Annotated in this window: 52 protein-coding genes and 1 pseudogene (1 of these 53 only partly in view); 31 read left to right on the top strand and 22 right to left on the bottom strand. The window is 65.5% G+C overall.

The window, feature by feature from the left end; all coding sequences use genetic code 11:
• The 7 genes from VG561_RS19200 to VG561_RS19170 all read left to right on the top strand — a co-directional run.
• Window positions 1-220, top strand: partial view of a hypothetical protein gene (locus VG561_RS19200; RefSeq protein ID WP_227864205.1) — the end only. The gene continues 728 nt to the left of window position 1, outside the view; only the last 220 of its 948 coding nucleotides appear in the window; the start codon falls outside the window, past its left edge; it ends in the stop codon at window positions 218-220.
• 21 nt (window positions 221-241) lie between these two features.
• Window positions 242-1567, top strand: a complete 1326-nt coding sequence (locus VG561_RS19195; protein ID WP_423179892.1) for an XVIPCD domain-containing protein — start codon at window positions 242-244, stop codon at window positions 1565-1567.
• Between the two features lie 91 nt (window positions 1568-1658).
• Window positions 1659-1874 (top strand): hypothetical protein, encoded by a 216-nt coding sequence (locus VG561_RS19190; RefSeq protein WP_181453368.1) that lies wholly within the window; start codon window positions 1659-1661, stop codon window positions 1872-1874.
• A 484-nt stretch (window positions 1875-2358) separates the two neighbouring features.
• Window positions 2359-2727 carry a hypothetical protein gene (locus tag VG561_RS19185; protein WP_049441441.1) on the top strand — a complete coding sequence of 123 codons (369 nt, stop codon included), beginning with the start codon at window positions 2359-2361 and terminating at the stop codon, window positions 2725-2727.
• Window positions 2728-3349: 622 nt separating this feature from the next.
• Entirely contained in the window at window positions 3350-4246 is an 897-nt protein-coding gene (locus tag VG561_RS19180; protein WP_053092057.1) for an HNH endonuclease, read from the top strand.
• A 549-nt stretch (window positions 4247-4795) separates the two neighbouring features.
• Window positions 4796-5743: a thymidylate synthase gene (locus tag VG561_RS19175; RefSeq protein ID WP_204373518.1), complete on the top strand. Its 948-nt coding sequence runs from the start codon at window positions 4796-4798 to the stop codon at window positions 5741-5743.
• Between the two features lie 21 nt (window positions 5744-5764).
• Window positions 5765-6691 (top strand): hypothetical protein, encoded by a 927-nt coding sequence (locus VG561_RS19170; protein WP_152906972.1) that lies wholly within the window; start codon window positions 5765-5767, stop codon window positions 6689-6691.
• Here the strand turns inward: VG561_RS19170 and VG561_RS19165 are convergent.
• Entirely contained in the window at window positions 6672-7754 is a 1083-nt protein-coding gene (locus VG561_RS19165; RefSeq protein WP_423179891.1) for an ImmA/IrrE family metallo-endopeptidase, read from the bottom strand. The genes VG561_RS19170 and VG561_RS19165 overlap by 20 nt on opposite strands.
• Before the next feature lie 391 nt (window positions 7755-8145).
• Entirely contained in the window at window positions 8146-10833 is a 2688-nt protein-coding gene (gene aceE, locus VG561_RS19160; protein WP_012478970.1) for a pyruvate dehydrogenase (acetyl-transferring), homodimeric type, read from the bottom strand.
• A gap of 544 nt (window positions 10834-11377) precedes the next feature.
• Between aceE and VG561_RS19155 the strand changes: the two genes are divergently transcribed.
• Together VG561_RS19155 and VG561_RS19150 are read left to right on the top strand one after the other, a co-directional pair.
• Window positions 11378-11938, top strand: coding sequence for a PadR family transcriptional regulator (locus VG561_RS19155; protein WP_041863018.1), 561 nt, complete (start codon window positions 11378-11380; stop codon window positions 11936-11938).
• Between the two features lie 60 nt (window positions 11939-11998).
• Window positions 11999-12796 carry a siderophore-interacting protein gene (locus VG561_RS19150; RefSeq protein ID WP_423179890.1) on the top strand — a complete coding sequence of 266 codons (798 nt, stop codon included), beginning with the start codon at window positions 11999-12001 and terminating at the stop codon, window positions 12794-12796.
• Window positions 12797-12957: 161 nt separating this feature from the next.
• Here VG561_RS19150 and VG561_RS19145 read toward each other — a convergent pair whose 3' ends face one another.
• Window positions 12958-13791 carry a hypothetical protein gene (locus tag VG561_RS19145; protein WP_197575396.1) on the bottom strand — a complete coding sequence of 278 codons (834 nt, stop codon included), beginning with the start codon at window positions 13789-13791 and terminating at the stop codon, window positions 12958-12960.
• A gap of 208 nt (window positions 13792-13999) precedes the next feature.
• Between VG561_RS19145 and VG561_RS19140 the strand changes: the two genes are divergently transcribed.
• A complete protein-coding gene (locus VG561_RS19140) occupies window positions 14000-14401 on the top strand; it encodes a hypothetical protein (protein WP_046428265.1) in 402 nt (133 codons plus the stop codon).
• Between the two features lie 157 nt (window positions 14402-14558).
• Here VG561_RS19140 and VG561_RS19135 read toward each other — a convergent pair whose 3' ends face one another.
• Together VG561_RS19135 and VG561_RS19130 are read right to left on the bottom strand one after the other, a co-directional pair.
• Window positions 14559-15266 (bottom strand): YceI family protein, encoded by a 708-nt coding sequence (locus tag VG561_RS19135; RefSeq protein ID WP_005415047.1) that lies wholly within the window; start codon window positions 15264-15266, stop codon window positions 14559-14561.
• Between the two features lie 86 nt (window positions 15267-15352).
• On the bottom strand, window positions 15353-15943 hold the full coding sequence (locus VG561_RS19130) for a malonic semialdehyde reductase (RefSeq protein WP_075076857.1): 591 nt from the start codon (window positions 15941-15943) through the stop codon (window positions 15353-15355).
• A 126-nt stretch (window positions 15944-16069) separates the two neighbouring features.
• On the opposite strand from VG561_RS19130, the gene VG561_RS19125 reads away from it, so the two are divergent.
• The 6 genes from VG561_RS19125 (at window position 16070) to VG561_RS19100 (ending at window position 19991) form a co-directional block, all read left to right on the top strand.
• Window positions 16070-17029 carry a mitochondrial fission ELM1 family protein gene (locus VG561_RS19125; protein WP_423179889.1) on the top strand — a complete coding sequence of 320 codons (960 nt, stop codon included), beginning with the start codon at window positions 16070-16072 and terminating at the stop codon, window positions 17027-17029.
• Window positions 17030-17157: 128 nt separating this feature from the next.
• Window positions 17158-17385 carry a hypothetical protein gene (locus VG561_RS19120; protein WP_014645731.1) on the top strand — a complete coding sequence of 76 codons (228 nt, stop codon included), beginning with the start codon at window positions 17158-17160 and terminating at the stop codon, window positions 17383-17385.
• 48 nt (window positions 17386-17433) lie between these two features.
• Window positions 17434-18285 carry a DUF2145 domain-containing protein gene (locus VG561_RS19115; protein WP_423179888.1) on the top strand — a complete coding sequence of 284 codons (852 nt, stop codon included), beginning with the start codon at window positions 17434-17436 and terminating at the stop codon, window positions 18283-18285.
• A gap of 19 nt (window positions 18286-18304) precedes the next feature.
• Window positions 18305-18808 (top strand): hypothetical protein, encoded by a 504-nt coding sequence (locus VG561_RS19110; RefSeq protein WP_014645729.1) that lies wholly within the window; start codon window positions 18305-18307, stop codon window positions 18806-18808.
• Between the two features lie 31 nt (window positions 18809-18839).
• Window positions 18840-19355, top strand: coding sequence for a hypothetical protein (locus VG561_RS19105; protein WP_014645728.1), 516 nt, complete (start codon window positions 18840-18842; stop codon window positions 19353-19355).
• Window positions 19356-19430: 75 nt separating this feature from the next.
• Window positions 19431-19991, top strand: a complete 561-nt coding sequence (locus VG561_RS19100; protein ID WP_014645727.1) for a queuosine precursor transporter — start codon at window positions 19431-19433, stop codon at window positions 19989-19991.
• 374 nt (window positions 19992-20365) lie between these two features.
• Here the strand turns inward: VG561_RS19100 and glnE are convergent, their stop codons facing one another.
• Entirely contained in the window at window positions 20366-23161 is a 2796-nt protein-coding gene (glnE, locus tag VG561_RS19095) for a bifunctional [glutamate--ammonia ligase]-adenylyl-L-tyrosine phosphorylase/[glutamate--ammonia-ligase] adenylyltransferase (RefSeq protein ID WP_423179887.1), read from the bottom strand.
• Window positions 23162-23547: 386 nt separating this feature from the next.
• Here glnE and VG561_RS19090 point away from each other — a divergent pair, with 386 nt between their 5' ends.
• Window positions 23548-25062 carry an acetyl-CoA hydrolase/transferase family protein gene (locus tag VG561_RS19090; protein ID WP_032960979.1) on the top strand — a complete coding sequence of 505 codons (1515 nt, stop codon included), beginning with the start codon at window positions 23548-23550 and terminating at the stop codon, window positions 25060-25062.
• An 84-nt stretch (window positions 25063-25146) separates the two neighbouring features.
• On the opposite strand, the gene hglS is transcribed toward VG561_RS19090, so the two are convergent.
• From hglS to VG561_RS19045, 9 genes are all read right to left on the bottom strand, one after another.
• On the bottom strand, window positions 25147-26511 hold the full coding sequence (hglS, locus tag VG561_RS19085) for a 2-oxoadipate dioxygenase/decarboxylase HglS (protein ID WP_014645724.1): 1365 nt from the start codon (window positions 26509-26511) through the stop codon (window positions 25147-25149).
• Window positions 26512-26671: 160 nt separating this feature from the next.
• On the bottom strand, window positions 26672-27160 hold the full coding sequence (locus tag VG561_RS19080; RefSeq protein ID WP_049405514.1) for a hypothetical protein: 489 nt from the start codon (window positions 27158-27160) through the stop codon (window positions 26672-26674).
• Between the two features lie 31 nt (window positions 27161-27191).
• Window positions 27192-27944: an HAD family hydrolase gene (locus tag VG561_RS19075; RefSeq protein WP_014645722.1), complete on the bottom strand. Its 753-nt coding sequence runs from the start codon at window positions 27942-27944 to the stop codon at window positions 27192-27194.
• 95 nt (window positions 27945-28039) lie between these two features.
• On the bottom strand, window positions 28040-28450 hold the full coding sequence (locus VG561_RS19070; protein WP_014035758.1) for an EF-hand domain-containing protein: 411 nt from the start codon (window positions 28448-28450) through the stop codon (window positions 28040-28042).
• Between the two features lie 232 nt (window positions 28451-28682).
• Window positions 28683-29054 carry a hypothetical protein gene (locus VG561_RS19065; protein ID WP_134808452.1) on the bottom strand — a complete coding sequence of 124 codons (372 nt, stop codon included), beginning with the start codon at window positions 29052-29054 and terminating at the stop codon, window positions 28683-28685.
• 209 nt (window positions 29055-29263) lie between these two features.
• Window positions 29264-29977, bottom strand: coding sequence for a M15 family metallopeptidase (locus VG561_RS19060; RefSeq protein ID WP_049441432.1), 714 nt, complete (start codon window positions 29975-29977; stop codon window positions 29264-29266).
• Complete coding sequence (locus VG561_RS19055; RefSeq protein ID WP_423179886.1) at window positions 29910-31496, bottom strand: serine hydrolase; 1587 nt, start codon at window positions 31494-31496, stop codon at window positions 29910-29912. The genes VG561_RS19060 and VG561_RS19055 overlap by 68 nt, the downstream gene beginning before the upstream one ends.
• Window positions 31484-34483 carry a TonB-dependent receptor gene (locus tag VG561_RS19050; RefSeq protein WP_164166856.1) on the bottom strand — a complete coding sequence of 1000 codons (3000 nt, stop codon included), beginning with the start codon at window positions 34481-34483 and terminating at the stop codon, window positions 31484-31486. The genes VG561_RS19055 and VG561_RS19050 overlap by 13 nt, the downstream gene beginning before the upstream one ends.
• 51 nt (window positions 34484-34534) lie before the next feature.
• Window positions 34535-36007 carry a transglutaminase-like domain-containing protein gene (locus tag VG561_RS19045; RefSeq protein WP_197602888.1) on the bottom strand — a complete coding sequence of 491 codons (1473 nt, stop codon included), beginning with the start codon at window positions 36005-36007 and terminating at the stop codon, window positions 34535-34537.
• A 132-nt stretch (window positions 36008-36139) separates the two neighbouring features.
• Between VG561_RS19045 and VG561_RS19040 the strand changes: the two genes are divergently transcribed.
• From VG561_RS19040 to VG561_RS19015, 6 genes are all read left to right on the top strand, one after another.
• Window positions 36140-37579, top strand: a complete 1440-nt coding sequence (locus tag VG561_RS19040) for an SH3 domain-containing protein (protein ID WP_134966454.1) — start codon at window positions 36140-36142, stop codon at window positions 37577-37579.
• Entirely contained in the window at window positions 37576-38670 is a 1095-nt protein-coding gene (locus VG561_RS19035) for a dipeptide epimerase (RefSeq protein WP_014645715.1), read from the top strand. Before VG561_RS19040 ends, VG561_RS19035 begins: the two co-directional genes overlap by 4 nt.
• A gap of 358 nt (window positions 38671-39028) precedes the next feature.
• On the top strand, window positions 39029-39877 hold the full coding sequence (locus tag VG561_RS19030) for a MurR/RpiR family transcriptional regulator (RefSeq protein ID WP_262094035.1): 849 nt from the start codon (window positions 39029-39031) through the stop codon (window positions 39875-39877).
• A 15-nt stretch (window positions 39878-39892) separates the two neighbouring features.
• Window positions 39893-40654, top strand: coding sequence for a L,D-transpeptidase family protein (locus VG561_RS19025; protein ID WP_014645713.1), 762 nt, complete (start codon window positions 39893-39895; stop codon window positions 40652-40654).
• On the top strand, window positions 40651-41952 hold the full coding sequence (locus VG561_RS19020; RefSeq protein ID WP_014645712.1) for an APC family permease: 1302 nt from the start codon (window positions 40651-40653) through the stop codon (window positions 41950-41952). The genes VG561_RS19025 and VG561_RS19020 overlap by 4 nt, the downstream gene beginning before the upstream one ends.
• A gap of 110 nt (window positions 41953-42062) precedes the next feature.
• A complete protein-coding gene (locus VG561_RS19015) occupies window positions 42063-42386 on the top strand; it encodes a hypothetical protein (RefSeq protein ID WP_423179885.1) in 324 nt (107 codons plus the stop codon).
• Window positions 42387-42493: 107 nt separating this feature from the next.
• Here VG561_RS19015 and yiaA read toward each other — a convergent pair whose 3' ends face one another.
• Entirely contained in the window at window positions 42494-42946 is a 453-nt protein-coding gene (yiaA, locus tag VG561_RS19010; RefSeq protein ID WP_014645710.1) for an inner membrane protein YiaA, read from the bottom strand.
• Between the two features lie 168 nt (window positions 42947-43114).
• Here yiaA and VG561_RS19005 point away from each other — a divergent pair, with 168 nt between their 5' ends.
• Window positions 43115-44281: a PQQ-dependent sugar dehydrogenase gene (locus tag VG561_RS19005; RefSeq protein WP_142235590.1), complete on the top strand. Its 1167-nt coding sequence runs from the start codon at window positions 43115-43117 to the stop codon at window positions 44279-44281.
• A gap of 110 nt (window positions 44282-44391) precedes the next feature.
• Here the strand turns inward: VG561_RS19005 and VG561_RS19000 are convergent, their stop codons facing one another.
• From VG561_RS19000 to folB, 4 genes are all read right to left on the bottom strand, one after another.
• Complete coding sequence (locus tag VG561_RS19000) at window positions 44392-44943, bottom strand: hypothetical protein (protein ID WP_197606679.1); 552 nt, start codon at window positions 44941-44943, stop codon at window positions 44392-44394.
• A 128-nt stretch (window positions 44944-45071) separates the two neighbouring features.
• A complete protein-coding gene (locus VG561_RS18995) occupies window positions 45072-47246 on the bottom strand; it encodes a glycoside hydrolase family 3 N-terminal domain-containing protein (protein ID WP_014645707.1) in 2175 nt (724 codons plus the stop codon).
• A 128-nt stretch (window positions 47247-47374) separates the two neighbouring features.
• The gene (locus tag VG561_RS18990; protein WP_423179884.1) at window positions 47375-48646 is read right to left on the bottom strand and encodes a mechanosensitive ion channel family protein; all 1272 of its coding nucleotides are present in this window, start codon (window positions 48644-48646) and stop codon (window positions 47375-47377) included.
• A 91-nt stretch (window positions 48647-48737) separates the two neighbouring features.
• The gene (gene folB, locus VG561_RS18985; protein ID WP_005407807.1) at window positions 48738-49091 is read right to left on the bottom strand and encodes a dihydroneopterin aldolase; all 354 of its coding nucleotides are present in this window, start codon (window positions 49089-49091) and stop codon (window positions 48738-48740) included.
• 357 nt (window positions 49092-49448) lie between these two features.
• On the opposite strand from folB, the gene VG561_RS18980 reads away from it, so the two are divergent.
• Window positions 49449-50114: a hypothetical protein gene (locus tag VG561_RS18980; RefSeq protein WP_423179883.1), complete on the top strand. Its 666-nt coding sequence runs from the start codon at window positions 49449-49451 to the stop codon at window positions 50112-50114.
• Window positions 50115-50147: 33 nt separating this feature from the next.
• On the opposite strand, the gene tsaD is transcribed toward VG561_RS18980, so the two are convergent.
• Window positions 50148-51173, bottom strand: coding sequence for a tRNA (adenosine(37)-N6)-threonylcarbamoyltransferase complex transferase subunit TsaD (gene tsaD / locus VG561_RS18975; RefSeq protein WP_032957776.1), 1026 nt, complete (start codon window positions 51171-51173; stop codon window positions 50148-50150).
• Between the two features lie 166 nt (window positions 51174-51339).
• Here tsaD and rpsU point away from each other — a divergent pair, with 166 nt between their 5' ends.
• The 6 genes from rpsU to VG561_RS18945 all read left to right on the top strand — a co-directional run bounded on the left by rpsU (window position 51340) and on the right by VG561_RS18945 (window position 56487).
• On the top strand, window positions 51340-51555 hold the full coding sequence (gene rpsU, locus VG561_RS18970) for a 30S ribosomal protein S21 (protein ID WP_002808376.1): 216 nt from the start codon (window positions 51340-51342) through the stop codon (window positions 51553-51555).
• A gap of 133 nt (window positions 51556-51688) precedes the next feature.
• Window positions 51689-52132: a GatB/YqeY domain-containing protein gene (locus VG561_RS18965; RefSeq protein ID WP_014645703.1), complete on the top strand. Its 444-nt coding sequence runs from the start codon at window positions 51689-51691 to the stop codon at window positions 52130-52132.
• A gap of 105 nt (window positions 52133-52237) precedes the next feature.
• Complete coding sequence (locus tag VG561_RS18960; protein ID WP_423179882.1) at window positions 52238-53158, top strand: YihY/virulence factor BrkB family protein; 921 nt, start codon at window positions 52238-52240, stop codon at window positions 53156-53158.
• A 61-nt stretch (window positions 53159-53219) separates the two neighbouring features.
• Complete coding sequence (dnaG, locus tag VG561_RS18955; protein ID WP_032957772.1) at window positions 53220-54959, top strand: DNA primase; 1740 nt, start codon at window positions 53220-53222, stop codon at window positions 54957-54959.
• A gap of 27 nt (window positions 54960-54986) precedes the next feature.
• On the top strand, window positions 54987-55487 hold the full coding sequence (locus VG561_RS18950) for a fused DSP-PTPase phosphatase/NAD kinase-like protein (protein WP_032957770.1): 501 nt from the start codon (window positions 54987-54989) through the stop codon (window positions 55485-55487).
• 28 nt (window positions 55488-55515) lie between these two features.
• Window positions 55516-56487, top strand: a complete 972-nt coding sequence (locus tag VG561_RS18945) for a bile acid:sodium symporter family protein (protein WP_032957769.1) — start codon at window positions 55516-55518, stop codon at window positions 56485-56487.
• A 94-nt stretch (window positions 56488-56581) separates the two neighbouring features.
• Here VG561_RS18945 and VG561_RS18940 read toward each other — a convergent pair.
• Window positions 56582-56691 (bottom strand): annotated as a pseudogene (locus VG561_RS18940) (IS110 family transposase); the annotation flags it as partial.

Genomic DNA, 56691 nt, shown 5'->3' with positions numbered 1-56691 from the left:
CTGCGACCCGGCAGATCGCATTCCTGACGGGCTCACGATTCAGGGCAAGACACTTGAACGCGCCGGAGAAGGCCAGATCGCAATGTGCCGCCATTCCATCGTGGATGTGGGCGACAGCATTGCCATCGAGATGAACTATGCACGCGTCATGCTGAGCGACTGGCAGCGTCTGGAAACCAGCGTGCGTGATCTTCTGAGCCGATATCGCGTTCAGCCGTAAACCGCATCTCAAGGATGAATCATGAGCGGACTTACCGATAAGGACATTCGTGTCCTGTCCTCCTACGCGAAGGAGGGAAATCGCGAGCTGTATTGGAACTATCTCGCGCAGCTTCCCGAAAATGATGGCTACGGACTGCTGGCGTTGGGTGTTGTGCGCAACGACAGCCTCCCCGGCCGGGTGGCCAATAGCTTTGCGACCGCCGTTGCCGAGCAACAGGCCACGCTGTTCGGCAACGAGAAGAACGTAGCGTTCACCGAACGCAGGCAAGAAACCTTCGGCCAGGATCTGATCAGGAACGACCTGGCGGAGCGCAGAAGTTGGATGGAGGCCGGCAGGCCCGATCTGGCACTCAACCTGCCCTACACCAGCACGCTCAAATCCCACGATGTTTCGTTCGAAAAGAACGACCTCAATGTGAACTGCTGGACGCCGCGCTTGCTGCTGGTGTCCACGGAGCACAAACGCGGTGAGCAGGCAGCCGAGAAGGTCTGGCAGAACATGTTGGACAACAGCGCTGCCGGCGCATTCCGTGCCGGCAAGACGGCCGTCAGCGTGCACCTGGATATGCCGCAGCCCGCTGGACATTTCTACTTCGTTGAGCTGAGCAAGTTCGAGGGCGCAGCGCTCCTGCAGCGCGACGCCGTCGATCCGAACGTGATTGGTACCAAGTTCGACTATCACAGCTACGACCCCAGGGACGGCAGCTGGAACCGCACAGTGGGCGTTCCCCCGCTCGAAAGAACAGCCAAAGAGACCGATCCCGCCGAGATTTCCGCGTTGAACGAGACCCGCGAAGTTCGCTTGGAACGCGAGGCCAAGGCGAAGCAGTTTCATCCTGAAGATCCCTACAGAGAGATCGCCAAGAGCCCACGCGTGGTGTCTACGCAGGAACCCGAGCCTCTCTTTACGGAAGGTCGCCGACTCGCAGCGATAGAGCCGGGCAGCCCGGACTACGCGCTCCATCGGCAGATTCGCCAGGGCGTCGCTGCACTGGACGAGAAGCACGGCCGCCCCTTCGACGCGACCAGTGAGAACCTCGCCGCCAGCCTGACAGTGAAGGCACGCGAGCAGGGTCTGGAACAGGTGGACCATGTGGTGCTGAGCAACGCCACGGCCAATCAGCCGGCGGGTCGCACCATCTTTGTTGTACAAGGCGACCTATCTGACCCCGCCCACCTACGTGCAGGGATGCCCACTGCCGTGGCTGCACAAACGCCGGTGGCTGAGTCGCTGCAGCAACTGGCTGTGGTGGGCGATCAGCGCGAGCTCGCCCGCCAGAATGCGCAGCAGGCGCTGGATGCACGTACGCAGGAACAGCAGAGCCACGCCATGCGCATGGGCTGATCGCCCAGGTCAAGGCGGCCTTCCTCCGGGCCAGAGGTCGCAGCCCCTGGGACCTCCCCAGGTCATCCTCCCCTGCTTCGGGAGGATGACCATGACCAAGATCGACCCCGTATGGCTGGAAGCCTTCGACAGGGAACTTCTCTACCTGTTCGCCATCGATCATGGCGACGCCGGCATGGATGAGTACCTGCTGGGTTGCTACGCAGACCTTCCGCCACACGAGGCGGCGCTGGCGTTCGGCAGCGACTACGACCTGGAGCGCGACGATGCGCTGTGGCCACGGCCAGGCGTGGCGCTGCAAAGTTAAGCCGTGTCGCAATCGGCCAACTTCGGACCTCAGCCATGCGGGCGGATTGTCGCTTTTGAGACCCCGACCCTCTGCAAACCGTGCTTTTCAATGCGCATTCGGGCGGTAACTTAACACCGGCCGAAACCGCTGCGCCGCAAGGGTTCTGCCGCGCGCGCGCCATGCAACAATGCCGTAAGCGTCAGCATTTGCGGCCTCTGCGGCCTGCGGTTTCTTGGCATCTCGCGACCATGCGAGTACACCTTGGCGTGCCACCGGAAAAGGGTGGCGCGGGACTCGAAAACCCGTCTCTGTACCAGATGTATGCGCTTGCCGGCCGGCGTCACCTTTTGTGTGGCGCCGGCTGGCAATCCGTTCGCGTTCCATGGCGGGCGGTGCGTGGGGATCTTCGGATCCGCCGGTCTGGTACATACCGGTTTTCGAGCCCGCACCGTCCGCCACCTTTATCAGTGGCGCTGCTGTCTGTCCTGTACGGAGCATTGCCATGAACACATCGGACTTCCGTTCCCTGCACGCGCAATACGATCCGGACAACGCCGAACCCGCGCGCGAACGATCCGTCGATCCCAACGCCTTCGTCGCCACGCTACGCCGTATCGGGACCGGTGCGGCTGCGGATGGCCAGCCTTGGCCGGAACGGCATCAACTGCCTGGGCGCTGTCTACAGCTGGCTGATGCGGATTGCGCGCTGGCGGGGCTGCGCGTGGTGGCCGAGCTGATGCTGGCTGCGGAGCGCACTCGACAGAACGGTGCGCCCGAGGAGTACCTGGGGGACCGGGTGATGGAAGGGTTGAAGATGGCGTGTGTGGCGTTGACTGCGCAGGCTATTGAGCGGCTGCAGGTTCGGGAGTAGAGCGCACCTCGCTGCGCACATCGAATGCAATGCACGGATCGTATGCACGGTCCGAAGCATTCGCCGCTGTCTGAGCCTTTAGCCTCTAACACTAGCCTCACTATGCCGAGCCGGACTTTGCTTGCCCTGACGACGGCAGCGCTACTGGGATTGATCATTGGAGGGACGTACACGCCGGCCACCGCAATGAGTTTTGAGAACTACCCAAGACTCACCGACTCGGAGTTTGCCTTGTTCCAGGCCGACGCCGAGAACTTTGCCGAAGCGTTGGCTTGCCAAGGCGTCACCGTCGGAAAACATGATTCCGGTAGACGCTTCTTTGATATGAGCGTACTTGGCGATGCCATTCTGTTTGTGGACAACTCTGGGCCGAGTCTTCTGATAGTCACCATGTCCACGGTCGCAAGCGATGCAATGGAGCTACAGCGCTGGAAAGATGGATGGGGCTCACCAGAGAGACGCAGGAGCAACTTGAGCCCACCTGAGAACAGCTGCCCTCCACTCTCGTCCAAATAGCCCCATCTGCACCCTGCCCCGACAGCCGAATGCGTCAACCAATGACACAAGCAACGTGGTTCTGGCTAGAATCTTGGGCACTTAGCTTCTGGGACAGGGATCTAGGATGGAACTCCCATTCGAGGTGGGCGCGCTCTACAACCGTCAAAAGCAGATCCACGGTGTATTTGGCGGGCAACAGCAGGGCGGCATTTCGACGCCCAAGGAGCATCCGCTAGTCATCGCGTTCACTGGCGAGGCCGGCGTGTCTCACGGCTACCATGATTTCTGGGACGACGACGAAGTCTTTCATTACTTCGGCGAGGGTCAAGTCGGAGACATGAAGTATGTGGCGGGCAACCGAGCCATCGGCGAGCACATCAAGGATGGCAAGACGCTCGTAGTGTTTCAGATGATGGGTAAGGGGCGGCCCTACCGATACCTTGGTAGGTTTATGTGCCAGTCCTCCTACGTTCAACCTGGCACGCCAGATCGAGAAGGGCAGCTTAGATCTGCGATCGTGTTCCGCTTGAGATCGCTTGAAGCCTCACTGGGCCTCGCGGCAAGTGAGTCGGACCAAGCTGAGATCGATGCCGCTATCGATGACGTAGGCGCGACCAGCACAAGACGCGAAACCGAAGTGCGTACGAAGCAGCGCTTGTTCCGCGAACGCTTGATCGGCGTTGAAAAGGGCTGCCGACTGACTGGTATTGAGGACCTTAGATTCCTCCGTGCGAGCCATATCAAGCCATGGGCGGACAGCACTCATAGCGAGCGCGTTGATGGCGAGAACGGCCTTCTACTGGCTCCGCATGCGGATCTGCTGTTTGATCAGGGGTGGATCAGTTTTTCGTCGAGTGGCCGTCTACTCGTTTCGAACGTTCTACCTACCGACGTACGATCTCGGATCGGCCTCAAGTTGGATGCGCCCCGTCAGAGAGGACCATTCTCCAACAGACAGATCGGCTACCTTGAGTTCCATCGTGACGTTGTCTTTGGTGCACGCTCACCCAAAATTGGGTAGCGAATGAGTTTGGGTTCCAATCCTCAGCAACTGGGAGATTGGATGTAAAAAGGATGTGCCTTCTCAGAAAGCAATTGACCGGCCTCGTGCGCAAAGCCAGGCAGGCGTGGATTTCAAGGGTCTTCCCGTCAAAGCGGCTTCAGCGTGGCCACATACAAAGCTTAGATCGCGGCTAATGTCCAATCCGCCAATATCTTGACGGTGCGCACAAGGCCTGATGCACGGATGGAGCTTTGGAACCGGGGGCTTCCGCCTCGAATTGAGCAGCTCATACCAGCTCTTGGCCACCCCCAACTCTTAGTAGCAAACACGATGGCCTTCTTCGATCGCTGAAATTGGGAGTGGACACCCCTCGTAGGCTTCAAGTAAGGTCCAGACGTGTGGAGGGAGCGCGGCTGCTTCGGGGATCGAATAGTTCTCTAAGCACCGGATTACATAATCCCGCCATCTTCACTTCATTAATTCAGAGCCGTACAAATATCGTGGCTACGCAAGGAGGTGACCTTGTATTTGCGCTCGGAATCTGTAGACGACATGCAACACGCTGTGTTGTCGAAGCTGCTCCTTCCCCGCACAAAGAGAGTTCAGGCCAGCCGGGGTGAATTTTTCGAAATATCAGGAGCCATGCTGCGCCTGAAGAACCCAAGGGCCAGGCTCGGCAGAGGCATTCGGCAGGGGAGACTATTCAGCAGCTTAGGCGAACTTCTTTGGTATCTCGCCGGATCCAATGAACTGGACTTCATCTATTACTACATTAAGAAATATGCGGATGAGTCAGAAGATGGCCTGACGATAAAAGGATCTTATGGAGAGCGCCTTTTTCGATCTCGCCAGATATACAGAATACTTTCACTACTGAAAAGCAAGAGCACTAGCCGACGAGCCGTCCTTCAAATATTCAGAAAGGATGATCTTAGAAATTCAAAAGAAGTCCCTTGCACGATATCACTTCAATTTCTTCTTCGAAGTAAAAAACTCGATTTGATCGCATCAATGAGATCCAACGATGCACTTATCGGATTGCCTCACGATGTATTTGCTTTCACCATGATTCAAGAGATCGCCGCAAGACACCTGAAAGTGGAAGTTGGAACCTACACGCACTTTGTAGGGAGCCTGCACCTGTACACCAGCGACATATCCAGGGCTAAGGAGTACATTTCCGACGGCCTTCAGCGAGTAACTCCCATGCCCGCTATGCCAATAGGAGACCCCCTTCCCAGAATAAAGTTGCTACTGAGTGCAGAGCAGTCAATTAGAAAAACAGGGAACTCAATAAAAATTGAAAAAGATATAGAGAACTACTGGAAGGATATAATTTACATCCTTCGCTCATATCATTACGTTCAAAAAAAGGACCGGAGCGGCGTCTACAGAATGAAGAACAAGCTCTCTTCTGATTTTTACCATCAGTACCTTGATATGAAGGCAGCAAGAATGAAAGATCGCGCTGAAGCTGCTGATGTACAAAATACTCAGGACACCCTTCTTCTGTGATTCCATGAGGTCATTATCATTATGAGGCCCAGAGATTTCGGCGAGCTACAGAGACTAAAAGCGCTGCTTGAGAGTGATGACCTATTCAACGACCTTCCCGGATTGGCGGAGGCAGGGGCCGTTGACTCATTTGCCCTCCAGCTAATCGATAGCAGAAGGCGAGTAGAGTTTGTGTCAAAAATTTCCAAAATGGAAATTTGCAGTGACAGATTGAACCCATACTCTCAGTACTTCGATCCTATTCGTGCCTCTATATCCCACTTTAGAGAAGGCAATGTTGATGAAGCCTGCTGGCTCGTGTTTCTTGCCACGCATTTCGGACACAATGCTAAGAGCAAGTGGCGGCTAACCCGCGACATATACGGGGCACTTGGCACAAAGATGTGGACTTGGGATGAAGTTACAAGAGATATGGCAGGGTTTCGAGATTGGCTCGCCGGTGCCGAAGCGACCCTAAGAGGTGGAGACGGCGTTCACCGAGCCTTTGGGAATCATCGAAAGTACACATCTCTAGACGCCTGGAAGCCAAATGCCACTGGCGACGCAATTGCCAGCTACGTGGCTTGGATTCAGCGGAATGGCGGACATCAGGCAATGTTAGTTGATGCGCTCACAGCATCACTGGGGGATCCCGGAGCGGCGTTCGATCGGCTCTACAGTTCCATGGCGCAGGTTGCGAGTTTCGGCCGCATCGGTAGATTCGATTACTTGACCATGCTCGGAAAGACTGGGATTGCCCCAATATCCCCACCTTCCCCATACTTTAAGAGCGCGACCGGGCCGCTAAACGGAGCCAAGCTTCTGTTTGGATCCGGCAAGACCGTGGGAGACTACGAAACAAAAACCGTTGCACTTGGAAGTGCGCTCGGATTCGGGATGCAGATAATGGAAGACGCCATTTGCAACTGGCAAAAGAGCCCCACTGAGTTCAAGCCTTTTCGAGGCTAGAGCCAATCCACTTATATCTATTCTTTAGATAATTGAACTGGTTATGCCTAATGCGCTTTCTATGCTGAAGCTGACCAACAACAATGCCGGGGGAGACACCTATCTTTTTCGCCAGCCGCGCAATCCCGAACTTGTTCAAAGCCACAGAATTTAGCTCGCCATGCCACTCTTCTGGAACAAGGATTCTAGAGGAAAATTCGTTTGCCTCATCTTCTTCATTTGATCCAACACCGCTATCGACTTCAATCGATATCCTCCCTGCATGCAGGAGCAAATGAGCTACTTCATGAAAAAGAGAGAACCAGAAGTGATCATCAGTTAGATGCCGCGAACTAAGTCCAATCAGCCCGCCCCGCGCATTGAAACATGCGATTCCGCTCACTGGACACCCGAGCGGCGCGGGCACAACGCAAAGGGCGACGCCGCAGTCTGCAAGTACTTTTACGATTTCAGGAAGAAAGTCCTGGGGATCAGGAGTCAGAGTAAAGCGTCGAACGTCGCCAAGTGAGTTAGAAAGAATTTCAACATCATAACTCCTTAGCGAAATCTTCTGAGAGGCTAGCTCAATTGCCCTATACCAGGCAGACACGGCTCCCATTTCGATATCAAATGTTGAGGACCTACGGAAAGCCAGGGCCTCTTCCAGTCGACCATACTTCGATTCGAATTCATCAATAGATCTGACTTCCAGAAAGTTGGCCGCCGAGAGCTCAGCTTCGATCCCTGCTGACCCTTTTGGTATCCATCCCAATCTGCGCATTTCACCTAGCGGCAGCCTGAACTCACGGCTCAATTTCTCGGCCGCCAGACCGAGCGAATCTCTGTACTTCTTGTATCTCTTTACCCAAAAGCTTGAGCTTGCTCCAATCTCGCGCGAGATCCTCTCACCGATTGACTCATCGATGGGGAATTCGCCAATTAGAAGCAAATGAAAGTCGGATGCGCTCAGATGCAGCCTTCGAGCGAGTTCATCCTCATTGATCCCAGATCTCCTACTAATCGTGACAATACTGTCACCCGGTGGTGACACCCAGTCAGGATCAAAGTGATGAGAACTATTCATGCTCTCTGCACCTTCTCGATTCGAATCGAGGATACGACGTCTTTAAGACTAGCACTGTCTGTCGAGAGCACGACCTGGAGCCCATCATCCAGCATGAATGTTTCTACGCCCGATTGAGAGCTTCTTGGATAAGGGAGATCTTCCAAGAGAGATGCCACCTCTAGGTCCGCTATAAAACCCTTGAGGGCGCTTGCAGCTGGCAGACCAAATCTACGCACCGCTAGCTGCCCCTTCTCACACATGTCACGCACCTGCTTGTTAGCAAATGTAATATGCATGAGTAGGTATCACTCAGACCAATTTATTCACCAAATCACCTGACCCAAACCGCGGCCATCGATGCTGATAGCAAGCATCCCGCTTACTATCAGCATCGACGAGCTGTCGCTAATCAAACCCCAACAGGATTAGCCTTCTCCGGATCAATCTTGTACTGCTTGATTGCCCGGGCCACATCCTTCGCGGTCATCTTCCCTTCCTTCGCCAGCGCTGCAATCGCGGCATGCGCGATGTAGTACCGGTCAACCTCAAAGAACCGACGCAGGTTCGCACGCGTATCCGAACGACCAAACCCATCCGTACCCAGCACGGTGTACGACATCGGCACGAACGCACGGATCTGGTCCGCATACGCACGCACGTAGTCGGTGGCGGCAATCGCCGGGCCCTGGCGGCCTTCCAGCAGCTCGGTCACGTAGGCCTTGCGCTGCTCACCTTCCGGATGCAGGCGGTTGGCACGTTCCACGTCGAAACCATCGCGACGCAGTTCGTTGAAGCTCGGGCAGCTCCAGATGTCGGCGGTCACGCCGAAGTCCTTGTCCAGCAGCTCGGCGGCAGCAATGGCTTCGCGCAGGATGGTGCCCGAACCCAGCAGCTGCACGCGCAGCTCGCCCTTCTTCGGCTTGCCGGCGTCGGTCAGCAGGTACATGCCCTTGACGATGCCTTCGGCCGCGCCTTCCGGCATTTCCGGGTGGGTGTAGTTCTCGTTCATCAGGGTGACGTAGTAATACTCGTCCACCTGGTCTTCCATCATGCGCTTGGTGCCGTGCTGCAGGATCACCGTCACTTCGAAGCCGAAAGTCGGGTCGTAACTGCGCACGTTCGGGATGCCACCGGCCACCAGATGGCTGAAGCCATCTTCGTGCTGCAGGCCTTCACCGTTCAGCGTGGTGCGGCCGGCGGTGCCACCCAGCAGGAAGCCGCGGGTACGCATGTCGGCGGCCTGCCAGGCGATGTCGCCCACGCGCTGGAAGCCGAACATGCTGTAGTAGATGTAGAACGGCAGCATCGGCACGTTGCTGACCGAGTAGCTGGTACCAGCGGCCATCCACGAGCTGATCGCACCCGGCTCGCTGATGCCCTGCTGCAGCACCTGGCCGCTCTGGTCTTCGCGGTAGAACATCAGCTGGTCGGCATCGACCGGCTTGTACTTCTGGCCGAACGGCGCGTAGATGCCGATCTGGCGGAACAGGCCTTCCATGCCGAAGGTACGGGCTTCGTCGGCCACGATCGGCACGATGTGCGGGCCCAGTTCCTTGTCGCGCAGGGTGATGTTCAGGCTCTGCACGAAGGCCATGGTGGTGGAGTAGCTGCGCTCGCCGCTGCTCTTCAGCAGGCGCTCGTAGGCTTCCAGCTTCGGTGCCACGAAGGTCTTGTCGGCCTTGCGGCGGCGCTGCGGCAGGTAACCGCCCAGCGCGGCACGGCGTTCCTGCAGGTACTGCACTTCCGGCGAATCCGGGCCCGGGTGGTAGAACGGCACCTGGCCGTCGGCCAGCTGCGCGTCGGTCACCGGAATGTTGAAGCGGTCGCGGAAGTGGCGCACCGCTTCGTCGTCCAGCTTCTTGGTCTGGTGGGTCGGGTTCAGTGCCTCACCGGCGCTGCCCATGCCGTAACCCTTCACGGTCTTGGCCAGGATGACGGTCGGCATGCCCTTGGTGTTCACGGCCTGGTGGTAGGCGGCGTACACCTTGTGCGGGTCGTGGCCACCACGGTTCAGGCGCCAGATGTCGTCGTCGGAAAGGCCGGCGACCATCGCAGCGGTTTCCGGGTACTTGCCGAAGAAATGCTCGCGGGTATACGCGCCGCCGAAGGCCTTGCAGTTCTGGTATTCGCCGTCGACGGTTTCCATCATCAGCTTCTTCAGGACGCCGTTGGTGTCCTTGGCCAGCAGGGCATCCCAGTAACCGCCCCACAGCAGCTTGATCACGTTCCAGCCGCCGCCACGGAACACGCCTTCCAGTTCCTGGATGATCTTGCCGTTGCCGCGCACCGGGCCGTCCAGGCGCTGCAGGTTGCAGTTCACCACGAAGATCAGGTTGTCCAGGCCTTCACGGCCGGCCAGCGCGATGGCACCCAGGGTTTCCGGCTCGTCGCTCTCGCCGTCGCCAATGAAGCACCACACCTTGCGGTCGGACTTCTCGATCAGGCCACGGTTTTCCAGGTAGCGCATGAACTGCGCCTGGTAGATGGCGGCCAGCGGGCCCAGGCCCATCGACACGGTCGGGGTCTGCCAGTAGTCCGGCATCAGCCACGGGTGCGGGTACGAGGACAGGCCACCGCCGTCCACTTCCATGCGGAACTTGTCCAGCTGCTCTTCGCTGATGCGGCCTTCCAGGAAGGAACGCGCGTAGATGCCCGGCGCACTGTGGCCCTGGATGAACAGCAGGTCGCCCGGGTGGTTCTCGCTGGGGGCGCGCCAGAAGTGGTTGAAGCCCACGTCGTACAGGGTGGCGCCGGAGGCGAACGAGGCGATGTGGCCGCCCAGGTCACCCGGCTTGCGGTTGGCGCGCACCACGGTGGCCATCGCGTTCCAGCGGATGATCGAACGGATGCGCCATTCCAGCTCGGCGTTGCCCGGGCTCTTGGCCTCGAACTGCGGCTCGATGGTGTTGACGTACTCGGTGGTGGGAGAGAACGGCAGGTAGGCGCCCGAACGACGGGTCAGCTCCACCATGCCTTCCAGCAGCTGATGCGCGCGCTCGGAGCCCTCGACATCAATAACGGCCTTCAACGACTCGATCCACTCCTGGGTTTCCACAGGATTCGGGTCGTTGTTCAGCACCTCGTTCAACCAGTTCATTAGCGCTCCCATAACCGCACGCACGCGCGCGACTGTTGTATAGATTTCTAGACCGCAAAGTGTAGCGCACCAAGGGCTTTCGTCACTTGGCTACGCAGGCGTATGGATGCAACCGGCCAGTGTCCGCAAGGGGCTTGCCGGGCCCGCTGACGGCCCTGCGGCGGGCCTTGGGGGCTGCGCGGGCTGTCGCTTGCGGGCCGCTGCGCCCATGTGCAGGACGCAGTGTTACTGCTGCCGATGACGGTTGTAGGGCAACTCCGGCACCGCTGTAGGGGCGGTTCGGGCAACGGTACTGAACCGGCGACAACATGTCGCACCTGCCTCTGGATCGGTACCGGCTGCGGGTCCAACGTGGGCCGCGAGTGAGGGGCTTGGCGGCCCTGCTCCCTTCCACGGTTCGCCGGGGCGCCCTGCAAGGGGCGCCCCTTTTGCTGTGCACGCGGCCGCCCGTGGCCCAAAACGGACCTGCTTGTGGCCGGATCGATGATTGCCGGCTTCGATATATCGATATATCGTTTGCACACTCGTTTACCGATATATCGAAATGAGCCGCCCCCCTTCTCCCAGAGCCCGTTCCACCGATCCGGCGGTGCCCCGCCGCAACGGCCAGCCACGCGTGCTGAGCCGCGGTGACCTGCGCCTGCTGGTGCTGGCCCTGATCGGCGAGCAGCCGCGCCATGGCTACGAACTGATGCAGCTGATCAGCAACCAGTTCATGCAGGCTTACACGCCCAGCGCCGGCACCATGTACCCGCTGCTGGCCAGCTTCGAGCAGGCCGGCTGGATCGAGGCCGAGGAAGTGGATGGCAAGCGGATCTTCCGCATCACCGCTGCCGGCGAGTTCGAGCTGAAGGTGCAGCGCACCCAGGTGCGGCTGGCGCAGCGGCGTGCCTTCGACCGTGCCCGCGAGATCACCAAGGCCTCGCTGCCGCCGCCGCTGGCCACTGCCCTGCGCGAGTTCAAGCGGGCGCTGGTGCATCACCACGGCCGTTGGGCCGAGGGCGAGGCGGAAGAAGTGGCGGCGCTGCTGACGCGGGCGTCGGCCCTGCTCAACGGTACCGCCGGTAGCGAGAACCCACCGTTTTCAACGACCCAGCCAGACTGAATCCAGCCAGGTCCTCCCCCATGCCGCGCGCCCCCGCGCGACACCTTTACAGGTATCCCCATGACCGAACACAACAACACGCGCCTGCGCCTGGATGTGCACTTCCGTGAACTGACCGTGCTGCGCACCGAAGACGTCACCCCGCACATGCGCCGCGTGGTGCTGGGTGGCGACGACCTGGCCGGCTTCGATTCGCCCGGCGCCGACGACCACATCAAGCTGTTCTTCCCCAACACCAGCGGCGAGATGGTGCTGCCGGTGCTGACCGCCGAAGGCCGCAGCTACCCCGCCGGCAAGGAGCCCTCGCCGGCCCGCGACTACACCCCGCGCTGGTGGGACCACGAGACCGGCGAGCTGGCCATCGACTTCGTGCTGCACGACCAGGGCATTGCCGGGCCGTGGGCCGAGCGCGCGCAGCCGGGCGACACGCTGGTGATCGGCGGCCCACGTGGCTCGTTCGTGGTGGCCGACAGCTACGACGCCTACGTGCTGATCGGCGATGAAACCGCGCTGCCGGCCATCGCCCGCTGGCTGGACGTGCTGCCGGACGCTGCCGAGGTGCAGGCCTTCATCGAAGTGCGCGACGAGGCCGAACGCCAGGACCTGCCGCAGTACGAGAACGTGCGCATCCACTGGCTGGAGCGCAACGGCTTCCCGGCGGCCAGCAGCACGCTGCTGGAAGACATGCTGACCGACTTCGAGGCCCCGGACGGCGATGTCTTCTATTGGATCGCCACCGAATCGCGCCGCGCGCGGATGATGCGCAAGTTCATCGAAGGCCACCTGGGCGTGCCGCGCGACTGGATCCGCTCGACCGGCTACTGGAAGGCCCACCCGGACGAAACCGACGGCGATTGACCGGCTCGGGGTCAGATCCCTTTTCCTGTGGAAAAGGGATCTGACCCCATGCACCAGAACCTGCCTGGTGGGTGCGGACCGTTGGTCCGCACGCCCTTGACTGTGTAGAGCCGAGCCCACGCTCGGCTGCTCTCCGCTCGGCCACCGATGGACCCATCGCGCTACGCGCGATGAGCCGAGCATGGGCTCGGCTCTACAGGAGGGACCGCGACCGGCGGCTTGGCCACCTGCCCCGTCCACCCGAACCGCTGCGCGGCCCAGATCTCCAGCGCCACCAGCAGCGCGATGACCAGCAGCGGCAGCAGCAGCCCGAAGTACACGCCGGGCATCATGCCGTTGATCTGCGCCTTCACCAGCCGCAGCACGCCACGGGTGTGCAGCAGCTCATCCACATGCATGGTCAGCGCCTCACGCACCACCTTGGGTTCCAGCCCGACCGTGCCGGCCTTGTCCACCAGCGTGTCTTCCACCATGCCGCGCAGCAGGCCTTCGCGCACCTTGCCGATCACCCAGCCGGTGCCGCGTGCCAACGGGCCATTGCCAAGACGATCAAGGCCGGGCAACGGATGTTCGCTGAGGTAGGCCGAGGCAATGGTGTCGGCCACATCGCCCACCGTGCCCTGGCTGCGCAATGCCTCGCGCATGCGCGGGTCGTCCAGCGAGTCGGTGAAGCCTTCGCTCCAGCCTTCCACCAGGGTCTGAAGGTGCGGCTGGAAATGATCGAGCTGCTTGAACAGCGCGCGGTGCGCACCGGCGGTGAAGCCCAGCTGCAGCCCGAAGAAGGCCGTGGCCAGCGGCAGCAGCACCACGTAGCTGGCCAGCAGCCAGTGATGCCAGCGCTTGCGCCGCTGCAACCAACCCCGGCGGTGCAGCCAGCGCCAGCCGAGGATGCCCAGCACCAGGCCAAGCAGCGTACCGAGCACACTGCCGCCCAGCAGATCGAGCACGCTCAGGCCCGACCAGAATTCGTTCAACCAGTACTGCGCGTCCTGCATGGGTCTTCCTTCCGTGGGTGATACAACAGCCATTGTAGAGCCGAGCCCACGCTCGGCTGCTCTCCGCTCCGCCATCGGAAAACCCTCGCGCTGCGCGCGATGAGCCGAGCGTGGGCTCGGCTCTACACGGATTCCGACACCCGGTTCAACGCATCAGCCGCCAGGCAATGCGACAATCGCGCTCCTTTCCTGCAGCAACGAGGCCCACATGGCCAAACTGACCCTGGCCAGCGTGGATGCGCTGCGTACCCGCTTTGCCGATGACGCCGCCTGCGATGCGGCGCTGGCCGCGTTCGCCGACACCGCCGTACTGCGCGCGCCGCTGCGCGAGCTGGTGGCGGCACAGCACCGCTACCTGCAGGCCGAATTCGAAGTGGCCCAGGTGGCCGACGTGCTGCGCCGCGACCAGAAGTACGCGCCGGTGGGCCGGCCGTCGGTGCACATCGTGCAGCTGCGCAAGCAACAGGCCGCGACCAAGCAGGCGGCGCTGATCGCGCGCCAGGTGGTGGCGCAGGCCGCGCAGACGTTCGTGCGGGTGAGCGGGCTGGCGGTGAAGGCCAAGCAGAGCCCGAGCGAAGCATGCGTGGCATGGTTGGGCGCGTTGCGCTGAGGGCGCGTACCCGGTAGTGGCCAACCTTGGTTGGCCTGCGGAGTGCCCATGTGCCAACCAAGGTTGGCATCTACCAACGCGCGTTCCCCCGCACCCAAAAAGAAGGCCCGCTTTTCAGCGGGCCTTCTGCCTTCTCACGACGAGTGAGCGGGGTGCATCAAGCGGCCGGCTTTTCGCCGGTGGCTTCGGTGGTGATGCGGATCTTCACTTCATCGCTGACATTCGGAGCATACGCGCCGACGCCGAAATCGCTGCGCTTCAGGGTGGTGGTGGCATCGAAGCCGGCGGCCGGAACCTTGGCCATCGGGTGCTCGCCGCCGCCGTTGACGGTGACGTCCAGGGTGACCGGCTTGGTGATGCCCTTGATGGTCAGGTCGCCGGTGACGGTCAGCTTGTTGGTGCCGGCCGCTTCCACCTTGGTGCTCTTGAAGGTGGCATCGGCGAACTTGGCGGCGTCGAAGAAGTCGGCGCTCTTCAGGTGCTCGTCGAACTTGGCGGTGAAGCTGTTCAGGCCACTCAGCGGCAGCTTCACTTCCACGGTGGACTTGGTCACATCTTCGGCGTTGTACACCAGGGTGCCTTCGACGTTGCCGAAGTGCGCGCTCGGGTTGGAGAAGCCGAAGTGGCTCCACTGCGCCAGCACGTCGGTGTGGCTCGGGTCCAGCTTGTAGGTGCCCGAGGCGATCTTGATCGCTTCGGCAGCCGGCGCAGCAGCGGCGGCATCGGCGGCCGGGGTGGCGGCCTGCTCGGTGGTGGCCGGGGCGGCGGCATCGGCGGCCGGGGCAGCGGTGTCGGCCGGCTTGGAGCAGGCGGCGATGGCCAGGGTCAGGGCCAGCGGCAGCAGCAGTTTACGGGTGGCGCTCATCTGAGGAACTCTCCGGATCGTAGGGTGGGTACACGGTGCAGCAAGAGCCCGCCGCACGACGGCGGGCCCGAAACCGATACAGCGACTTACGCGATGCGCGCCGCTTCGTCGAACGACAGGCGCGGCAGGCGCGGGAACAGGCCCGCCGGATCACCGTAACCCAGGTTGACCAGGAAATTCGACTTGATGGAGGTGCCGGCGAAGAAGGCTTCGTCGACCTTGCCCGGGTCGAAGCCGGACATCGGGCCGGCATCCAGGCCCAGCGCGCGCGCGGCCAGGATCAGGTAGGCGCCCTGCAGGCTGCCGTTGCGGATGGCGGCTTCGTGGCGGCCTTCCTGCGGGCCGTCGAACCAGGCCTTGGCATCGGTATGCGGGAACAGGTACGGCAGCTTCTCGTGGAAGTCCAGGTCGAAACCGATGATGACGGTGACCGGCGCGGCCATGGTCTTGGCCAGGTTGCCTTCGGACAGCGCCGGGGCCAGCTTGTCCTTGGCTTCCTTCGAGGTGACGAAGACGAAGCGGGCCGGCGTGGTGTTGGCCGCGGTGGGACCCCACTTCACCAGGTCGTACAGTTCCTTCAGCAGGCTCTCGGGGACCGGCTTGTCGAGGAAGGCGTTCTGGGTGCGGGCCGTACGGAACAGCTGGTCGAGGGCGGCGGCGTCGAGCGCGTGGGACATCGGTGGATCTCCAGGGCGGCGAAAGGAAGTCAGTGCCCGCGGGCGGCGCGGGGCGAATCGACGAGCCGCAGTGTAGAGTGTCGCGACTGTTGCAACACCCAGCAGGACTGAAACGAATTAATGCCAATGGTGAAACGATCGAGCGCGCCCTGGACGGTCACTGACGGCCGCGCGGGCAATGTCCGCCAGGCGGTCGCGCTGGCCTCGGCATTGCGCCAGGGCACCCACCGACCGCTGCTGCTGCAACCGCGCGCGCCCTGGCGCTGGCTGTCGCCGCGGCGCCTGCCCGGCGATGTGAACGGCTACGGCGAGGCCTTCGCGACGCTGGCTGCCGACGCCCCGGCGCTGGCGATCGGCTGTGGCCGCCAGGCCGCTGGCGCCCTGCGCGTGCTGCGCGCACGCGGCACCCAGGTGGTGCAGATCCTCGACCCGCGCATTGGCGCGCGCCACTGGGACGTGGTGGTGGTGCCCGAACACGACGCCCTGCGCGGCAGCAACGTGCTGACCCTGCTCGGCAGCCTCAACCCGGTGGACGATGACTGGCTGGCCTGGGGCCGCGCTGCGTTCGCCGGCTTCAGCACCCTGCCCGGCCCGCGCACCGCACTGCTGGTCGGTGGGCCGACGCCACTGGCGCCGTGGGATGAGACGGCGATGGTCGGTGTATTCCAGGCGCTGGCCGAGCAGATCCGCAGCGAAGGCGGCAGCCTGCTGGCGACCACCTCGCGACGCACGCCGCCGGCCTTGGCCGAGATCCTGCGCGCGGAGTTCGCCGACCTGCCGCACGTGATCTGGGGCGATGGTGGCGACGGCACCAATCCCTATGGCGGCCTGCTCGGCTGGGCCAACCGCGTGGTGGTCTCGCCCGATTCGGTGAACCTGCTCTCGGAGGCGTGCGCCACGCGCATGCCGGTGATGGTGGCGCTGGCCGACACAGCGCAGGGCCGCCTGGCGCGCTTCCAGCAGCAGCTGCGCGAACGTGGGCGGTTGCAGGCGCACTGGCTGGACTGGCAGTACGACCGCATCGAGCCGCTGCGCGAAACCGCGCGGGTGGCGGCGGAAGTGAAACAGCGCCTGGCACTGGGGTAGTGCCGGCCGCTGGCCGGCAATCCTGGGCGCCTGGCATCGCGGTAATGCCGGGTGCGCAGCGTTTTCTGAACATTTCGATCCGGCACCACGGTTACAGTCCAAGGCCCCCCGTTGGACTGAACTTCTTCATGCGTACCCTGCTCCTGCTGCCCCTGGCCCTGCTCGCCGCGTGTTCCACCGCGCCCACCGAGCTGGATCCGATCTCGTATCAATGCCAGCAGCAGCTGGACGCGTACCGCGAACAACCGGCGCTGCGCGATCCGAAGGGCCAGCGCCCGCCACTGCCGGTGGCTCCCATCAGTGACGCCTGCGACAAGGAGCTCAAGCGCAAGGGCGTGGATCGCCCGCTGCGCTGAGCAGCGTATGATCGGCGCGCGGGCCTGCCCGCCGTTGAAGGTACCGACATGGATCGTTTTTCCCGCCTGCCCCGCGCCGCGCTGCTGATCGCCAGCCTGCTGGCGACCGCACCGTCCTGGGCCAACAGCACCGAATGCCGCGAGCGCTCCCCCAGCGTGGCGTCGCAGGCGGCGATGCTGGACGTGGCCTGGACCACCGCCGAACGCCTGGACGCGCTGCCCGATGTGGACGTGGTGGTGGCCGCGCGCGGTGGCCAGGACCTGAGCCGCTATGGCCTGCGCCACAGCCACCTGGCCTTCCTGCTGCGCGAGGACGACGGCCGCTGGCGCGCGATGCACCTGCTCAACCGCTGCAAGACCGACAGCTCGCAGCTGTACCACGAGGGCCTCGGCAACTTCGTCGGCGAGAGCGGCGGCCATACCGACCTGCGCATCGGCGTGCCGTCGGCCCCCTTGCGTGCCGCACTGCGCGCGATGCTGGTGTCGCCCTCGATCCAGCCCAAGGCGCTGCACGAAACCAAGTACAACGTGGTCGCCTACCCGTTCGCCACCGACTATCAGAACTCCAACCAGTGGGTGCTGGAGGTGCTGGCGGCGGCGATGGCGCAGGCCGAAGGCGCGCCGGCCATCGTCAAGCGCGAACAGGCACAGCAGTGGCTGCGCCAGCAGAAGTACCAGCCCAGCGTGCTGCACATCGGCCTCGGCAAGCGCGTGGGTGCGCGCCTGTTCGTGGCCAACGCCACCACCACCGACCATCCGGCCGGCGAACGCATCTCCGGCAACTATTCGGTGGTGACGGTGGAATCGGTGTTCGACTTCCTGCACCAGCGCAGCCAGCTGCAGCAGGAACTGGTGATCGCCCATGTGCCGGTGGCCGGTGCCACCGCCGCCTCGCCCTGAATCCCGCAAGGAGAACGACATGCGTCTGCTGCACAACTCCCTGGTATCGATGCTGATCGTCACCGCGCTGGCCTGGTCATCGGCCGCCCATGCCGAACGCCGCATCGTGATCATCCATGACCCGGGCCCGCAGGGACCGAGCCTGGAAATGTCCACGCAGATGGTGGCCTCGGCCCGCGCCGCCGCGGCGAAGGAAGCCCAGGATGCCGCCGATGCCGGCCAGCCGCTGGCCCGCCCGCAGCAGATCAAGCTGCCGCAGATGGAGGTGAGCGCGATTGCCACTACCGTCGACGGCCGCCGCGAAGTGCTGCTGCGCGATGCCAACGATCCGCAGAACACCGCGTCGATGCAGTACCCGCGCGGCGTTGGCGACCCGGCCGTGCAGTTCACCGTGGGCCAGACCGTGAACTTCGAGCCGACGGGCAATGACCAGGGCTGGCAGTTGAAGGACAACCAGGGCCGTGCGCTGGAATACCTGCCCGAGGCTACCGGCCCGCGCGACATCTTCGATACCCGGCGCTGAGCCGCCGCCCCACGCTGACCAGGAGGTCTCCATGTTCCGTTGCCTGCGCGTTCCCACCACTGCATTGCTGCTCTCAGCGCTGCTGGTGCCCACCGTCCATGCCGGCGCCGCGCCGCAGTTGAACAGCAGCGAGGCCAGCGTGATCGTGACCTCGTTCGTGGTGCTGTCGCTGCCGATGGCGGCCTCGATGGGCCTGTCCGAACTGTCCAAGGCGCCCTTCAAGGCCAGCGAACGCAATGCCAGGGCGACCCGCACCAAGGCGGTGCCGCTGCCGCCAATGGAAGTGAAGAAGGTGGAGACCACGCCCACGGGCGAACGCCAGGTGCAGTTGCAGGTACCGGACAAGGCCGACCACACCGCCACCCTGCGCTGGCCGGTGCAGCCGCCGGGCGAGAACCCGACTGCAGCCTTCGTGGTCGGGCAACGGGTGCATTTCGACCCCACCGAGGCCGGTGCCGGCTGGAACGTGAAGAGCGCGCAGGGCCAGACCCTGGCCTATGTGCCGACGGCCTATGCCGCCGGTGATGTGATGAGTGAAGCGCTGTAAAGCTGAACGACCGGTTCTGGCTTTGCCGCAGGCCGGGCGGATAATGGGCGATCCCCTTTGTCCCCCTGGCTCGCCATGTCCGTGCGTCCTGCCCCTCTGTTTGCCCCGCTGACCCCGCGCGCCCTGGTGCTGGCGGTACTGGCCATGGGTGCAGTGGTGCTGCTGTCCAACGTGCTGGTGCAGTACCCGATCAACGACTGGCTGACCTGGGGCGCCTTCAGCTATCCGGTCGCGTTCCTGGTCAGCAACCTGATCAACCGCCGCTTCGGCCCGGGCCCGGCGCGCCGCGTGGCGTGGATCGGTTTCGCGGTGGCGGTGCTGCTGTCGATCTGGGTGGCCACCCCGCGCATCGCCATTGCCTCGTGCTCGGCGTTCATCGTGGCCCAGCTGCTGGACATCACCGTGTTCGACCGCCTGCGCCGCGGCAGCTGGTGGCGCGCACCGATGGTGGCCACCACCTGCAGCGCGACGGTAGATACCACCCTTTTCTGGTCGATCGCGTTTGCCGGTTCCACCTTGCCATGGGTGAGCTGGGCCGCCGGCGACCTGGCAGTGAAGCTGGCGATCGGTGTCTGCCTGCTGGCCCCGTTCCGCGCGTTGTTGTGGAAGATGGCGCCGTTGCGCGCCACCAGCTGACCGCCATTGATCCGGTGGGTGCCGACCGGTGGTCGACACGCCCTGCAGAACTCATCGCTGCCGACAGATTGTGCCGACCAACGGTCGGCACCTACCAGGAGCGGGCCATCGCAGGGCCATTGATCCGGTAGTCGCCAACCTTGGTTGGCGCTTTGCATTCATGCCAACCAAGGTTGGCATCTACCAACGGCGTGCCATCGAAGGGCCATTGATCCGGTGGGTGCCGACAGATTGTGCCGACCAACGGTCGGCACCTACCAGGAGCGGGCCACCGAAGGGCCATTGATCCGGTAGTCGCCAACCTTGGTTGGCGCTTGGCATTCATGCCAACCAAGGTTGGCATCTACCAACTGCAGTCCTCCGCCATCCGGCACTCAGGCGAACGGCAGCTCTGCCGCTCTGCACGCCGCCGTAATCGCTGCACACGCCTCTTCAATCGCCGGCGTGGTCGGGGCCAGCCGCGGGCGGCGGTCCAGCGTGCAGGCCAGGCCCACGTCCAACAGCGTGGCGTGCGCGCCATGCAGCGCCTGCGCAGTGGCATCGGGCAGGAAACCAACACCAGCCAACGCATTGATCAACGACGGCGTATCGCGCGGCTGCAGCAACGCCACGTGCCGCGCACTGCGCGCAAGCACGCCGGTCTGCAGCAGGAATTCCAGGTCCACCACGCCGCCAGCACCTTGCTTCAGGTCCAGCCGTGCGGCGTCGCTGCGGTCCAGTTCGGTGCGCATGCGCCCACGCATCTTCAGCACGTCGGCATACAGCACACCCATGTCGCGCTCACGCCCCAGCGTCTGTGCACGCACCTGCTCGAAATCGGCCAGCAGGCTGGCATCGCCGGCCACGCCACGCGCGCGCACCAGCGCCTGGTGTTCCCAGGTCCACGCACGTTCGCGCTGGTATTCGGTGTAACTGGCCAGCGAAGACACCAGCGAACCCTTGCCACCATCCGGGCGCAGGCGCACATCGATGTCGTACAGGCGGCCGGCGGCGGTGACCGCACCGAGCAGCGCCATCACCTTCTGCGCCAGCCGCGCATACCAGCGCCCCGGCTCCAGCGGACGCGCGCCGTCGCTGGCCTCCACGCCGGCCGGGTTGTCGTGCAGGAATACCAGGTCCAGGTCGGAACCGAAGCCCAGTTCAAGCCCGCCGAGGCTGCCGTAGCCGATGATCGCGAAACGTCCACCGGGAATCCCTCCGTGCGCGGCGCGCATGTCCGCCTCGGCCATCGCCAGCACGGTGACCACCACCGCCTGCGCCAGTTCGGCCAGTTGCCGCGTGCTGTCCACCGCGCCCTGGCGGCCGTCCAGCGTGGCCATCGCCATGCGGAAACTGAGCGCCAGCCGCGTCTCGTTGAGCCAGCGCAGTGCCGATTCGGGATCTTCCACCGCCAGCACCTGCTGGCACTCGGCCAGCATGCCGGCCGCATCGGGCATCGGCCCGGACACGCGCACATCCAGCAGTTCATCCAGCAGCAGCGGATACGCGACCAGCCGCTCAGCCAGCAGCGCGCTGCGCGCCAGCACATCGACCAGACGCGCCAACGCGCTCGGTTGTTCATCCAACAGCGCGAGATAGCTGGTCCGGCGCAGGACCGCCTGCAGCAGGCCGAGCACGCGCTTGAGCGCGGCATCGGGCTGCGGCGAACGCGTGGCCGCATGCAGCAACGCGGGCAGTACGCGATCCAGCCGCGCACGCGCCGCATCGGACAATGACTTCACGCCGGTGCTCTGGGCAAAATCGCGCAGCGACTGATCGGCGCCATTGGCATCGAGGAAACCGGCTTCGGCCAGCAACGGCGCGTTGCTGCCCTCGGGCAGGCTGCGCCAGTAGTTGGCCAGCGCGTCGGGCGCGGCCTGGCCCTTGCGCGGGGCCAGCAGCGCGGCGAATTCGGTGCTGACCCGCTGCTGCTGTTCGGCCAGTGCCGCGCGCAGTACCTCCCAATCCGGGTAGCCGAGGCCGATGGCAATGCGCGCGCGGTCCAGCGCGTCGCTGGGCAGCACGTGGGTCTGCGCGTCGCGCAGCATCTGCAGGCGGTTCTCCAACCGGCGCAGGAACAGGTAGGCCTCGCGCAGCGCAGCGCCATCGTCGGGCGCAATCTGTCCGGCGGCCACCAGCGCGTCCAGTGCCACCAGCAGGCGGCGCTCGCGCAGCGCGGGCTCGCGGCCACCGCGGATCAGCTGCAGCGCCTGGCACAGGAACTCGATTTCGCGGATGCCACCGGCGCCGCGCTTGATGTCTTCGTGCAGCTCGCGGCGCGCGACTTCGGCGGTGATCGCCGCCTTCATCTCACGCAGGCCGTCGAGCGCGGTGAAATCCAGGTAGCGGCGGTATACGAACGGGCGCAGGGTCTGCAACCACGCTTCGCCGGCGTCGATATCGCCGGCCACCGCGCGCGCCTTCAGCCACGCATAGCGCTCCCAGTCGCGGCCTTCGCGCTGGAAGTACTGATCCATCGCCGCGAACGACAGCGCGACGCGACCGGCGCTGCCGAACGGGCGCAGGCGCAGGTCGACGCGGTGGCTGAAGCCATCGACCGTGGTTTCGTCCAGCAGCTTGGCCAGGCGCTGGCCGAGGCGGGCGAAATACTCCTCGGCGGCCAGCGCGCGCGGACCGTCGGATTCGCCGCCCTGCGGGTACGCATAGACCAGGTCGATATCGGAACTGAAGTTGAGCTCGCCACCGCCGAGCTTGCCCAGGCCGAATACCACCAGCTGTTGGGGGACGCCTGCGCCATCACGAACCACGCCGTGCCGCTGTGCGAATTCCTGCTGCAGGGCGTCCAGCGCCAGCCGCAGGCAATCCTCGGCCAGGGTGGTGGCGCCAGCCAGGGTCTGCGCCACGTCGTCCAGCCCGGCCAGGTCACGCCAGATCAGCCGCGTGGACATCGCGGTGCGCCAGCGCCGCAGCTGTGCCGACCAGTCGCTGGGTTGCAGCGGATCGAGCACCGGCGCCGGGATCGGCGGGCAGCCGGGCGCGGCCAGCTGCGCCAGCAGCGCCGGTTGCCGCACCAGGGTGTCCAGCGCGAAGTCGCTGGCCACCGCCAGCCGGGTCAGCAGCGGCAGCAGCTCGGCAGGAACAGGCTCGGGCAGGACCTGGGCCAGGCGCGCCAGGGCGCGGTCGACAAGGGGCTGCAGGGTGGCGGGCAGGTCAGCGGTGGCGAGGGTCATGCGCTGATTCTCGCGGGGTCGGATCCCTTTGCCAACGGCGAAGGGCTCTGCCCCCGAGATGCCGCCGCTTGATGCCGCGGGTGGGGTCAGAGCCTTTTGCCCTTGGCAAAAGGATCCGACCCTGAAGGGGTGCCGCGCATTCATTCTGGGCGGCAGGCAATAAAAAAGCCCGCTTGCAGCGAACTGCCAGCGGGCTCTGCTCCCTCCCCCACGTCGGGATGCAGGGCCATCGTGCGGGCTGCGAAAGCACTTTGCACGCTGCACTGCAAAACAAAACCGGTGGGTATGGGTGACCCCGGTGGGGAAAAGCCATTCCACGAAGGTAGAACCCCCCGTACGGATAAGGATGGCCGATAATCGGCTTTCCCCCCAGAAACACTGTCGTCATGTCTGTTGATCGCATCGCCAACGCGCGTCTTCGTGACCGCGTGGTCTCCGCCGAGGCCGCAGCCGCGCTGATCCAGCCCGGTGAAACCGTGGCCATGAGCGGCTTTACCGGCTCCGGGTATCCCAAGGCCGTTCCCGTGGAACTGGCCCGCCGCATCGAAGCGGTGCACGCCCAGGGCCAGCCCTTCCAGATCAAGCTGATGACCGGCGCCTCCACCGCGCCGGAACTCGATGGCGCGCTGGCCAAGGCCGATGGCATCGCCATGCGCATGCCGTTCCAGAGCGATCCGGATGCGCGCAACCGCATCAACGAGGGCAAGCTGGATTACATCGACATCCACCTCAGCCACGTCGCCCAGCACGTGTGGTTCGGCTTCTACGGCGAGATCGATACCGCCGTGATCGAAGTCTCGGCCATCCGCGAAGATGGCTCGCTGGTGCCCTCCACCTCGGTCGGCAACAACAAGACCTGGCTGGACCTGGCCAAGAAGGTGATCGTCGAGGTCAACGAATGGCAGCCGGCCGGCGTCGACGGCATGCACGACATTTACTACGGCACCGCGCTGCCACCGCACCGCAAGCCGATTCCGCTGGTGAACGCCAACGACCGCATCGGCGACACCGCGCTGCGCTGCGACCCGGACAAGATCGTGGCCGTGGTGCGCACCAACGGCCCGGACCGCAACAGCCCGTTCAGTCCGATCGATGCGACCAGCGAACAGATCGCCTCGCACCTGATCGAGTTCCTCAAGCACGAGGTGAAGAAGGGCCGCCTGCCGCCGAACCTGCTGCCGCTGCAGTCGGGCGTGGGCAACATCCCCAACGCCGTGCTGGCCGGCCTGGCCAGGAGCGGTTTCCGCGACCTGGCCGCGTTCACCGAAGTGATCCAGGACGGCATGCTCGACCTGCTGCGCGATGGCGTGCTGAGCTACGCCTCGTGTACCGGCTTCGCGCTGAGCCCGCAGGCCAACGAGACGTTCAAGGAGAACATCGATTTCTACCGCGAGCGCATCATCATGCGCACGCAGGAGATCTCCAACCATCCGGAACTGGTGCGCCGCCTGGGCTGCATCGGCATGAACGGCATGATCGAGGTGGACATCTACGGCAACGTCAACTCGACGCACGTGATGGGCACGCGGATCATGAACGGCATTGGCGGTTCGGGTGACTTCGCCCGCAACGGTTTCCTGTCGGCGTTCCTGAGCCCGTCCACTGCCAAGAACGGCACCATCTCGGCGATCGTGCCGATGGCCAGCCATGTCGACCACACCGAGCACGACGTGTCGGTGATCGTCACCGAACAGGGCCTGGCCGACCTGCGTGGCCTGACCCCGCGCAAGCGCGCGCAGGTGCTGATCGACAACTGCGCGCACCCGGATTTCCGCCCGCAGCTGCAGGATTACTTCGACCGTGCCAGCCGCGAAAGCTACGGCAAGCACACCCCACACCTGTTGCCCGAAGCACTGTCGTGGCACCAGCGCTGGCTGGATACGGGCACGATGAAGGGCTGACCCCGGGTCCGGACATCGGGTAGAGCCGGCCGCTGGCCGGCTCTACCTTCACGCGGTGCGCCCGGCCAGCGGCCGGCTCTACCTTCACGCGGTGCGCAGCGCCGCCAGCGATTCGGCCTGCAGCCGCTCGTAGATCTCGAACTCGTCATTCACCGCCACGCCCAGCGCCTGCTCGAAGGCCTCGCGGTTGGCGTGCGCGGCATACGCGCGCTGTTCTTCGCCGCCCAGGTTCGACTGGAAGATGCCCGCGGCACTGACCGGCAGGAAATCCTCGTAGACGATCGGATCGGCCGTGGCCAGGCCGGCGGCCACCAGCACTTCGGCAGGCAGATCGGCCACGCGTTCCGGCGCGGCGCGGCCGGCGTCGGTCAGCTGGTAGCGGTAGTAGCCCAATCCTTCCTGGCGCAGCGTGTCATGGTCATCCGGGAAGCTGGCGAACACCGCCTGCAGGCGCTGCCCGTAGTCGCCACCGGTACTGCCTTCGCCACCGGCATCGCGTGCCTGCGACAGCAGCTGGTCGTACAGCGCGCGGCCCTTCGGGGTCAGCGCAAGGCCGCGTTGTTCGATCTCGCCGAAGCGCGCGGTATGGGTGCCGGCATCGCCACCGTCCGCATCCGGGAAATGCACGGCCTCTTCCAGCGCCTTGAAGCTGGTCTGGCGCAGCAGGATCGGGCAGGCGCGGCGCGGCGGCCCTTCGATCACCGCCTTGGCCGCCATGCCGTGCTCGATCATTGCCGCCTGCGCCGCGTCGATGTCCAGCGTGCGCGGGGTCAGGTGGTTGATGTGCGGGCCACGGAAACTGACCACGTCGGCCACCAGGCGGTGCGCATTGTGCAGCGCGTGGTAGGTCGGCAGATCGACCGTGGCATCGCCGTGCCAGCGGAAGGTTTCCAGTGCTTCGTCGACGAAGCGCTCGGCGTCGGCCTGCGACAGGCCACCGTCACGCTCGGCCTGGTCGATCAGCGCCAGTGCGCCGTCGGTGAAGATGCGGCGGCGTGCCAGGATCTTCGCCGACTCGGCACGCAGGGTTTCGTCTTCGATCAGCTCCAGGCGCAGCAGCGAGGTGAACACGCGGAACGGATTCTGCGCCAGCGCGGCGCCGGTCAGCGGGCGGAACGCGGTGGAGTGCACCGGCACGCCGGCTACCGACAGGTCGTAGTAGCCGACCGGGTACATGCCCATCACCGCGAACAGGCGGCGCAGCGTCGCCAGCTCCTGCGCGGTGCCGACGCGGATCGCGCCATGGCGCTCTTCGTCCAGGCGCGCACGCTCGTCGTTGCGCTGCAGCTGCGCGGCCAGTGCCGGGTCCTGGGCAAGCACCTGCGCGTTGATCCGCTCCACCAGTTCCACCAGCGTGCCGTACAGCGGCACTTCGGTGCGGTACATGCGGGACATGGCCTGCGCGAACAGGCGGCGGATCACATCAGGCGAAACGAAAGAGGCGCTCATCAGTCACTCGATTACGGGAACGGGGAACAGCTCGGACCCGTATTGTCGCCGGAGCGCGCGGCGGCGGCGATACGCAGAGCAACATGGCCGGGTAGTGCCGGCCGCTGGCCGGCAACCTCCTGATGCCTATAAGGGTGCAGTTGCCGGCCAACGGCCGGCACTACCGCTTCAACTGCCGCTTCAGGGTGGCATCCAGGGTGATCGGCCGGTCCCAGTGCTGGTAGCTGGCCACGATGGCATGCCGCACAGCGCGGTAATGCAGGTTGTCCGGCTTGGCCGGCATGCGCTTCACCACCGCTTCCCAGCCGCCCTCCGGGTCCTGGCTGAAGGCGCGAACGCTGTCGCGGCAGGTCTGGCCGCTGGCCTTGGCCCAGAAGCAGGCGAAATAGATATCCCCGGCCTGCCAGCCATGGGTGGTGAACAGCGCATTGATGTAGCCGCGGGGGACATCGGCGTAGCGCGACACTTCATCGAGGAAGGCATCGGGGTAGCGTTCGGCGTAATGGTTGATGTCCTGCAACTGGGCATCGATCCAGCGGTCACCGGTTGCCACCTCATACGCAGCCGAACGCTCGGCGGTCTGCTGGGCCAGCACGGTGGCCGGCGCCAGCAGCAGGGACAACAACAGCGCGCGCAGTCGAACGTTCATACCCCGATTCTGCCGCAGCTGCCGGGCCCTGTCAGGCCGCCGCAGCGGCCTTGGCCTCGATCGCCGCCAGTGCGGCCGGCCAGTCGTGGGCGGTATCGGCGGTGACCATGCGCGGTTCGTCGTCGGCCACGCCGTGCTGGGTCTCATGGGCCCAGGTCACGGCGTACGGGGTATGCACGCCCCAGCCACCCAGGGTCACCACCGGCTCGATGTCCGAGCGCAGCGAGTTGCCGACCATCACGAAGCGCTGCATCGGCAGTTCGAATTCGGCCAGCACGCGGGCGTAGGTTTCCGGGTCCTTCTCGGAAACGATCTCGATGCGCGGGAACAGCTCGGCCAGGTTGGCGACCTTGATCTTCGCTTCCTGGTGGAACAGATCGCCCTTGGTGATCAGCACTACCGGGTAGTGCTCGGCGATGGCCGCCACGGCTTCGCGCACACCGTCGATCAGTTCCACCGGGTGGCGCAGGGTATCGTGGCCGATATCCAGAATGCGCTGGATGTCCTTGGCCTCGATGCGCTGGCCGGTGATGTCGATGGCCGCTTCGATCATCGACAGGGTCATGCTCTTCACGCCGTAGCCGAAGGTGCCCAGGTGGCGCTGCTGAACTTCCAGCAGGTGGCGCGCGGTCTGGGTGTCGTGCACGTCGACATAGCGCGACAGCAGGTCAAGGTAATCCTGCTCGGCCTTGCGGTAGTAGTCCTCGCTCTTCCACAGCGTGTCGTCACCGTCAAAACCGACCAGGCCGATGGCGCGCGACGGCGCAGGCGTGGACGTGTTCATCGGCCAAGGATACAGGGGTGGCGATGACGAGAAAAACCCGGGCGGCCGCAGCCGCCCGGGTCCCCATGCACCGGTCTTCCCGAATCAGGTCTGGATCAGCGGCCCTGCGCCGCGCCGGCACCCGCACCGGCCTGCTGCGCGGCCACGTAGGCCTTGTACTCGTCGGCGCTCAGCTCGCCGTCCTTGTTGGTATCGGCCTGGTCGAACACCTGGGCCAGGCCGGCGTTCACCTGCGCCTCGGTCTTGCTGATGGTGCCGTTGCCATCGGTATCGATGCTGGCCCAGGTCTGGCCACCACCGTTGGCCTGCGCCGAGGCCGCTGCGGCCGCATCGGTCGCCTGGTCAGCCGCCTGCCCGGCCTGTGCTGCCGCCTGCTGGGCCTGCGCCGCTTCATTCTGCGCATGTGCGGCCTGCTGCTTGGCCGACTGGGCCATCGCCGGAATGGCCAGCACGCTGCCAGCGGCGACGATCAGGGCGATCAGGGGCTTGCGGTTGCGAATAGTCATCAGGGGTGTCTCCTGCATATTGGGTGGTGTTGCGCGGCCTGTTGTTTCCGCACGGCACCTACCCTGCCACCGCGTTTCTGAATCGATTTTGGGCCGCGACCGGCCTCCACACGCACGATTAACCACTCGCATCCACGCATGCTTTAGCGCGCTGGTTAGCGAGGAGTGAGCGGCTCATAAGATGCGCATTCAACGCCTCTGCATTTAACCGGCAGGCAACGAAAAACCTGCGTCAGTCGACGGTTTTTTCCAATGACCGCGAACTGAACAACACCCATCCCAAGGCGACACCGGCGAGCGCGCCGGCGATTTCCAGCACGACACGGCTGCCGAGCTCGTTCGGATCGTGGATGGTGGCCAGGAACAGGCGCGCGTACAGCGGCGACTCCAGTCGCACGATGCCCATGTAGAACAGCTTCCACGCATCGATGCCAGCGGAGGCCACCACCGAGATGACGCAGGACCAGCCGATGGCGTGGCCCATCGACCAGTGCAGCAGCCGGCACAGTCGCGACCACAGGAAGTACACCAGCAGGCCGACCAGCAGCGCGATGGCGCCGGCTTCCAGGGTGCCGAGCAGGCCGAAGTGCAGGGGAAGGTTCATCGGGTGGGCAGGGATGAAGAGGCGGCCAGTGTAAGGGATCTGCGCCGGACCCAATCGGCAGCCACAGTGGATCCACGCCATGCGTGGATGAATCTCCATCCAAATCGAATATCTCGACGATTGAACAAGGAGCAGCCGAGCATGGGCTCGGCTCTACAACGGACCACGCGGGAAACTGTCAGAGGCGGGGCGCAGCCCTGCCGATGCCCCTACCGTACCGGGACATCGTACGCGGTGCCGGGATCCGGTTCGGGCTGCAGGGTGTAGTGCCACCACTCCTGCGGATAGTTGACGAAGCCCCGCCGCGCCATCGCGCGCACCAGCTGCTGGCGATTGGCCTGTTGCGCATCGCTCAATCCGCTTGCCTGCGTATGCGCGCGTGGACCGAAGAAATCGAAGTCGGTGGCCATGTCCAGCGGCGTGCATGCACCGCTGCGGCAATCCAGCAGGCCCAGATCAACCGTGGCGCCACGACTATGGCCAGAGCGCTCGGCGATGTAGCCGTCGGCCAGCAACCGTGGTTTGTCCAGGTCCGGGTACTGCTGTGCCTTGCGCGAGCGCTCGCGCGGATCGTTCACCCAGGCCATGAAGGCCTGCACCGAACGCACCGGTCGGTAGCAGTCGTAGAGGCGCAGGCCGAAGCCATCGCCGCGCAGGTCCTGTTCCACCTGTGCCAGCGCCTTCGCCACCGGCGCCAGCAGATAACACGATGGCGCCTCGTAGCCGGGCACGCGCGCACCGGTGAAGTTGTTGGCACCGGCGTAGCGGATGTCCAGGTCGATGCGCGGCGACAACGTGCGGATCTCCACCAGTCCGGCGCTGGCCGCGTCGGCTGCCGGTGAAACGCGCGGTGGCTCAGCGGCGCGGGTGGTCGCCGCCAGCGCAGTCGCCAGTACGAGTGAAATGCAGGTCCTGGAAGTCATAGCTGAAGTCGATGTCCGGGTCGATGGCGCGCAGGTCCAGCGTCGGTGCCGGGGCTTCGCCTGGCTGCAACCACGCCTGCGCCTCGTCGCCCAGCGTATCCCAGCGCAGCAGCCAGCGCCCCTGCAGCTGCAGCACCGTGGCCTGCAGCCGGGGCGACTTGTCCACGCTGAAACGCAGGCCGTCCTTGCCCGGGCAGAGCGAGGCCGTGCCCAGCCACGGATCGCGGTAGCGGCCCTGCCAGCGGGACAGGTCCGTGCGGCTCGTCTCCTGCGCCGCCGCGGTGGATGGCCGCGAATGGCCGGTCGCGGCCCGCGTTGCCTGGTCAGCCTTCAGTTCGGCCAGGTATTCCATCGCCGGACGCGCATCGTCCGCTGCGGTGAAGCGCTTCAGCGCGGCCTGCATCAGGGCCATGCGTGCGTCCTCGCCTTCGCCGTTGATCAGCATCACCACGCCCACCTTCCGGTCAGGCAGCAGCGCCAGCGATGAATACATGCCTGACAGCGTGCCGGTGTGCGCCACTTTCCACTGGCCGTCCATGTCGGACACGCGCCAGCCATAGCCGTAGCCGTAGAAATGCGCATTGTCCCAGCGCCGCTGGCGTTCACCCAGCGGCATCGGCATGTGCAGGGTCCACAGCGTGCGGCGCTGCTCCGTGTCCAGCCAGCCGGACGTCAGGGTGGGATCGAGCAGCACCTGCATCCAGCGCGTCATGTCGCGCAGTGAACAACGGATGCCGCCGGCCGCCATCGACGGCAGGTCCGGGCTGGTTCCACCATCGGCGTTCACCACTTCATTGCGTTCGCCACGCCAGGCATGCGGCTGCGCTACGTTGCCCACGCGTTTCACCGACCACGCCCCCACCTGGCAGCGCATCATGCCCAGTGGTTCGAACACCTGCTCGCGCATCAGCTGGTCATACGGCTTGCCACCCGCTGCCGCCGCCACTTCGCCGGCCACCACATACATCAGGTTGTCGTAGGCGTAGTGACTGCGGAAGCTGCTGACCGGCTTGAGATGCGCCAATCCGGCGATGATGTCGGCACGGGTGAACGCGTTCGGCTCCGGCCACAGCATCAGGTCCCCGGCGCCCAGGCCCAGGCCGCTGTTGTGGATCAGCAGGTCGCGCACCTGCATCTGCTGGCTCACCCACGCATCGTGCATGCGGAAGCCCGGCAGATGCCGCTGTACCGGATCATCCCAGCGCAGCCTGCCCTGCTGCACCAGCCGCGCCAGCAGTGCAGCAGTCATCGCCTTGCTGTTGGAGGCGATCTTGAACAACGTGTCCTCGTCGATGCGGCCGCCATCGCCACGCGCGCCCTCGGCGTGGCGATAGACCACCTGCCCGTTGTCGACCACCGCCATCGCCAGCCCGGGCAGGTGCTCGTGCTGGACGACGGCAGCGACATCGGCATCGAGGGAGGCGGTCGCGGTGGTCTGTGCCAACGCAACCGGGAACACCGCCAGCGCCGCCGCGCAGACGCAGTTTCGAGCCTGCCGTGCGGGCTTCAGTAGGCCCATGTCACGGTCAACTGCGCATAGCGCGGTGACTGGAAGCCGGTGCCGTAGCGGTACAGCGGGTTCGGCGTGCCGATGCTGTCCTGCGGCTCGTAGTCCTGGTCCACGGTCACCACGCGCTGCTGGTTGAGCACGTTGTACACCGCCAGCTTCAGGCGCAGATCGGTGGGAATCGGCACCTTGTACGAGACGCTCACGTCCAGGTCATAGGTCCAGGGTGTGCGGCCATCGCCACCGCGTGGCGAATGCACGAACACGCGCTGGGACGGAACCGTCGCCTGGCAGTTGGACACGCACACGTAGTAGCTGTGGAAGTCGGTGTCGTCGAACGGATTGCCGGCGCCGAAGCGGGTAATCGGGCTGCCCGACTGCACGCCCAGGGTGGCGGCCACGCTCAGGTTCTCGGTCAGCGCGTAGCTGCCTCGGAACTTGAACTGGTGGCGGCGATCATTGGCCAGGTAGCCATAGCCCCCGTAGTTCACCCACGGATTGTCGAAGTTCTCGGTGCGCCCTGCATCGGCGAAGTCGGTATCGGAGTTGACCGGGCCCTCTGCGTTGCCGCGACCGTATGCAAGGGTGTAGGAGGCGTTGAAGCCCCACTTGCCGTCCCACGCGCGGTCGACCTGCAGTTCCAGCGCCTTGTAGTCACGCTTGGGCTTCACCCAGCCGCGCTGGCCGACATAATTGCCGTTGTCGTCATACAGCGCCCAACCTTCCTTCGAGGTGTCGATGCTGATCCAGCCATCGTTGCGGCCGTCGCAGTCGGTGTCACCCCACACGGTGTTGGTGCGCCCCGGGTTGCCCATGATCCACACGCCGTCGATGGCACCACACTGGCCGGTCGCGGTGATGTTCATGTCATCGATGGCATTGTGCAGGCGCCGGTAGGTCACGCTGGCGCCTACCGACCAGGCCTCGTTGATCATCTGCTGGAAGCCCAGGATCGCTTCATCCTGGTAGACCGGGTCCATGTCCCGGTTCACTTCCGCGCGCAGGTCCGGCACGCTGCCGTCGCCCTGCGAGTTGTCCACCGGGCCGATCTGCGCGCCCAGGTTGGGGATGTTGTTGGCTGCGCCGGTGTAGCCGAGGAACTCGTACCAGGTGCGCTCGTCGAGGAAACCACCGGCCTGCTTGATGTTGATGACGTTGGCCACCGGCAGGAAGTATCGGCCCAGGTTGCCGAACACCTTGGTCGTGCCATCGCCGCGCACGTCCCAGGAGAAGCCCAGGCGCGGGGCCAGCATGTCGTCGATCTTGATGTAGCTGCTGCCGTCGCCGCCCTTGTTGTCGAAGGCTTCCAGGCGCAGGCCCATGTTCAGCAGCAGATTCGGCGTCACCTGCCAGTTGTCTTCCAGGTAGTAGGCCGAGTTGATCGTCTCGAAGGCCCCGTCCACTTCATAGCGACGGGTGCGCACGACCACGCCGCTGGCCGGCACCACGCCACCGTTCAGCGAGCTGCCGGGAGTGCGGTAGTAGATGTCGTAGCGGAAGCCGCCCGGGCCCGGATAGGCGCGGCTGTAATCGGAGGTGTTCTCTTCCCGATCCAGGCCGAACCGCAGCAGGTGGTTGCCCAACGTCCATTCGAAGTCCGCGCGCGCGGCCTTGCGCGTGTCCAGCGCCGACTCCAGCTGCGAGCTGCTGGTGCAGCTGCGGTCGCCCTGCAGCGACGGCGGCACGCCCTGGCCGGCCGTGCGGTTGTCGAACACGCGGTTGCAGTTCTGGTCCATCAACGAGCTCTGCACACGGTTGCGCTTGTTCTCGCCGTACATCAGCTTCATGGTCAGGTCGTTGTTGACCTGCCAGCTGTAGGTACCGGACCAGTTCTTGCCACCCACCGTGTTGTAGATCTGGTTGCTGCGCTCGCCCACGGTCTGCCCCGTGGCGTAGTCGTAGGCGTAGACGTCGGTGAGGGTCTTGCTCTTGTCCGAGAAGCCGAACAGCGACAGCATCTGGTTGTCGGTGATCTGCCAATCGATCTTGCCGCCCCAGAACGGATCATCGGCCTTGCCCTGGCTCAGGCGCGTGCCGGCATCATTGGTCGAGGTGGGACGGTAGTCGCGCGCCTCGTACATGCCGAAGAAGAACAGGCGGTCCTGCACCAGCGCACCGGAAGCGAACACATTCAGCGCGCTGCGGCTGTAGTCGTCGCGGCTGGCGGTGATGTAGCGGCTGCCGCTGCCGTCGTAGCGGTCGCGTGCCTGCGACTGCCACGCGCGCGGCTCGAACACCAGTTCGGCACCGGCCTTGAAATCGTTGCTGCCCGAGCGGGTCACCGCATTGATGACGCCGCCGGTGCTGCGTCCGAACTCCACCGAGTAGCCGCCCGTCTTGACCTGGAATTCCTGGTAGAACGAGAACGGCACCGACGAGAAGCCGACCCGGTTGTAGAAGTCGGTGACGTTCAGGCCATTGATGTAGACGGTGTTCTCGGCCACCGACGAACCGCCGAAGGAAATGCCCTGCCCGCCCAGCGACCCCTTGCCCTTCACCGCGCCCGGCGCGAGCAGCGCCACCGCGGTGATGTCACGGTCCACTGGCAGGCGCGACAGCTCCTCGCGGGTGATGTTGGTGGCCGACTCGGTGGACTTCACATCCACCATCGACACCACCTGCGGCGCCCGCACTTCGACCGTGCCCAGGGTACTGACCGCACCCAGCGGCACGTTCACCGTGGTCGCGCTGCCGAGACTGACCGTCACCTGGCCGACACGGCTGGCGCCTCCACCCGGCAGGCTCACCTCCATCTCATAGGTGCCGACCGGCAGCAGCGGAATGCGGTAGCTGCCGTTGGCTTCGGCCTGCACGGAGCGCACGAAGCCCGTTGCCGGGTTGCGTACGGTCACCGTGGCACCGGCCGGTACCTGGCCGGCATCGCTGACCAGCCGGCCGACCACTGAACCATCCTGTGCGAATGCGCTGGGCGCGATCACGCCCAGACACGCCCCGAGAGCGACGCACAACGCCGCCCGCTTGATGCTGTAAGCCTTCATCCCCTGCTCTCTCCTGCAAGAATTGAATGGTGTGGAATGCGATGTGTCGCGCTAGCGTTGCCTGGCTGGCAGTACCCGCCACTGGAAGTCGTAGCTCCATTGGTCGAAGTACAGGTTGCCGCCTGCCCACTCGGCCTCGCCGCGCTGCGAGTCGACCGTTTCCGAGCGGAAGTGCTGCTTGGCCGGCACGAAGGGCTGGCCGAAATCATCGTTGAAGGCGATGCGGTAGCCATCGAGGCCACCCAGGTAGAAGTTGCGCAGGGCCGGCACATCGCTGGCCAGTGCGCCGGTGGTCACGTCCATCGGCAGCCAGCCATACGGCGCCAGGTAGACCTGTCCCCAGTCATGCAGGTTGTTGTAGCCACTGCCATCGTCGGAGAACACCATGCCCGACTGCCAGCGCGCGGGAATGCCATTCAGGCGCAGCAGCGCGATCAGCAGCAGGGTCTGCTGCCCGCAATCGGCATGGCCGGAACGCAGCGCGTAATCGCTGATGTTGCTGAGCGTGGAATATTCGCGCGCACCGGCCCAGGGAATACGGTCGACCGCAGCAAACAGCTTGCGCACCACTTCATATGGGCGCGTCTCGCCCTGCAGCACCTGGTCGGAGAACAGCTTCAACGCAGGGGTGAAGCGCACATGCGGCAGCTGCTCGGCCAGATACGGCTTCAACGCCGTATCGGCCGGGGTCGGTTGCACCACGGCCGGGTCGATCGCGGTGTGCCGGGCGAAGATCGTGACCGCGTAGCGGATCTCGAAGCGGGTCGGCTGCCCGGCCACCGCTTTGGCCTCCAGATAGGCCGTGCGTTGCAAGGTGCTGGCCGGTGCCACCCGCGCCTTGCCTGGGCTGCTGCCCAGCCACTGCACCTGCTCCTGCTGGCCGGGGATCTCGCGTGGGTACGGAATCCAGGCACGCACGGTTTCGCCGGCCGGCACGGCATCGGCCTTCACCGTGAGCGATTGGGTGAATTCGATACGCTGCGGCAGCACCGACGCCCGGCCACTCTGTTCGGCCGCGGCGACCACGCGCGTGTGGTGCGCGTTGAGCACTTCGTTGGGCCCTGGAGGCGGCATCGGTGCATCCGCACGGCGGCGTGCGCGTGCTTCGTCGCTGAGCAGGAACAGGTTCGACGGTGCGCGCTTGAAGTACCAACGCTCGCCATCGATATCGAGATGCTCGATCAGGCCAAGCTGGTCCCAGCGCGCGAATTCCTCGTCGGTCAGGTCGGGAATCCAGCGGCGCACGGCAGACTTGGCGGCGGTTTCGTCGAGGGAAAGATCCAGGCGGATGCGGCGCATGCGCTCACGCTGGAACGCGCCTTCGGCAGCATCGCTCCCTGTCGCCAGCAACGCATCGGCGTCGCTGAAGCGGCCGCCGTCGATCAGGTCGATCACCTGCGCCTGGCGCGCACGCTGCTGGCTGCTGCGCCCGTCTGCCGCCTGCGTGACCGACACCCACAGCAGCAGCGCGGCACACAGGCCGGCAGCAGCAGGCAGACGCGGTTTGCGAATGGCAGGATCCACAGCGACACTTCCCCAGCGCGGGTGGTAACGGCTGTGTAACACGGGCCGGGATGCCGGTCAATAATTTATTCTTGCTTTCGATGCCGAAAGGAATAAATATTCCACAAGGCATTCGAGGAGGGTGTGCACCGCATGAGCCTGGCTTCCCGCGAACGGCACCGGCATTGGCCGCGCCGCTTGACCCTGGCCCTGTGCCTGCTGGCCGCACCGGCCTTTGCACAGGCCGCCCCGGCGCCCGATCCCGGCGCACCGCTGCCCTATGTGATCGGCCTGCACGAGGCCTACCTGACGCCGCAGTACTGGGCGGCGCGTCTGGACAACGCCGATGCGCCGATCCTGGATCGCGCGCAGATCGAGGCGCAGAACGCACGGATGCGGGCGCAGGACAGCCATATCCGCGACATCGCGGCGCTGCCAGCCCAGCTTGATGCGGCGACGGTGCGTGCCAGCATCACCGCGCTGTCGAGCTGGCCCACGCGCACCCTCTACAGCGACAAGGGCACGCCCATCGCGCCGGCCCTGCGCAGCGCGATCGAAGCCAACCTCGGCCTTGATGCAATCCCCGCCCAGGTGGCACCGGCCTACGGGCTGGTGGTGAAGCGTGCCGCACTGCGCACCTTCCCCACCCGCGAGCGCGTCTTCAGCACCGTCGGTGACACCGACATCGACCGCTTCCAGGAATCGGCACTGTTCCCCGGCGACAAGGTCGCCGTGGTCCACCGCAGTGCCGACGGCCGCTGGCTGTTCGTGCACAGCGAGCGCTACAGCGCGTGGATCGAAGCCGACGCCATCGCCAGCGGCGACAAGGCCACGGTGCTCGGCTACGGCGCGAAGGGACCCTACCGGATCATCACCGGTGCCACCGCGCAGACCGCCTACACCCCGGAAGAACCGCGTGTCTCGCGCCTGCAGCTGGACATGGGCGTGCGCCTGCCGGTGCTGGCCGACTGGCCCGCGTCAGAACCGGTGAACGGCCAGCAGGCGCACGCATCGTGGGTGGTGCAGCTGCCGGTACGCGAGGCAGATGGTCGCCTGAAACTGGTACCGGCCCTGCTGCCGCGCTCGCAGGACACCGCCGCCGACTACCTGGCCCTGACCCCGCGCCTGTTGCTGCAGCAGGCCTTCAAGTTCCTCGGCGAGCGCTACGGTTGGGGCCACGACTACGACACCCGCGACTGCAGCGGTTTCGTCTCCGAGATCTACCGCAGCTTCGGCGTGCTGCTGCCACGCAATACCAGTGCACAGGCGGTCAGCCCGGCGCTGGATCGCCTGCCGTTCACCGGCAAGGACGGCAAGGCACTGCGCGACCGTGCCGTCACCGACCTGAAGGTCGGCGATCTGGTCTACATCCCCGGCCACGTGATGATGGCCATCGGCCACGTCGACGGTCGTACGTGGGTGATCCACGATACGGCGGGCGGCAGCTGGTTCGGTGCCGACGGCACGCGCGTGCAGGCCCATCTCAATGGTGTTTCGGTCACGCCGCTGGAGCCGATGATGGCCAGCGATACCGTCCGCTACATCGACCGCATCACCAACATCCAGCGCCTGCGGGCCAAGACTCCTGAATGAAGATCACCGCCATCGAACTGGGCATGCTGCGCGTGCCGTTGAAGACACCGTTCAAGACCGCCCTGCGCACGGTGGAAACCGTGGAAGACGTGGTGGTGCTGATCCGCACCGACACCGGCAACACCGGCTATGGTGAAGCCCCGGCCACCGCCGTGATCACCGGCGATACGCACGGCTCGATCATCGAAGCGATCCGCCACTTCATCGCCCCGCGCCTGATCGGCCAGGACGTGGTCAACCTCAACCACCTGTGCACGCTGGTGCAGACCGCGATGGAGCGCAACACCAGCGCCAAGGCGGCGGTGGAGATCGCGCTGTACGACCTGTGGGCGCAGCTGCACGGCGCCCCGCTGTACCAGATGCTCGGTGGCGGCGACCCGGTGATCACCACCGACATCACCATCAGCGTGGACTACATCGACAAGATGGTGGCCGACTCGCTGTCGGCAATCGAACGCGGCTTCGAGTCGCTGAAGATCAAGGTCGGCAAGGACATCGGCCTGGACATCGAACGGGTCAAGGCGATCCATGCCGCCGTGGAAGGCCGCGCCCTGCTGCGCCTGGACGCCAACCAGGGCTGGACCGCCAAGCAGGCGGTGCATGCGATGCGTACCCTGGAAGACGCCGGCGTGGTGCTTGAACTGCTGGAGCAGCCGGTGAAAGCGGCCGACATCAGCGGCCTGAAGTACGTCACCGACCGCGTCAACACGCCGGTGATGGCCGACGAAAGCGTGTTCAGCCCGAGCCAGGTGATGGACCTGATCCAGCAGCGCGCGGCCGACATCATCAACATCAAGCTGATGAAGACCGGCGGCCTGTCCAACGCGATCCGCATCGCCGACATTGCCGGCATCTACGGCGTGCCGTGCATGATCGGCTGCATGATCGAATCGAGCATCAGCGTGGCCGCCGCCGTGCACCTGGCCGTGGCCAAGAGCGATGTGATCACCAAGGTCGATCTGGACGGCCCCTCGCTGGGCCAGTTCGATCCGGTCAGCGGCGGCGTGCATTTCAACGAATCGGAGATCAGCATCAGCGACGTGCCGGGGCTGGGCATCACCGAAGTGCGCGGGCTGGAGATGCTGGGTTGATTTCTGCCTTGCGGCTGACGTTGCGTGCCACTGACGTTGGGTCGCGCGTTACTTTTCTTTTCGCGAAAAGAAAAGTAACCAAAAGAAACGCTCCGCCGGCCGCGAGCCGGTGCTACGCACCGGTTCCCTGCGCTCCTCGGCCCGTCGAGGGACGGCGCGGGAACTCGCTGCGCTCAGACACCCGCGCCTCTTCGCCCTCGCCGGACCTGCGGTGCTCGGCTCGCTTGAAGGCGGACTCAACGTCAAAGGCAACAACTGCACTCCGTAATCTCTTCGCGGCTGGAACCCATCCGACCCATTCCATGACACGCTCTAAGCTGCCAACCGCAACGCGCCTACACATGCCCGGACACCCCGCATGCCGCCCCTGCTGAAGATCCGCACCGAGCGTGGGCAGATGTCGGCCATCGAGCGCCGCATCGCCGACTTCATCCTCGACAACGCCCACCTGCTGCGCGACTACTCCTCCCAGCAGCTGGCCAGCGCGCTCGGCATCAGCCAGTCCAGCGTGGTGAAGTTCAGCCAGAAGCTTGGCTTCAAGGGCTACCCGGATCTGAAGTACTCCATCGGCCAAGATGTGGCCCGCGCCGGTGCCGATCCGCAGCAGGCGCCCGACGAACCCGAGAGCGGCGATGACTACCTGCGCCTGGGCGAGGCCCTGCGCCGCAGCAAGGCGCAGGCCGAGGAGGAAACACGCCAGGCCAATCCACGCGGGGAGATCGAGCGCATCGTGCAGCTGCTCGACGGCGCACCAAAGCTGTTCGTCTACGGCCTGGGTGACGACGGCCTGTTCGCCCGCGAGTTCGCCATGCGGCTGTCGCTGCTCGGACTGCTGGTGGTGCCGCATACCGATCCGATCCTGATGCTGGCAAACCTCTCGGCCGCACGCCCCGGCGATGCGCTGCTGATGTTCTCCGAGTTCGGCAACCTGCCCCAGCTTTCACAGTTGTCGCGGCAGTTCCAGGACATGGGTGGCAAGGTGATTTCCATCACCCGCCACACCGCCAACCCGCTGCGCGCGCATGCGGATGCGGCACTGGCGGTCTGCGCGCACGACCGCACGCCACAGGTCGCGCAGCTGCTGTACCGTAGCGCCATGCACGCCCTGCTCGATTTCCTGTTCGTGCTGCTCTGCCACACCAATCCGGATCGCCAGCAGCAGCTTGCGGTGAACCTGGAGCGGATCGACCACCTGCTGGATTCCTGACCGGAGCGCATGTTGATGAGATCGCTGGTCCGCCTTGCCACCACTGCACTGCTGCTCGCCGCGGCGGTGTCCGTTCACGCGGCGCCGCTGGATGGCGCGCGCCAGCTGATCGTGGTCACCAGCGAAGGCTGGGACAGCACCCAGGGGCAACTGCAGGCCTATGTGCGCGACGGCCAGGGCTGGCACCCGCATGGCCAGGCGTTCCCGGTGGCGCTTGGCCGCACCGGCAGCGCCTGGGGCCTGGGCCTGCATCCGGCGCAGGCCGATGGCCCGCAGAAGCAGGAAGGCGATGGCCGCAGCCCGGCCGGCATATTCGCGCTCGGCAGTGCGTTCGGCTATGCCGTCACCCGCCGCGGCACTGCCATGCCCTACCAGCCGATGCTGGACAGCAGCTACTGCATGGACGTGCCCGGTTCGCCGTTCTACAACCGCATCGTCGATGAAAAGAAGGTCGGCAATGCAGCGGTCAAGGGCTCCACCGAGCCGATGCGGCTGGACCTGCACAACAAGGGCGACCTGCGCTACCGGGAAGGCTTCGTCATCGCCCACAACCCGGACAACCAGCCCGGCAAGGGCAGCTGCATCTTCGCCCATCTGTGGCGCCAGCCCGGCGAGGCCACCGCCGGCTGCACGGCCATGCCGCAGGAACGCATGCAGGCACTGCTGGACTGGCTGCGGCCGCAGGACGCGCCGCGTTTCGTGCTCCTGCCGCGCGCGGAGTACAAGCGCCTGCAGGCGCAGTGGCAACTGCCCGCGCTGGCCGGAGACGTCCGTTGAGCACGCAGGACGAACCGCAGCTGCAACGCGCGGTCAGCCGCTGGCAGATCGTCGGCCTGTCGATCAACGATGTGATCGGCAGCGGCATCTACCTGCTGCCGGCCGCCACCGTCGCCCTGCTCGGCCCCTTCAGCCTGTGGGGCGTGGTCGCCGCCGGCATCGTCGTGGCCTTGCTGGTGCTGTGCTATGCGCAGGCCGCCAGCTACTTCGATGAACCTGGCGGCAGCTACCTGTATGCACGCGAGGCGTTCGGGCGCTTCGCCGGTTTCGAGATCGGCTGGATGATCTGGCTGACCCGCATCAGCTCGGCCGCTGCGCTCAGCAACGCGCTGGCCGACGCGGTTGCGCGTTTCTGGCCGTGGGCCGATGCCGGCCTGGGCCGCATCGCGGTGATCGTGGTATCGCTGGGCTTCCTCACCGGCATCAACATCATCGGCGTGCGCTCGGCCGCGCGTACCGGCGTGGTGCTGGTGATCGGCAAGATGCTGCCGCTGCTGCTGTTCGTGGCCATCGGTGCGTTCCACATCGACCCACAGCTGGCCTTCTCCGGCCAACGCCCGGACCCGCATGACCTGCAGCGCATGGGCGAAGCCGCCTTGCTGCTGCTTTACGCCTACGCGGGCTTCGAGAACATCCCGGCCGCCGCCGGCGAGTACCGCAATCCGCGCCGCGATATTCCGTTCGCCCTGATCACCATGATCATCACCGTCACCGTCATCTACGGCGCGGTGCAGGTGGTGGCGCAGGGGACGCTGGCCGGCCTGTCCAGTTCGGCCACTCCGCTGGCCGATGCCGCCGCCGGTTTCGGTGGCGAAGCACTGGCGCTGATCCTGACCGTCGGTGCCACCATCTCCATCCTCGGCACCAACAGCAACACGATGATGATGGGCCCACGCTTCCTGTTCGCACTGGCCCGCGATGGCTACGGCCCGAAGATCCTGGCCCAGGTGCATCCACGCTTCCACACCCCGGCCGCGTCGATCCTCTGCCAGGGCCTGATCGCGCTCGGCCTGGCCCTGTCCGGTTCGTTCGTGCAGCTGGCCCTGCTGTCGATGACGACGCGCCTGTTCGCCTACATCGGCACTGCCGCAGCAGTCCTGGTACTGGCCAAGCGCTACGCCGACCGCCCGGGCGCCTTGAAGCTGCCCGGCGGGCCGTTGATTCCGGTGCTGGCGCTGCTGCTGTGCCTGGCGCTGTTCGCCAGTGCCAGCTGGCAGAACATCGCTGCTGCGCTGGTGGCGTTCGCCATCGGCGCGGTGATCTACACGCTGCCGCGAAAAGATACCGACGCCGGATGACCGATAGCGCCGGGCCATGCCCGGCGGATTGATCTGGTGATCACGCTGCCGGACCGGGCCGTTAACCGCCACACAGGCACGATCGGGCTACGTCCACAACGGAGCCTTCCATGACCGAGTACCAGATCCCCGGCCGCGTACCGGACGACAGCACGCCGCGCGACGCGATCAGCAACTACTGGCGCGAACGCTACACGGCCGAGCCGTACTACGACGACCAGCTGTTCTTCGAGGACTACGAGCCGGCCTACCGCATCGGCCACGGCGCGCGTGCACAGGACATGATCCGCGCCTATGAACAGGTCGAGGCCGAGCTCGAATCACGCTGGGCCAACGAACGCGGCCGCAGCCGCCTGGACTGGGCGCAGGCACGCAATGCGGTGCGTCGTGGCTGGGAGGAGGCACAGCTGGCGGATCCGCGGCTGGCACGATAGCGCCAGGCTTCTGTAGAGCCGAGCCTACGCTCGGCTCTCGCACCTCGTCTGTAACGTCGAGCCACGCTCGACTGAGCCGAGCATGGCCCGGCTCTACACCGGATCGATCACTCCTGTTCCGGCAGCGGCGGCACGATGGCGCTGCGCTTGCTCTCGCCCCCACCGGCGGCGATCAGGTCGCGGGTGTTCTTCTGCACCGCCACCGCGCCGAACAGCGACAGCGCATACGCCATGCCATAGAAGCCCTTCTCACTCGGCGCCAGCGTGGCATTCCACAGGCCGACCAGCAGCAGCATCAGCGCCGACAGCAGCGCGAACCAGCACAGCGCGTAGTACAGGCCACTCACCGGAATGCCTTCGACGCGGTCGCGCACGCTCTTCTGCAGCGACACCGCCGCGAACAGGCCGAACAGCAGCAGGGTCAGGTAGTAGCCCTTCTCGTTGAGCGCCATCGTGGCGTTGAACAGGCCGATCAGGTACGCCGCCGCCCCCAGCAGCAGGGCCACCCAGGAGGCGGCGATGAAGGCGGTGGACGGCTTGTGGGGCATGGCAGTGTTCATTGCAGGTCCTTGGCAGGCAGGCGGGCACGCTTTGCCCGGGCGTGCCCACCCTAGACGATCCCGCAGCGCTCGCACAGGGGGCGCAGGACCTTCGGGCCACGACGCTCACGGTGCCGGTGGTATACAAGGGACAGCCCGGCCATCCGCATCCCCGCACTGGAGATACCCATGACCCGCACGCCCCTGCTGCTCGCCCTCGGCCTTGTGCCGATCCTTGCCACCTCCGCCTGCAATGCTGCCGATCCGGCCGCCAACGGTGCGCAGACCGCCACAGCGGCCTCTGCCGCCACCGACCAGCGCCCGTTCAACGCCACCGAAGTCAGCCGCTTCGACCAGCCCTGGGCGATGACCTTCCTGCCCGACGGCAGCCTGCTGGTCACCGAAAAGCGCGGCAAGCTCCAGCACCTGGACCCGGCCAGCGGCCAGAAGCACGAGATCACCGGCGTTCCGAAGGTCGCCTATGCTGGCCAGGGTGGTTTCGGCGACATCATCCTGCACCCGGATTTCGCCCGGAATCATGTCGTTTACGTCAGCTATGCCGAGGAAGGCACGCTGGATACCCGCGGTGCCGCCGTAGCCCGGGCCACGCTGGCACTGGATGCCAACGGCGGTGGCCAGCTGAAGGACCTGAAGGTGATCTGGCGGCAGAGCCCCAAGGTCAGCGGTGAGGGTCACTACGGGCATCGCCTCGCCTTCGGCCCGGACGGCAAGCTGTGGATCAGCTCCAGCGAGCGCCAGAAGTTCGATCCGGCCCAGGACATGGGCAGCAACCTCGGCAAGATCATCCGCCTCAACGACGATGGCAGCCTGCCCGCCGACAATCCGTTCGCGTCGCAGGGCGGGGTGGCCGCACAGGTGTGGTCGCTGGGCCACCGCAACATCCTCGGCATGGCCTTCGATGCCAACGGCAAGCTGTGGGCGCACGAGATGGGCCCGGCCGGCGGCGACGAACTGAACCTGATCGTGCGTGGCGCCAACTACGGCTACCCGATCGTTTCCAACGGTGACCATTACGACGGCCGGCCGATTCCCGACCACGATACGCGCCCGGAATTCGCCGCGCCGAAGGTGACCTGGACGCCGGTGATCTCGCCGGCCGGCTTCGTGATCTACAGCGGCAGCCTGTTCCCGCAGTGGAAGGGCAGCGGCTTCATCGGTGGCCTGTCGTCCACCTCGCTGGTGCGCGTGGCCTTCGATGGCGACAGCGCGCGCGAAGCCGAGCGTTTCAACATGGGCGAGCGCATCCGCGAAGTGGAACAGGGCCCGGACGGCGCGCTGTGGCTGCTGGAAGACGGCAGCAAGGCGCGCCTGCTGAAGCTCACGCCGAAGACCTGAGGTAGTGCCGGCCGCCGGCCGGCACCCTGGATCCTTCCGGCATCCTGCGGTTGCCGGCCAGCGGCCGGCACTACCCTTGCCAAACGGCCCCGCACGCGGGGCGTCTGCATTCATTGGATGGTGATGACCTTCACCTCGGTCTTCGTGCAGGCCTGGTCCAGGCACTGGCCGCTCAACCACACCTGGCCGCTGCCGATCATCACGCCCTGCTGGTTGACGAACACCTTGCCGAAGTCCTGCGCGGACACCGCCTTGACCACCTCCGGCGTGATGATCTTCTCGTAGTTGCGCTGGAACTCTCCGGGGCCGGAGATCTTCTTTCCGCCGCTGATGTTCAAGGGGAATCGCACTTCCTCGACCACCGCAGCGCGATCACCGCCGACCACGGCGGCCTTGAACGCATTGAAGACCTTTTCGAACTGCGCGGCATCGCCGAGCAGCGACTCGATGCGCGCACGCGCATCCTCGGCGGACACCTCGGCTGCCGGTGCGGCAGGTGCAGCGGCGGCTTCGGCAGCCGGCGCCGCCGGTTCAGCCGCAGGTGTCGAAGCAGCACTGGCCTCCATCGGCGGCGGCGCATCCGCTGCAGGCTCGGCCGGCGGCGCCGGCTGCGAACAGGCCGCCAGCAGCAGGGCGGGAATCAGGTAGGCCATCCGGCGCATGCGCGCACTCCATCGAACAGGAGGCCCGATGGTAGCGCCGCCACAGTGAGGACCACAAAAAAGGGGACGGAGGGGATTAAGTCGTTTTGGCACAAACGACTTAATCCCCTCCGTCCCCTTTTTTTCGATCAGGCCTTCAGCAGCTCGAACTGCACCGCTTCGCCGGCGGCCGACGAGGCACAGACCCACAGGTCGAACTGGCCCGGCTCGGCACGCAGCACGCCGTCGCGGCCGGTGAAGGCCAGTTGCTCGCGGGTCAAGGTGAACACCACTTCGGCTGACTCGCCCGGCTGCAGCGCCACCTTGCGGAAGTCCTTCAGTTCACGCACCGGACGCACGCGGCTGGCCACGCGATCATGGATGTACAGCTGCACCACTTCCTCGCCCGCCACGCGGCCGGTGTTGGTCAGCACGGTGGTGATGGTCAGGGTGTCGTCCCAGCCGAGCTGTGCCGTGCTCAGCTGCGGCACGCCGTAGGCGAAGGTGGTGTAGCCGATGCCATGGCCGAACGGGTACAGCGGTTCATTGGGAATCTCGCGCCAGCGCGCCTTGAACTCCGACATGGTCGGCAGTTCCGGACGGCCGGTGCGCGGGTGGTTGTAGAAGTACGGCTGCTGGCCGGACACCTGCGGGAAGCTGACCGGCAGGCGGCCGGACGGGCTGTAGTCGCCGAACAGTACATCGGCCACGGCATGGCCGGTCTGCGTGCCCAGGTACCAGGTCACCGCCACGGCCTGCGCATTGCGCACTGCGCCCTGCAATGCCAGCGCGCGGCCATTGCGCAGCAGCACCACCAGCGGCTTGCCGGTCATCGCCACGGCCTCGGCCAGCGCCTGCTGTGCCGGCGGCAGGGTAATCTCCACGCGCGACTGTGCTTCGCCGCTGTAGCGCTGCGGTTCGCCCAGCGCCAGCACCACCACGTCGGCACGCAGTGCGGCAGCCACAGCGGCTTCCGTGCCGCCCGGAATCGCGGCTTCCAGTTCGCAGCCCGGCACGATTTCCAGCAGCGCTTCGTCGCCGATGGCGGCACGCACGCCGGTTTCCAGGTCCACGTAACGCTGCTTGTCGCCGAACAGCGTCCAGCAGCCTTCGATGTTCTCGCGGTCCTGCACGAACGGGCCGATCAGCGCGATCTTCTGCCCGGTCTTCTGCAGCGGCAGCACGTTGTCACGGTTGTTCAGCAGCACGATCGAACGCCGCGCGGCATCGCGCGACAGTTCGTCATGCGCGGCAATGTGCGAGGTATCCGCTTCGCGCGCCGGGTCCAGCGAACGGTACGGGTCGTCGAACAGGCCGATGGTCTCCTTCAGCCACAGGATGCGGCGCACGCCCTCATCCAGCACCGCCATCGGCACCTCGCCGCTCTCGACCAGGCCGGGCAGGTGCTCGGCATAGAAGCCGCTCTGCATGCTCAGGTCCAGGCCGGCGGTGAACGCCTTGGCCGTGGCATCGCGGTCATCGGCGGCGTAGCCGTGCGCGACCAGCTCCATGTCGGCGGTATAGTCGGAGATCACCACGCCCGGGAACTTCCATTCGCCGCGCAGGATGTCGGTCAGCAGTTCGGCATTGGCACTGGCCGGCACGCCATTGATGTCATTGAACGAGGACATCACGGTGATCGCGCCGGCCTCGAAGGCGGCCTTGAACGGCGGCAGGTGCACGTCGCGCAGGGTCTGCGGCGAGATGTCCACCATGTTGTATTCCATGCCGGCCATCACCGCGCCGTAGGCGGCGAAGTGCTTGGGCGTGGCCAGCAGCGAATCGGCCGCACGCAGGTCGCTGCCCTGGAAGCCACGCACGCGGGCGGCGGCGAACGCACAGCCCAGCACCACATCCTCGCCGGCACCTTCGGCGCCACGGCCCCAGCGCTGGTCGCGGGCGATGTCCACGGCCGGCGCATAGGTCCAGTGCAGGCCCGCGGCGGTGGCTTCGATCGCAGTGGCGCGCGCGGTGCGCTCGGCCAGGTCCGGCTCGAAGCTGGCGGCCTCGCCCAGCGGAATCGGGAACACGGTGCGCATGCCGTGGATGACGTCGGCCGCCAGGATCACCGGGATACCCAGGCGGCTCTCCTCGGTGGCGACCTGCTGGATGCGGCGGCCCAGTTCGGCGCCCACACCATTGAACAGCGAGCCGACCTTGCCCTCGCGCACCTGCTGCAGCACCTGGTCGGCATTGCGCACGTTGGCTTCCGGGTTCACGTCCGGGGCGAACGGGCGGACCATGTCCGCGAAGACACCCAGCTGGCCGACCTTTTCCTCGACGGTCATCTGGGCAATGAGGGATTCGATGCGATCGGAGGCCACCGGCAGTCCTTGATGAAAACGTTTACAAGCCCGGCATTCTAGCGATCCCGAGCCGTTTGGCGAGAGGTTTCTTCATTCAGTTTCAGCCACCAGCGGGGTCCGTATGGCCCCGCCGGGGGCACCGCAGCTTACTCCGAGCCGGCCAACTGGCGCTGCCCGGCCATCAACATGGCGTCACTGGAGGCCTGGAATACCCGCAGGCCGAAGGCCGGCAGGATCGCCAGCAGGTGGTCGAAGATGTCCGACTGCACCGCCTCATACTCGGCCCAGGCAGTGCTGCGGGTGAAGCAGTAGAGCTCCAGCGGCAGGCCCTCGGTGGTCGGCTGCAGCTGCCGTACCAGCAGGGTCATGTCGGTATGGATGCCCGGGTGGCTGCGCAGGTAGCGCTCCACATAGGCCCGGAACGTACCCAGGTTGGTCACGCGGCGGCTGTTGACCTCGGCCACGCCCTGCTCGCGCAGGCGCCCGTTCCACTGCCCCAGTTCCTGTTCCTTGTCGCGCAGGTAGTCGCGCAGCAGCGCGAACTCGCCGAGGAAGGCCAGGTCACCCTCGTCCAGGAAGCCGACGCTGTGCTGGTCCAGGTACAGCGCGCGCTTGATCCGGCGCCCACCGGCCTCCTGCATGCCGCGCCAGTTCTTGAACGACTCGGTCACCAGCTTCTTGGTCGGGATGGTGGTGATGGTCTTGTCGAAGTTCTGCACGGTGATGGTGTGCAGCGCGATGTCGATGACGTCGCCGTCGGCATTCTGGCTGGGCATCTCGATCCAGTCGCCGATGCGCACGCGGCCATCGCCACTGATCTGCACGCTGGCCACCAGCGACAGGATGGTGTCCTGGAAGATCAGCATCAGCACCGCCGTGGCCGCGCCCAGGCCGGTGACCAGATAGCGCAGGTCGACGCCCGCCAGCGTAGCGACGATCGACAGGCCGGCGATCACGAAGAGGACGATCTTGGCGACCTGCAGGTAGCCCTTGATCGGCTTGTTGCGTCCCTCGGGGCGGCGCTCGTACAGATCGTTGGCCGCATCCAGCGCATGCGAGATGGCCAGCACCACGGTCAGGATCGCCCACGCCTGGCAAGCGCCGATGATGAAGCTGACCAGGCCAGGCGGCAGGTCCGGCACGATGCGGATGCCCGAGGCGATCACCTGGCTGGGCACCACGTTCGACAGGCGCGAGATCACCCGCATCAGGTGGCTGCCGCGGCCAGTGTCGGCGCCCGGAAGGCGGCTCAGCAGCCGCCGCAGCCCGCGCAGCAGGATGCGCTTGGTCACCCAGTTGGCCAGGCCAGCGGCGATCAGCAGCGCCGAGATCATCAACGCCAGGTAGGCGCCGGGATAGGGTTCCAGTGTGTTCTGCAGCCGTTCCAGCCACTGTACCGCCACCACCGCGTCCACCATCAGTTGTCTCCTGTCTGTTTCGTTGTTGCCAAGGTTGCCAGCCAGCGGCCGGCACGACCGGGGTTGTCGGCCAGCGGCCGGCACGACCGGGTCAGTCCCGCGTGCGTTCGATGATCACGCCCACCGCGCGCGCGCCGCGCACTGCGCCCGGCTTGCTCAGCTTCAGGCGCAGCCACTTCACGTCGAATTCGTCCAGCACGATCTGCGCGCAGCGCTCGGCCAGGGTCTCGACCAGGCCGAACTCCGACTCGCGCACGAACTGTTCCAGGCGCTTGCTCACTGCCTTGTAGTTCAGGGTGTGGGCGATGTCATCGGTGGCTGCAGGGCGACGGTTGTCGAAACCCATTTCCAGGTCGAACACCAGGTCCTGGCGGATCCGTCGTTCCCAATCGTAGATACCGATCAGGGCGTCGATCGTCAGCCCCTCGATGAAAACCTTGTCCATTGCGCTTACCGGCACGAATACAGGCGGCCATGGTAACGGCACGGCGGTGAGCCTGCCCGGAACGGGCGGTGGGCCACCGGCGTGGGGCGGCCCGGAAAAAACAAAGGGCCCTGCTAGCGGGGCCCTTTGGTACTACCGTTTGTCCCCGGGGGGAGCTGAAATCCAGCCGCGAGTCCCGGTGGCGCAGGCACGCAGATTAGGCAAGGACCAGATCGCCGGTCAAGGCCAAATCCGACAGGACAGGTCAGGTATTCGTCCGAGGCAAAACGCAGAAAATCAGCCGCGCGGACAAGGACGTTCCCTGATGGTCGCCGCCGCCCACTCTCGCGAACATCGATTCCTCCTTCACCACCGCACATGACGATGGCTCCATACGATGTACTGCGGCGCGCGTTGTCAGCGGAGCGTCTGTCTACTTACGAGAGAATCGCATCGACCTGCAGCCCCGACGTCACAGCCGAATCCCTGTACCTGTGGAACATGCGGATGTGCAGTGCACTGATGATGCCGGTCCATCTGTGCGAAGTGGTCACCCGCAACGCCGCTGCAGCTGTGCTCGCCAGGCAGCATGGCCCGCGTTGGCCTTGGAATAATGCCTTCCGACGGAGGCTGCCAACCTCATCCAGTACTTCTCCGCGCACGGTACTGGAACAACTTGCCAGCCGCGTATCCGATACACCTGGGATCGTCGCCAACCTGCCGATGGTGTTCTGGCAGCAGCTCTTTACCTGTCGCTTCGACTCCACACTTTGGATACCCGCACTCAGCAGGGTTCTGCAGCATGCTCCCTCTGCTCATCCCAGTGCCGTCAGGAAAGCCATCCATGCGGATATCGGACGCATCCGCCACCTGCGCAACCGCATCGCCCACCACGAGCCGGTCCTGGAACGTGACATCGGCGCCGACCTGGCCGCGATCGGGCGGCTGATCCATGCCCGCTGCCCACACACGCTGGGCTGGCCGCAGCGCCATGAGCGGGCGACAACCGTGCTGGCGGCGTCGCCGTTGGCAGTGCATCGGTGATGCGTCCGCCGGGCATGGCCCGGCGCCACCGGCTCAGACCGCCGGCAGGGTCGCCATGTCCCAGCGCGGTGTCACATCCACCTTCGGCGGGCTGTGCTGGCCGGCCTGCAGGCGCAGCGCGCCGGCGAAGGCGATCATCGCCCCGTTGTCGGTGCACAGTGCCGGCCGCGGGAAGCAGGCACGGCCGCCGAGGCGCTCGGCCATCTGCTGCAGGCGGGCGCGCAGGCGCGTGTTGGCGCCGACGCCGCCGGCCACCACGATCACGTTGGTCCCGGCCGCTTCCAGTGCGCGCTCGCACTTGATCGACAGGGTCTCGACCACCGCGTCCTCAAAGCCCCGGGCGATGTCGGCGCGGGTCTGCTCGCTCTGGTCACTGTCGCGCCAGGCCATCAGGACCTGGGTCTTCAGGCCGGAGAAGCTGAAATCCAGCCCAGGGCGGTCGGTCATCGGCCGCGCGAAGCGGTACGCGCCCGGCGTGCCCTGCTCGGCCAGCCTGGCCAGCTGCGGGCCGCCCGGGTACGGCAGGCCCATCAGCTTGGCGGTCTTGTCGAAGGCTTCGCCGGCCGCGTCGTCCAGGGTCTCGCCCAGCAGGCGGTACTGGCCGATCGCGTCCACCGCCACCAGCTGGGTGTGGCCACCGGACACCAGCAGCGCCACGAACGGCGCTTCCGGCGGGTCGTCTTCCATCAGCGGGGCCAGCAGGTGGCCTTCCATATGGTGTACGCCCACGGCCGGCACCTCCAGCGCCCAGGCCAGCGAACGCGCCACGCCAGCGCCCACCAGCAGCGCGCCGACCAGGCCGGGACCGGCGGTGTAGGCCACGCCATCGATATCGCCCACGCCCAGGCCGGCGTCGGCCAGGGTCTGGCGTACCAGTGGCAGCAGCTTGCGGACATGGTCGCGGCTGGCCAGCTCGGGCACCACACCACCGTATTCGGCGTGCAGGGCGATCTGGCTGTAGACCGCATGGGCGCGCAGGGCCGCGCTGCCGGCCAGGTCGGTGTCATACACCGCCACGCCGGTCTCATCACAGGAAGATTCGATGCCAAGGACTCGCATGCCTGCTATTATGACGCCCCTGCCGCCCCCTCGGGGGACGTGCAGATCTCACTGCTTTCGAACCCCCGGCCCGTATTCAGGGTTGGCCGCTTGCAGTTTGTCGTTTCGCCGCTATAATGTGCGGCTCGCCGGGCGTGACCCGGTTCTACTGTGTCCCGGAGATTCCATGCCCAGCGTCAAAGTCCGCGAGAACGAGCCCTTCGAGTTTGCTCTTCGCCGCTTCAAGCGCACTTGCGAAAAGGCCGGTGTGCTGGCCGAAACCCGCAAGCGCGAGTTCTACGAAAAGCCGACCCAGGAGCGCAAGCGCAAGGCCGCCGCTGCTGTGAAGCGTCAGCTGCGCCGCTCGTCGCGCGACGTCACCAAGCGTCAGCGCCTGTACTGATCGGACGCATCTTCATTGCGGCGGGCCTGCCTGTCGCGATGGAGCCGAAGCCGGCACGCGCGAGCGTCGCCGGCTTTTTGCGTTTCCGGGTTCGGGCAGCCGCCCCGCCCCACCTACCACCACGAGGTTCCTCATGAGCATGAAGCAGCAGCTCACCGAAGACATGAAGGCCGCCATGAAGGCGGGCGAGAAGCACAAGCTGGGCGTGATCCGCCTGATCAACGCTGCCATCAAGCAGCGCGAAGTGGACGAGCGCATCGAGCTGGATGACACCGCCGTGATCGCCGTGCTCGACAAGATGGTCAAGCAGCGCAAGGACTCGGTCAGCCAGTACGAAGCCGCCAACCGCGAAGACCTGGCCGAGATCGAGCGCGCCGAGATCGTGGTCATCGAAGCCTACCTGCCGGCCAAGATGGGCGAGGCCGAGATCGTGGCCGCCATCCAGGCCGCCATCGCCGAGACCGGTGCCGCCGGCCCGGCCGACATGGGCAAGCTGATGGGCGCGCTGAAGCCCAAGCTCGCCGGCCAGGCCGACATGGGCCTGGTCTCCAAGCTGGTCAAGCAGCTGCTGGCGTAATCCAGCACCTGGGGTCGGATCCCTTCCGCAGCGCGGAAGGGCTCTGACCCCATTGATGCACCCGCTTCACCGCACCTTCGTCGGTCGCCTGCTACAACCGCACACATGGTTGAACCCGAGCCCAACGTTCCCGTGTCCCTGTACAAGTACCTCAAGCGCCTGCAGGACAGCTTTCCGATGGCGGTGGCCAAGCGCTTCATCGACGTCGACGTGCTGACCCAGGCAGCTTCCGTCTCCTTCTACGCCCTGCTGTCGATGGCACCGTTGCTGGTGCTGCTGCTGTGGCTGACCGCCTCGCTGTACCCACCGGCCCAGCAGGCGCTGATCGACCAGATCAGCTCGGTGGCCGGCAGCAGCGCGGCTACTGTGGCCGAAACCGTTCTGAAGAACGCCGACAACCAGCCGGATGTCGGCTCGCTGGCGGGTGTGTGGAGCACGCTGCTGCTGTTCGTCGGCGCCACCGCCGTGTTCGCCCAACTACAGAACGCACTGAACCTGATCTTCCGCACCAGCGGCGAGCGCCTGGAAGGCCTCAAGGCCTGGCTGCGCAAGCGCGTGTTCTCGTTCGGCGTGGTGCTGGCCCTGGGCTTCCTGCTGATCCTGTCGATGACGGCCACCACGGTACTGCAGGTGGCCTTCGCCCAGCTGCCCTCGATCCTGCCCGCGCTGGGGTACGTCACGAGCCTGCTGCTTTACGCAGTCGGCTTCGCCTTCATGTACCACTACCTGCCCGACCGCCGCGTGGCCTGGCGGCAGGCCTTCATCGGCGGCGTCATCACCTCGGCACTGTTCGCACTGGGCCGCTACGGCATCGGCGTCTACATCGCCACCGTGGCCCCCGGCAGTGCCTACGGCTCGATGGGTGCGCTGGTGATCTCGCTGGTCTGGATCTACTACGCCACCGTCGTGTTCTTCGTTGGCGCACTGATGACGGCGGTGATCGATGAGCGCCTGCGCGCGCGTCATCACCTGGCCGCAGCCGGCATTGATCCGGCAACCGCCAGCCAGGTGCCCGACAGGGGGTAAACTAGGCCGACCGCCCCCGGTTCCGTCGCGTGGTCCTGCACCGCGCCCTGCCCTGTTGCCCATGGCCCGTATCCCCGACGCTTTCATCGACGACCTGCTCGCCCGCACCGACATCGTCGAGGTGGTGGGCAGCCGCGTGCCGTTGAAGCGCCAGGGCAAGGAGTACGCCGCCCGCTGCCCGTTCCATGACGAGCGCTCGGCGTCGTTCACGGTCTCGCCCACCAAGCAGTTCTATCACTGCTTCGGCTGTGGCGCGCACGGCACCGCGATCAGCTTCCTGATGAACTACGACCGCCTCGAGTTCCTCGACGCGGTGGATGAACTGGCCAAGCGCGCCGGTATGGAAGTGCCGCGCAACGAGAATCCGCGCAGCCCGCAGCAGCAGGACGACAGCCGCGAGCTGTACTCGGCGCTGGACGCGGCGACCAAGTTCTTCCAGAAGAACCTGGAGGGCAGCGAGAAGGCCCGCAGCTACCTGGATGGCCGTGGCGTGGACGAAGAGAACCGCGCGCGCTTCCAGATCGGCTACGCGCCGGATGGTTACAGCGGCCTGCGCGACGCGCTGGGCAAGGACGAGCGGCGCATGAAGCTGCTCGACCGCGCCGGCCTGTTCTCCAAGAACGACCGCGGCCACGTCTACGACAAGTTCCGCGACCGGGTGATGTTCCCGATCTTCGACCGCCGTGGCCGGGTGATCGCCTTCGGCGGCCGCGTGTTCGAGAAGGACGACGGCCCCAAGTACCTCAACTCGCCCGAGACCGCGCTGTTCCACAAGGGCCGCGAACTGTACGGCCTGTGGCAGGTGCGCCAGGCCAACCAGAAGATCGAGCGGCTGATCGTGGTCGAGGGCTACATGGACGTGGTCTCGCTGTTCCAGTTCGGCGTCACCCAGGCGGTGGCAACGCTGGGTACCGCGACCACGCCGGACCATGCCGAGCTGCTGTTCCGCAACGCACCGGACGTGTTCTTCTGCTTCGACGGCGACGCCGCCGGCCGCCGCGCCGGCTGGAAGGCGCTGGAGTCGGTGCTGCCGCGCATGAAGGATGGCCGCCAGGCCTTCTTCCTGTTCCTGCCCGATGGCGAAGACCCGGACACCATCGTGCGCAAGGAAGGCGCCGAAGCGTTCAACGAGCGCCTGAAGCAGGCTACGCCGCTGTCGCAGTTCTTCTTCGACGAACTGACCCGCGAGATCAACCTGGGCACGCTCGATGGCAAGGCACGCCTGGCCGAACGCGCCAAGCCGATGCTGGCGCAGATTCCCGACGGCGCCTTTGGCGACCTGATGAAGCAGCAGCTGGCGCAGCTGACCGGCCTGGGCGGTACTGCCCAGGCCACGCGCGCGCCGATGCCGCAACGCCAGCCGCAGCGGACGATCCAGCCCGTGGCCAAGCGCAGCCTGGTGCGCGGCGCGATCGCCGTACTGCTGCAGCAGCCGTCGCTGGCGCTGACGCTGGGCGGCAAGCACCACTTCCAGGGCCTGCGCCTGCCCGGCGTGGAACTGCTGCTGGAGCTGCTGGGGCTGGTCGAACAGCGCCCGGACATCAGTACCGGCGCCCTGCTGGAACACTTCGATGGGCGCGAGGAACAGGCCTCGCTGCATACCCTGGCCGCACAGACGCTGCCCGGCACCGAGGCCAGCTGGACCCAGGAACTGCACGACGCAGTGGCACAGCTGGAGAAACAGCTGCTGGTGCAACGTCTGGAGGAGTTGTTGGCAAAGCAGCGCCAGCAGGGCCTGGACGATACTGACAAGTACGAACTGCGCGAGCTGCTGAAGGCGCGCGCCGGACTGCGCCTGTAGCGGCAGAACGTTTTCACGGAGAAGACCATGCTGCTGCGCCTGACCTGCCTGCTGTTGTTGTCGCTCTGCCTGTCACTGACGGCCCTGGCCGAAGACGCGCCCCTCAACGAAGTCCGCCCCGGCCTGTATGCCGGCGGCCAGCCCAGCGCCGCACAGCTGCAGGCCTTGGCTGCACAGGGCGTGCGCACTGTGATCGACCTGCGCCAGCCCGGCGAGGACCGGGGCTTCGATGAAACCCGCGTCGCCGAATCATTGGGCCTGCGCTACGTGCGCATTCCGGTGGCCGGCGCCGATGGCCTGGATACGGCCAACGTGCGTGCCGTGCACCTGGCCCTGCAGCAGAGCCAGGGGCCGGTGCTGCTGCACTGTGCGTCCGGCAACCGCGCCGGCGCCGTGCTCGGCCTGGTCAATGCACGGTACGAACATGCCAGCCCCGAACAGGCCCTTCAGCTGGGCCAGCGTGCTGGCCTGAAGTCGCTGGAAGCCGCCACCCGCCAACGCCTGGCAACGCCGGTCACCTCGCCCTGAACCCTCCGCACCAAGGACACTGCCCACCATGACCCGCTGGTGGTCGCGCCTGCGACCGGACAACTTCACCCTCGCCCTGCTGTGCACCGTCGGCCTGGCCTCGCTGCTGCCGATGAAGGGCGCCGCCGCCATCGTGCTCGACGATGTCACCACCGTCGCCATCGCTGCACTGTTCTTCCTGCATGGCGCGCGCCTGCCGCGCGAGTCGATCATCGGCGGCATGCTGCACTGGCGGCTGCACCTGACCATCCTGGCCTGCACCTTCATCCTGTTCCCGCTGCTGGGGCTGATGTTCAAGCCACTGTCGGGCTGGCTGCTGACCCCGGAGCTGTACCTGGGCGTGCTGTTCCTGTGCACCCTGCCCTCCACCGTGCAGTCGTCCATCGCGTTCACTTCGATGGCGCATGGCAACGTGCCCGCAGCGGTGTGCAGCGCTTCGCTGTCGAGCATCCTCGGCGTGTTCCTGACCCCGCTGCTGCTGACCGCGCTGGCCGGCACCTCGGGTGGCATCCATGATCCGCTGCATGCGATCGGCGGCATCATGCTGCAGCTGCTGGTGCCGTTCGTGGCCGGCCACCTGCTGCGGCCGTGGATTGCCGGCTGGGTGGAACGCCAGCGCGCGCTGCTGCGCTACACCGACCAGGCCACCATCCTGCTGGTGGTGTACTCGGCGTTCGGCGAAGCGGTGACCGAAGGCCTGTGGAGCAAGACCCCGCTGCTGTCGCTGCTGGCTGTGGCCATCGTGGCCGCTGTGCTGCTGGGCATCGCCATGCCGCTGATCACCTTCATCGCCCGTCGCCTGCGCTTCAACCGCGAGGACGAGATCGCCATCGTGTTCTGCGGCTCGAAGAAGAGCCTGGCCACCGGCGTGCCGATCGCCAAGGTGCTGTTCGCCGGCGGCAGCCTGGGCGCCATCGTGCTGCCGGTGATGATCTACCACCAGATCCAGCTGATCGTCTGCGGTGTGATCGCGCAGCGGTATGCGCGGCGCAAGCCCTGACAGGGCGCGCGGGTTGTTCCGGGTAGACCATCCACGCATGGCGTGGATCTACTCCATACCACGGATGGCGTGAACCACAGTAGCAACTGTCTTGTCAGGGGCAGCCGAGGGCCACCTCGGCGTCCCGCTTACGGGCGTTGAGGATCACCAGCATTTTGCGCATGACCGCCACGAGCGCCACCTTGCTCGCTTTGCCCTTGGCCT

It is taken from the genome of Stenotrophomonas sp. CASM110 (genome assembly GCF_049384345.1).
Lineage (GTDB): Bacteria > Pseudomonadota > Gammaproteobacteria > Xanthomonadales > Xanthomonadaceae > Stenotrophomonas > Stenotrophomonas muris.
This window is presented reverse-complemented; position numbering and strand designations above follow the sequence as displayed.

Coding starts and splice junctions, on each gene's coding strand:
- VG561_RS19195 (WP_423179892.1), top strand. CDS start 242: ATGAGCGGACTTACCGATAAGGACATTCGTGTCCTGTCCTCCTACGCG.
- VG561_RS19190 (WP_181453368.1), top strand. CDS start 1,659: ATGACCAAGATCGACCCCGTATGGCTGGAAGCCTTCGACAGGGAACTT.
- VG561_RS19185 (WP_049441441.1), top strand. CDS start 2,359: ATGAACACATCGGACTTCCGTTCCCTGCACGCGCAATACGATCCGGAC.
- VG561_RS19180 (WP_053092057.1), top strand. CDS start 3,350: ATGGAACTCCCATTCGAGGTGGGCGCGCTCTACAACCGTCAAAAGCAG.
- VG561_RS19170 (WP_152906972.1), top strand. CDS start 5,765: ATGAGGCCCAGAGATTTCGGCGAGCTACAGAGACTAAAAGCGCTGCTT.
- VG561_RS19165 (WP_423179891.1), bottom strand. CDS start 7,754: ATGAATAGTTCTCATCACTTTGATCCTGACTGGGTGTCACCACCGGGT.
- aceE (WP_012478970.1), bottom strand. CDS start 10,833: ATGAACTGGTTGAACGAGGTGCTGAACAACGACCCGAATCCTGTGGAA.
- VG561_RS19155 (WP_041863018.1), top strand. CDS start 11,378: ATGAGCCGCCCCCCTTCTCCCAGAGCCCGTTCCACCGATCCGGCGGTG.
- VG561_RS19150 (WP_423179890.1), top strand. CDS start 11,999: ATGACCGAACACAACAACACGCGCCTGCGCCTGGATGTGCACTTCCGT.
- VG561_RS19145 (WP_197575396.1), bottom strand. CDS start 13,791: ATGCAGGACGCGCAGTACTGGTTGAACGAATTCTGGTCGGGCCTGAGC.
- VG561_RS19140 (WP_046428265.1), top strand. CDS start 14,000: ATGGCCAAACTGACCCTGGCCAGCGTGGATGCGCTGCGTACCCGCTTT.
- VG561_RS19135 (WP_005415047.1), bottom strand. CDS start 15,266: ATGAGCGCCACCCGTAAACTGCTGCTGCCGCTGGCCCTGACCCTGGCC.
- VG561_RS19130 (WP_075076857.1), bottom strand. CDS start 15,943: ATGTCCCACGCGCTCGACGCCGCCGCCCTCGACCAGCTGTTCCGTACG.
- VG561_RS19125 (WP_423179889.1), top strand. CDS start 16,070: ATGGTGAAACGATCGAGCGCGCCCTGGACGGTCACTGACGGCCGCGCG.
- VG561_RS19120 (WP_014645731.1), top strand. CDS start 17,158: ATGCGTACCCTGCTCCTGCTGCCCCTGGCCCTGCTCGCCGCGTGTTCC.
- VG561_RS19115 (WP_423179888.1), top strand. CDS start 17,434: ATGGATCGTTTTTCCCGCCTGCCCCGCGCCGCGCTGCTGATCGCCAGC.
- VG561_RS19110 (WP_014645729.1), top strand. CDS start 18,305: ATGCGTCTGCTGCACAACTCCCTGGTATCGATGCTGATCGTCACCGCG.
- VG561_RS19105 (WP_014645728.1), top strand. CDS start 18,840: ATGTTCCGTTGCCTGCGCGTTCCCACCACTGCATTGCTGCTCTCAGCG.
- VG561_RS19100 (WP_014645727.1), top strand. CDS start 19,431: ATGTCCGTGCGTCCTGCCCCTCTGTTTGCCCCGCTGACCCCGCGCGCC.
- glnE (WP_423179887.1), bottom strand. CDS start 23,161: ATGACCCTCGCCACCGCTGACCTGCCCGCCACCCTGCAGCCCCTTGTC.
- VG561_RS19090 (WP_032960979.1), top strand. CDS start 23,548: ATGTCTGTTGATCGCATCGCCAACGCGCGTCTTCGTGACCGCGTGGTC.
- hglS (WP_014645724.1), bottom strand. CDS start 26,511: ATGAGCGCCTCTTTCGTTTCGCCTGATGTGATCCGCCGCCTGTTCGCG.
- VG561_RS19080 (WP_049405514.1), bottom strand. CDS start 27,160: ATGAACGTTCGACTGCGCGCGCTGTTGTTGTCCCTGCTGCTGGCGCCG.
- VG561_RS19075 (WP_014645722.1), bottom strand. CDS start 27,944: ATGAACACGTCCACGCCTGCGCCGTCGCGCGCCATCGGCCTGGTCGGT.
- VG561_RS19070 (WP_014035758.1), bottom strand. CDS start 28,450: ATGACTATTCGCAACCGCAAGCCCCTGATCGCCCTGATCGTCGCCGCT.
- VG561_RS19065 (WP_134808452.1), bottom strand. CDS start 29,054: ATGAACCTTCCCCTGCACTTCGGCCTGCTCGGCACCCTGGAAGCCGGC.
- VG561_RS19060 (WP_049441432.1), bottom strand. CDS start 29,977: ATGACTTCCAGGACCTGCATTTCACTCGTACTGGCGACTGCGCTGGCG.
- VG561_RS19055 (WP_423179886.1), bottom strand. CDS start 31,496: ATGGGCCTACTGAAGCCCGCACGGCAGGCTCGAAACTGCGTCTGCGCG.
- VG561_RS19050 (WP_164166856.1), bottom strand. CDS start 34,483: ATGAAGGCTTACAGCATCAAGCGGGCGGCGTTGTGCGTCGCTCTCGGG.
- VG561_RS19040 (WP_134966454.1), top strand. CDS start 36,140: ATGAGCCTGGCTTCCCGCGAACGGCACCGGCATTGGCCGCGCCGCTTG.
- VG561_RS19035 (WP_014645715.1), top strand. CDS start 37,576: ATGAAGATCACCGCCATCGAACTGGGCATGCTGCGCGTGCCGTTGAAG.
- VG561_RS19030 (WP_262094035.1), top strand. CDS start 39,029: ATGCCGCCCCTGCTGAAGATCCGCACCGAGCGTGGGCAGATGTCGGCC.
- VG561_RS19025 (WP_014645713.1), top strand. CDS start 39,893: ATGAGATCGCTGGTCCGCCTTGCCACCACTGCACTGCTGCTCGCCGCG.
- VG561_RS19015 (WP_423179885.1), top strand. CDS start 42,063: ATGACCGAGTACCAGATCCCCGGCCGCGTACCGGACGACAGCACGCCG.
- yiaA (WP_014645710.1), bottom strand. CDS start 42,946: ATGAACACTGCCATGCCCCACAAGCCGTCCACCGCCTTCATCGCCGCC.
- VG561_RS19005 (WP_142235590.1), top strand. CDS start 43,115: ATGACCCGCACGCCCCTGCTGCTCGCCCTCGGCCTTGTGCCGATCCTT.
- VG561_RS19000 (WP_197606679.1), bottom strand. CDS start 44,943: ATGCGCCGGATGGCCTACCTGATTCCCGCCCTGCTGCTGGCGGCCTGT.
- VG561_RS18990 (WP_423179884.1), bottom strand. CDS start 48,646: ATGGTGGACGCGGTGGTGGCGGTACAGTGGCTGGAACGGCTGCAGAAC.
- folB (WP_005407807.1), bottom strand. CDS start 49,091: ATGGACAAGGTTTTCATCGAGGGGCTGACGATCGACGCCCTGATCGGT.
- VG561_RS18980 (WP_423179883.1), top strand. CDS start 49,449: ATGACGATGGCTCCATACGATGTACTGCGGCGCGCGTTGTCAGCGGAG.
- tsaD (WP_032957776.1), bottom strand. CDS start 51,173: ATGCGAGTCCTTGGCATCGAATCTTCCTGTGATGAGACCGGCGTGGCG.
- rpsU (WP_002808376.1), top strand. CDS start 51,340: ATGCCCAGCGTCAAAGTCCGCGAGAACGAGCCCTTCGAGTTTGCTCTT.
- VG561_RS18965 (WP_014645703.1), top strand. CDS start 51,689: ATGAGCATGAAGCAGCAGCTCACCGAAGACATGAAGGCCGCCATGAAG.
- VG561_RS18960 (WP_423179882.1), top strand. CDS start 52,238: ATGGTTGAACCCGAGCCCAACGTTCCCGTGTCCCTGTACAAGTACCTC.
- dnaG (WP_032957772.1), top strand. CDS start 53,220: ATGGCCCGTATCCCCGACGCTTTCATCGACGACCTGCTCGCCCGCACC.
- VG561_RS18950 (WP_032957770.1), top strand. CDS start 54,987: ATGCTGCTGCGCCTGACCTGCCTGCTGTTGTTGTCGCTCTGCCTGTCA.
- VG561_RS18945 (WP_032957769.1), top strand. CDS start 55,516: ATGACCCGCTGGTGGTCGCGCCTGCGACCGGACAACTTCACCCTCGCC.